Raw genomic sequence first — 54,447 nt, 5'->3', positions numbered from 1 at the left:
TGGTCACTTCACCAGACATTGAAAATCAACAAAATTGTTTGATGTTCGATGCTGTGAGTGCCCACACAGATTGCTTGATTCAAATTGTTAAAGAGCGTCACGCTTATCGCGTTGAGGAGGCGCATCTTACGCTCCTCACTTCGAAAGTCAAGCGGTTGTTTTCGCTTTTCTTTCGGCGCCTGCTTCATTAAGAAGCTAGCTCATCAGTCCGGCGTGTTCCGCCGTGCTGGTAGGGGCGCATTATAGGGAGCCAGATCACGATGACAAGGGATTTTTTGAAGAAAGTCACGGAAACTTCAAATTATCCAGTTAGAAACAGCTTACCCAGTGTATATATACAATGTTATCCACAAGCCAATGATTTCAGCTCTGTTTTATTGGCATTTAACCGGGTCTTCCTTGCTTAAGGAATGCCATACTGAAGCGGATAATGTGTCCCTTGTGGTCCATGGTAGCGTCCTGTCGTAAAGCTGGTTACCATGGAGGTGAATAGAGTGTTGCACCTTTTTTGCTTTCATTTACAAAAGGTCTTTAAAGATGAATTTATCCAAGTTTCCCGTTTATGTGCAGGCGGCCGTTCTCGCTCTGGTCTTGGCGCTGGTCGGTTATCTGGTTGCCCAGGCCCTGCAGTTTTCCCTGAAAGCCGAAGTGATTTTTGCCGTAGGTCTGGCCATTGGCGGTTTCGTGGTACCGCTGTTCCTTAACCGGGCTCCTGCCGCTGCGGCCGAGCAGAATGCCAGCCAAGAAACATGCACCTTATATGTAGGCAACCTGCCCTACCGTGCCAACGAGATTGCCGTGCGCGAGCTCTTTGCCGAGCAGGGTCTGGTGATTTCCGTCCGTCTGATGAAAGACAAGGCCACTGGCAAGCGCAGGGGCTTCGGATTTGTTGAGATGCCGGTCGCCGATGCGGCCAAGGCCATAGCCGCGCTCAATGACAAGGAGTATCAGCAGCGCACCCTCAAGGTACGTGAGGCCAACGACAAGCGGGACAGGGATGAGAGGGACGGCGCCGAGGTCGACGCCTGAAGACTCAGTACAGCACCTCTTCGAGTGATGACAGCCCCCATGCTTGCAAGGGGGCTGTCAGTTTTTGGGCCCGGGCATCCAGCAGGCTGCAATAGGCATGGCCCTGTCCTTCACCGATGAGGGTGGATGGAAGCGCGGCCAGTAGATGGGCCACCCGCCTTGCCACCGCATTGCCCGAATCCACCAGTTGGCACTCCGGCATCAGTTGCCGGATTTCATCCCCCAGCAGCGGGAAATGGGTACAACCCAGTACCAGGGTATCCGGTCTCTCCTCCCCTTCTATCCAGTCAGCCAGCACCTCTCGCAGCAGAGCCATGTTGACCGGCTGTCCCGCCAGCTTGCGCTCGGCCTCGATCACCAGCTCGGTAGCCCCCTTGAGCAACACCCGCTTGCCCGGCGCAAACTGGGTGATGAGTTCATGGGTATATTCGCGGCTGACGGTGCCCGGGGTTGCCAACAAACCGATGCAGTCATTACGGGTCAGGGCGGCGGCAGGCTTGATGGCGGGCACCACACCCACCACAGGAATGCTCAGGGTGGCTCGCAGAGATGGCAGAGCTATGGTGCTGGCCGTGTTGCAGGCGATCACCACCAGATCGATGGCGTGTGCGGCCACCATGTGGCTGACCAAGCCGGTGCAGGCAGAAATCAGCTCTGGTTCGCTCAGCTCGCCATAGGGGAAGTGGGCGTTGTCGAAGCAGTAGAAATAGTTGTGTGCCGGCAGGGTGCGACGGATCTCCCCATAGACGGTCAGACCGCCCATACCGGAGTCGAACACGAGAATATTGGCCACCTGAGCTCCCCCTTGAATGCGAGGCCGCGATCATACTCCCGCCCGGCGCCAATAGAAAAGGCCCTGCCAATGGCAGGGCCCCTGATTTTTCAGATCCAGACAAGGGGATCAGAGTGCGTAGTCAACCGTCACATAGTAGGCACGCTCGTCAGCCGGGTAACCCACCGAGGTCTGGTACTCCTTGTCCAGCAGGTTGCTGATCTTGCCGGAGACCTTCCAGGACGGTGCAACCTGGTAGCCCACCGCCAGGTTCCACACGCTGTAACCGCCCAGCTGGGTGGTATTGGCCGCGTCACCATAACGCTCACCCTGGTAGATCCAGCTCAGGGAGCCATCGAACTGCTGCCACTGCGCCTGGCTCACCCACTTGGCACCCTTGCGGGAGATCAGCTGCAACTGCTTGTCGGTGGCCTTGTCCTTGGGATCCTTGTATTCGGCGGAAACGCGATGGCTCAGCCAGCCGGTCTCGAACTCCCCTTCCAGTTCAACCCCTTCAATCCGCGCCTTGCCGACGTTTTGCGGCGTCCACATGCCCTGGCTGTCCGGTGCCCACTGGATCATCTGCTCGAAGTCGTTGCGATAACCGGTCAAGCGCCACTCCACACCAGCGGTCTGTCCGTCCAGCATCAACTCGTGGCTTTTCGACTCTTCCGGCTTCAGATCAGGATTGCCGGACCCCGGGTAGTAGAGATCGTTGAAGGAGGGGGCACGGAAACCGGTGCCGTAGCGGGCACTGAGGCGATAATCCTCAACGAAGCGCCAGCCAGCGCCGGTTTGCCAGGTGTTGTGACGTCCGAACTGCTCGTTGTCATCGCTGCGACCGCTCAGCTCGGCCTGCCAGACCTGGTTGTCAAACTGGGCCAGGGCATAGAGCCCGGTGTTGTCACGCTCATCGGCGTCACTCGGGAAGGCGACGCCAGAGGAGCGGGAACTATCGTCCAGCATGTCGCGCTGCCAGTCGGCGCCGCCCCCCAGGGTCCAGCTCTCGTCCAGTTTGACGCTGTTGACCCAGTTCAGGGTGTATTGACGGGTATAGAGTCGATCAGCGGACTGATCGCGGCCGCTGGTATCCGGGTAGTCGTAGGCATCCTGTTTGGAGAAGGCGCCGCGCAGTTCGCTCAGGTAGCGCTCGTCATGATAGCGGGAGCCGAGCTGGTAGCTCTGGTTCTCGGTCCAGGTCTCGTTGCGTTGATGAAACGCCGGGCCCCAGGCGGAAGCGGCAGAGGATCTGTCGTACTGGGCAATGTTGCGGAACCAACGGGTCGTACCGAACAGATCCCAGTTGCTGGCCAGCGCCTGCTGATAATCCACCATGGCGTTGTAGCCCCGGTGGCCATGCTTGTCGCCATCGTTCACCCCGACGATGGGATGCACGTTGTAGCCGGTCTCGTCATCGAAACCACCAGCGACCTTGATCTGACCCGCATCACCCACCTGGCTGGCGCTGCTGAAGGCGGCCTGACGCTGCTTGTGGGAGCCCGCACCCAAGTTGAACTTGTGTTGATTGGTCCCCTGATCCGGGCGAGTGATGATATTGATGACCCCACCGATGGCATCGGATCCATAAATGGTGGCGCGCGCACCGCGGATATATTCGATCCGCTCCACCTGGTTGAGGGGCAGGTTGTTGAGCTCGGTCATCCCGGCGGTCAGAGAGGCGCTGCGCACCCCGTCCACCAGCACCAGGGTCTGGGAAGAGGTGCCACCACGTACCCGCAGCGAGCTGAGCTGGCCGCGGCCGCCGTTGCTGACCACTTCCACGCCGGGCAGGGTCTTGACCACGTCGGTCACGGTCTGGGCTTGCAGGCGATCGATCTCGTCACGGGTCACCACGTTGACGGGAGCCAGCACAGTGGAAGCAGACTGGGCGACACGGGTAGCGGTCACCACCATGGTGGGATTGACGGGGATGGTCAGTTGTTGGGCAAAGGCCGCCGTTGGCAACAGGGCAGCCGCCAATAATGTCTTGGACATGAGAGATCCTTAAGTTCGCGTAAGCATCTACTTCGTGGCCGGTTTCTCTCGGCCCGAAATACGAACTTTGGCAGGTCTTCGGGCTTGGGGGCTGATGGCCTACGGCGACGGCTTCCCACCTGACGGCAGTGCCCTGATGTCGCTTCGTTCCCCCTTACCGCTGCGCGCCAGCTCCGGATTCTCACCGGATTCCCTTTTAAGCATGATGCGCCAAAGCGGGGGGATTATAGGCAGAGCCGTCTTGGATGTATAGCCATCTGGATTTCTAATGTCGTTTTTACCCAAAGTCGGTGCCAAGTGGCGCAGATCCTCGCCCCCTCTCGTACCTTGAGGCTCGTTGACCGTCATTCGAGCGGGTCAAACACAAGAAATGTTGAGCCAGATCCCACGGCTTTTTGGTAACATGCGGCAAACGTTTGACATCCGAGGAAGCCGTAATGACGACCCCCCCAATGATCGGCCTGGTAATGGGCTCTGACTCCGATTGGCCCGTGATGCAAGCGGCCGCCCGCATCCTCAAGGAGCACGGCGTGCCCTATGAAGCGCGTGTCGTCTCCGCCCATCGCACCCCGGATCTGCTGTTCGAATATGCCGCCAGTGCCCGCGAACGCGGTCTGCGCGCCATCATCGCCGGGGCTGGCGGGGCCGCCCACCTGCCGGGCATGCTGGCCGCCAAGACCACGGTGCCTGTGCTCGGTGTGCCCATCCCAACCCGTCAGCTCAAGGGGATGGACTCCCTGCTCTCCATAGTGCAGATGCCCAAAGGGGTGCCGGTCGCCACCTTCGCCATCGGCGAGGCGGGTGCCGCCAACGCCGGTCTGTTTGCCGTCTCCCTGCTGTCGGTTGCCCAGGATGGCGACGCCCCTCGTTATCACCAGCAGCTCGACAGCTTCCGCGCCAACGAGCGCGATCGGGTGCTGGCCCTGCAACTGGAGGACCCGGCATGATACTGCCCCCCGCTACCCTCGGCATGCTAGGGGGCGGCCAGCTCGGCCGCTATTTCGTGATGTCGGCCCATCGCCTCGGTTATCAGGTGATAGTGCTGGATCAGGATCCCGCCAGCATCGCCGGCGCTGCGGCCGACGCCCAGATAGTGGCGGCCTATGACGACGCCGAGGCACTGGCCGAGCTGGCTCGTCGTTGTGATGCCGTCACCTGCGAGTTCGAAAACGTGCCGGCCGCCTCCCTGGCCCTGCTGGAGCAGCACCTGCCGGTGCGCCCGGCCGCCAGCGCGGTGCGTGTCTGTCAGGATCGCCGGGAAGAGAAGGCCTTCCTCACCAGGGCCGGGGTGCCGGTCGCCCCGAACCTGACCCTGCTGCCGGGCGAGCCGCTGCCGGCCCTGCCCAGCGACCTCTTCCCCGCCATTCTCAAGACAGCCCGCGAAGGCTACGACGGCAAGGGACAGTGGACAATCCACAATGCGGGCGAATTGCCAGCGGCCCTGGCCGCCAGCGGCGTGCCCTGCGTGCTGGAGAAGCGCCTGCCGCTGGAGGGGGAGTTTGCCCTGACGCTCGCGCGCAGCCCGAGCGGCGCCATCAGCGCCCTGCCCCTGGTGCAGAATTGGCACAGCGGCGGCATCCTGGATCAGACCCGCTCCCCGGCCAAGGTGCCGGCCCTGGAGGCGGAGGCCCAGCGCATCGCCGAGCACATCATCGCTGCCCTCGACTACGTGGGGGTGCTGACGGTGGAGTTCTTCCTGGTCGGCGGCGCGCTGCTGGTCAACGAGATGGCGCCCCGTCCCCACAACTCGGGCCACCCCAGCATCGACAACGCCGGCTGCAGCCAGTTCGAGCTGCAGGTGCGCGCCCTGTGCGATCTGCCCCTGCCGGCACAGGCTGAGGTTCAACCCGCCATCCTGCTCAACCTGCTCGGTGATCTGTGGCAAGACGGTACGCCGGACTGGGCCGGCGCCCTGGCCCTGCCCGGCGTGCACCTGCACCTCTATGGCAAGGGCGACGCCCGCCCCGGACGCAAGATGGGCCATGTCACCGTCACCGGCCGCAACTGGCCGACGGTCGAGGCCACCGCCAGCCAGCTGCGCACCCTGTTGGGACTGCCGCCGCGCTAAGCGTCGCTGGTACCAACGAAAAGACCCGGGCCAAGGCCCGGGTCTTCTTTTTTACCGCAGTGGGGACCAGGTCAGCCCCGATCCGCCGCCACCGCAACGGGGGCCGGCAGCCGTATGGTGAGAGAGAGCACCAGGGCCACCACCAGCAACACCAGAATGAGGTTGAAGGTCGCCATGAAGCCGCCAAACAGGGAAGCCACGATGGAGCCTATGATGCTGCCCAGGCCAAAGCCCAGATAGATGACGCCGTAGTTCTTGGTCAGGTTGTTGAGCCCGAAGAAGTCGCTCACCAGGGAGGGGTAGACGGTGATGGTGCCGCCGAAGCTGAAGGCCACACAGGCCACCGCCACGAAGAACAGGTTGGCATTGAGCGGCACGAACAGCAGCAGAACCATACCCGCCAGGGTAATCAGCTGGGCGATGGTGATGACCCGGATGCGGGACATCTTGTCGGAGAGAATGCCCAGCACCAGACGACCACCCAGGTTGGCCATGGCGATGATGGCGACGGCGTTGGCGGCGACCACGGCAGGCAAACCCACCATCTTCTCGCCGATGTCCTTGGCCACCCCGATGACGTAGAGGCCGCTCATGCAGGCAGTGAGGAACATCAGCGCCAGCATCCAGTACTGCGGCTTGCGCATCGCCTCAGCCAGGGTGAAGTCGCGGCTCTCGGTCTGCTGCAGGGAGGCAGCCTGCTGGGGCGCATCCTTCATCAGCATGCCGCCCACCAGCACCATGGACATGGCAATCAGCCCCCACAGCTGGAAGGTGGTCTCAAGGCCGGAGCTGGAGAGCAGCAGCAGGTTGATGTACTTGAAGCCGAGACTGCCGAGACCATAGGCCCCGATGGAGCAGGCGGAGATCAGCCCTTTGCGCTCCGGGAACCACTTCACGCAGTTGGAGAGGGTCATCAGGTAACCGGTCCCGTCGGCGAAGCCCACCAGAATGCCGGCGCAGAGATAGAGCATGGCCAGATTGCTGGCGTGAGCGGTGAGGAAGAAGCCGATGCCGAGCAGCGCGCCGGCCCCCAGGGTGACATTGCGCACCCCGAACCGCTCCTGCAGCTTGCCTGCCAGGGAGGAGGCCACCGCCAGGGAGAGGCTGAGCAGACCGAAGGCAAACGCCACCTGACTGACCGGCTCGTCCAGCTTGTCGGAGAGCTGGGCGTTGAACAGGCTCCAGGTGTAGACGGAGCCCAGCGCAAACTGGGTGATGATGGTACCGATCAGGGTCAGATACCGGGTGCGATTCATCTCTTTAGTCATGATGCGTCTCGGGGAATGGCCATAAGGAAATTGAGGCCACTATAGGCAAGACGCAGCTCGCGCCGATCGATTAAGGCATGAAATGCAGATCGGCGGGCATGAATGACAATCAGAGGCGCATCAGCTGACGGAACGCCTTGATGTTGCTGCGGCTGACCGGCACCTCGAACGGCAGATCATGGAGCCGGATGAGATAGGTGCTGTTGAACCAGGGCACTATCTCGCGGATCTTGTTGATGTTGACGCAGTAGGAGCGGTGGCAGCGGAAGAAACCCTCCGCCGGCAACCGGCTGACAAACTCGCTGAGGGCCATGGTCATCACATAACGATCGGTGCGGGTATAGACATAGGTGAGCTTCTCGTCCGCTTCCGCATAGTAAATCTGCTCGCAGGGGGTGACGATGATGCGCTCCCCCTTCACCAGATTGACGGTGCGATTGTGCGGCGTGCCCGGCTCGCTCCCCTGCCCCACCTGCGACTTGCCTGCATGTTCGAGCTTTTGCAGCAGATTGATGATGCGCGGCTCGTTGTAGGGCTTGAGGATATAGTCGAACGCCTCCAGCTCGAACGCCTCCACCGCGAACTCCTTGTAGGCGGTGACGAACACGATGTGGGGCGGATGGCTCGACTTGTGCAGGTTCTTGGCCAGCAGCAGGCCATCGATGGAGGGGATCTGGATATCCAGGAACACCACGTCCACCTCGTGATCCTGCAGGTATTTGAAGGCCTCCAGCCCATCCTCGAAGCTCGCCACTATCTCGATCTGGCTGTGCTGGTTCACCAGATAGATCAGCTCCTCCCGAGCCAGATATTCGTCTTCCACTATGATGGCTTTCAGCATGGCATTGCCCCCTGAGGGAGCGCAGGAGAGGCCAGCTCCTCCCGTATCAAACATTCATCTTCGACAATAATGGCTGTCAGCATGACAACACCTCTCGCAGCACATCCTTATCCTCAACCATGATGGCCCTCAACATGGCATCGCCTCCTGATCCGGCAGATAGAAACAGACTTCGGTACCCGGCTCCAGCCGCTTGAGGTGCAGGCCGTCACCGTACAGCAGCTTGACCCGCTGATGCACGTTCATCAGGCCTATGCTGCGGCTCTCCACCCGGCCGGCGGCCACCCCGTCAATCACCGCCTGGCTGATACCGTAGCCGGTGTCCCGCACCGCCACCCGGATACCGCCCGCCAGCTGTTTCACCTCTATAGTGACCCGGCCCGGGGCGCTGCGGGGCTGGATGCCGTGCAGGATGGCGTTTTCCACCAGGGGCTGCAACAGCAGGCTCGGCACCTGAATGTGCACATCGTCCACCTCGAACACCACCTCCAGCTTGTCGCCGAAGCGTGCCTGCTCGATGGCCACGTAGTCACGCACCTGCTGCAGCTCCTCCTGAATATCGATGAGCTCATCCCCTTTGTTGAGGTTGTAGCGCAGGTAGTCCGCCAGATTGGCGATGAGCTGGCGCGCCTGCTGGGGCCGGATGCGGATCAGCGACGAGATGGCGTTGAGGGCATTGAACAGGAAGTGCGGGTTGATCTTGCTCTGCAGGGCGGTGAACTCCGCCTTGCGGGTCATCTCTTTGAGTTGCTCGATGCGCGACACCTCCATCTGGGTGGAGATGAGCTGGGAGAGGCCCACCGCCATCTCCCGCAGCGAGCTGGTGATGCTGTGGGTGCGGCGGTAGTAGATCTTGAGGGTGCCGCTCACCGAGCCGTTTTCCCGCAGCGGAATAATGATGACCGAGTGGAAATCGGAGAGGTGATACTGGCGCAGATCGTTGTTGATGATGATCTGGTCGAGCAGCACCGCCTGCTGAGTCATGCCGCTAATGGCGTGGTGCTCGTCCAGCTCGTAGTAATCCTTGCCGACCCCCACGTAGGCCAGCACGTCACGGGTATCCGTGATGGCCACCGCATCGGCATGGATCTCGCTCCTGATCACGCCGCACACCTGACCGAGGGAGTGGCGATCAACCTTCTGGAAGAAGGGCAGCGTCTGGTTCGCTATGTCCAGCGCCAGCTTGGCCTGCTTGGCGGCAATCAGCTCCTTCTCGTCATCCAGATCCTGCACCAGCTTGATGATGAGGCCGATACAGAGCGCCCCAGCGATCATGGGATAGGCGATGTGGCTGACGATTTCCACCCCCACCTCATGGGGTTCGGTCAGCAGCCAGATCAGCAACATGGTCAGCCCCTCACACAGCATGCCCGCCAATATGCCATAGAGCCAGAGCCGCGACTTGCGGCAGCGCAGGTGCAACCAGGTTGCCAGCAGACCGGCGATGATGCTGGCGATGAGACAAGGGATCGAGGTGTGACCATCCATGTCGATGAGGTAACGGTGCAGGCCTGAGATGACCCCGGCCGGAATGCCGACCCAGGGGCCGAACAGGATGCCGCCCGAGATGATGGCGATGATCCGCACATTGATCAGCGCCCCTTCCACCGGAATGCCGGTATAGGTGCTGAACACCGCAAACAGGCAGAAGATGGAAGCCACCAGCACCAGCTCCGCCGGGGTGTGATCCCGCTTCTGGAACAGTCGCTGGAACGGCCGGGTGCGGGTCAGGAGAAAGAGCGTCATCAGCATCAGCGCCGCCCGCTCAAACACCGCCAACAACATCATCTGATTTTCGAGCATGGGGCCTCCGGCCTATGGCCACGAGGGGCACACTATAGAAGGAATCTGGCCATGGACGGCTGACCCCGATCAAATCAGGGACATGAGACCACAACGGCAGGATTGAAAAGAGAGGGACCCTCTCATCGGGCCCCAGTGTACCGCAGGCAGGTACCAGAGAGGCATCGGGCTGCCATATTCAGCCCGATGGAGAAGGCAAGGACGGCATCAGGACGACAGGGTCGCCAGCCTGGCGGCGAAGCCCATGAAAAACAGGCCGATCAGGCCATTGCCCAACCGGGCAAGCCCCTGTTTACGTCGAAAGAAGCGGGCAACCAGAGTGCCGCCGAAGATCAGCAGGGTGAGATAGACGAAGCTCATGGCTTCCAGCATGCCCGCCAGCACTAGGTAGGAGATCCAGGTGTGGGCATAGCTGAAGTCGATGAACTGCACGAAGAAGGAGACGTAGAAGAGGATCGCCTTGGGGTTGGTGAGGCTCAAGGTGAGTGCCTTGGAGAAATAACGCTCCCCCAGCTCGACCGCAGACTCCTGCCCTTCACGCCGGGCAATGAAGTTGGCATGGAGGATCTTCACCCCCAGATAGAGCAGGTAGATGGCGCCGAGGTAACGCACCAGGGTAAACAGCAGGGGGGTGGTACGAATGAGGGAAGCAATCCCCAGGTAGGCGCAGAAGATGAGGATGGCATCGCCGACAAAGACGCCGAGGGCGGCGCGATAGCCCGGTCCTATGCCCCGTACGGTGGCGGTACGCAGCACATAAATGGAGTTGGGTCCCGGCGCAATGATGATGAAGAAGAGTCCCACCAGATAGGTCCAGACGTTGATGACTCCCAGGCTTTCGAACATGTTCCCTCCATGGCGGGCGATGGGCCGGATAGCGGCAGCAGGCTTTCTATACTAATCCGCCCCGCGCCAAGCACAAGATCTGACCTGCCATCCACACACCTTCAGGATGAACGCCTTGCACACCGATCGATAGCCACCCTGGCGTTCGCCCACTTTGGTTATGTCCAGATACACCGGGATAGGGCATGGTAGAGGGAGTATGAAACCGCAGATACCTCACCCATGGACAAGACCTTGATTACCGACACGCCGATCGCCGCGACACCCTCAGCCGACCCCCTGAACACCACCGCGTATCCGGTGATTGCCGCCATCAGCTTCTCGCACCTGTTGAACGACATGATGCAGTCGGTGCTGCTGGCCATCTATCCGTTGTTGAAGCTGGGGCTCGATCTGTCGTTCACCCAGATAGGGCTCATCACCCTTACCTACCAGTTCACGGGCTCGTTGTTGCAGCCGCTGATCGGCCTCTACACCGACCGCAGACCCATGCCGTATTCGCTGCCCCTCGGCATGGGCTTCACCCTGATCGGCTTGCTCTCCCTGTCACAGGCGGGCAGCTTTGGCGCCGTGCTGCTGTCGGCCATGCTGATCGGCATGGGTTCGTCCGTCTTCCACCCGGAATCCTCCCGGGTCGCCCGCATGGCGGCTGGCAACCAGCCAGGTCTGGCCCAATCCCTGTTCCAGATCGGCGGCAACCTCGGCTCGGCCATAGGCCCGCTGCTCGCCGCGCTCATCATAGTGCCGCAGGGACAAGGCAGCGCCGCCTGGTTCTCGCTGTTCGCCCTGGTGGGTGTCATGGTGCTCTGCCTGGTCGGGCGCTGGTCCAGCCATCACGGGGCCAACTTCCACAAGCGGATGAAGGCCCATGCTGGCAGTGGCCTGAGCCGCCGCCAGGTCGGCTGGTCGCTGGCCATCCTCGGTCTGTTGATGTTCTCCAAGTTCTTCTACATGACCAGCCTGAGCAGCTATTACACCTTCTATCTGATGGACAAGTTCAGCCTGTCGCTGGATAGCGCCCAGTTCCATCTGTTTACGTTCCTGTTTGCCGTCGCGGCTGGCACCGTGCTCGGCGGGCCGGTCGGTGACCGCATCGGCCGCAAACGGGTGATCTGGATCTCCATCCTGGGCGTCGCCCCCTTCACCCTGCTGCTGCCCCACGTCGACCTGTTCTGGACTTCGGTGCTCTCGGTGATCATCGGCCTCGTCCTGGCGTCGGCCTTCTCAGCCATCCTGGTCTACGCCCAGGAGCTGGTGCCCGGCAAGGTCGGCACCATCTCCGGCCTCTTCTTCGGCTTCGCCTTCGGCATGGGGGGCATAGGCGCCGCCCTGCTGGGTCAGCTGGCCGATGCGACCAACATAGAGACCGTGTACCAGCTCTGCGCCTACCTGCCGCTCATCGGCCTGCTGACCGCGTTCTTGCCAACCCTTAGAAAGGGATAGTGGGCCGCCCCGCGAGGGATACCGCCTATAAAAAACGCGGCCTGAGCAGGCCGCGTCTGAAGTTGATGAAGGCAAGGGTAGGTCAGCAGTACTGGCCAGCTACCCAGCCGGAAGACCAGGCCCATTGGAAGTTGTAGCCACCAAGCCAGCCGGTCACGTCCACCACCTCGCCGACGAAGTAGAGACCGGGCACCTTGCGCGCCTCCATGGTCTTGGAGGAGAGCTCGTTGGTATCTACCCCCCCCAGGGTCACCTCGGCGGTGCGATAGCCTTCGGTGCCGTTCGGCAGTATCTGCCAATCCCCCAGCAGGGTGGCCACCGCGTCCAGCTCCCGCTCGTTGTACTGGCGCATCGGCTTGCTGACCAGCTGGCCCAGCTCCACCAGCTTGTCGACGAAGCGCTTGGGCAGCTCGCGCCCCAGCACCGTCTTCAGCTCCTGAGCAGGGTGCGCCTGGGCCCAGGCCTTGAGGGCCGCCGGTATATCCAGCTCGGGCAGCAGGTTGATGTGGATCTTCTCCCCCGCCAGCCAGAAGGAGGAGATCTGCAGGATGGCGGGGCCCGAGAGGCCGCGGTGGGTGAACAGCATGGCCTCCTTGAAGCGGGTGCCATCCTCGGCGGTCACCGCCACCGGCAGGCTGACCCCGGCGAGATCGGCGAAGGCTTCTTTCTGTTCCTGATGCAGGGTGAAGGGCACCAGACCGGCGCGGGTGGGCAGCACTGTGAGGCCGAACTGCTCCGCCAGCTTGAAACCGTAGGGAGTGGCGCCGAGCTTGGGCATGGAGAGGCCGCCGGTGGCTACCACCAGGGAGTGGCAACGGATCTCGCCCTTGCTGGTGTCGAGCAGGAAGCCGTCATCCGTCTTGTTGACGGAGAGGATCTCGGTCTGGCACTGCAGGGTCACCCCGGCCCAGTCACACTCGGTGAGCAGCACCTCGACTATCTCCTTGGCGTTCTCGTCACAGAACAGCTGGCCCAGGGTCTTCTCGTGATAATTCACCCCATGCCTGTCCACCAGATCGATGAAGTCCTGCTGGGTGTAGCGCGCCAGCGCCGACTTGCAGAAGTGCGGATTGCCCGAGAGGAAGGCGTGGGGACCAGCCTGATGGTTGGTGAAGTTGCAGCGACCGCCGCCGCTGATGAGGATCTTGCGCCCCGGTTTCTTGGCGTTGTCCAGCAGCAGCACGGATCGCCCCCGATAACCGGCCTGGGCCGCACACATCAAGCCGGCCGCCCCGGCTCCGATCACCACCACATCCACCTGCTTCATCGTCACTCACCCATTAAAAGAAAAACGGCCCCTGCCAAGGGACCGTCATCGCATCCGGCAGAAACCACAGCGGCGGTTTCATGGCTGCATCAATCGAAAACGGCCCACGAGGGGGGCCGTATTGTACTGGCTGAACACTAAGTGTCCACGACTATCAGGCGTTGCCGTCCATGATGCTGGCAGGGGCGCCCTTGGCCAGCTCGGCCAGCTCCTTGTCGATGAAGTAGAGACCCTTGCCATCCTCGCCCACCAGCGACAGACGATCGACGATGCTCTTGAACAGCTTCTCCTCTTCGTGCTGCTCGGCCACGTACCACTGCAGGAAGTTGAAGGTGGAGTAGTCCTGGGTGGTGAATGCCACATGGGCCAGGCCGTTGATGCACTTGGTGATGTGGAACTCGTGCTCCAGGGTGGTGCGGAAGATGTCCCCCAGCGAGTTGAACTCGTGGGGAGGCGCATCGATGGCACCCAGCAGCGGCATGCCACCGGTTTCGCTCACGTAGGTGAACAGGCGCTCCATGTGCTGGCGCTCCTCGGCGGCGTGCTTGCGCAGGAAGGTAGCGGCCCCTTCGAAGCCCTTGTCCTCGCACCAGGCGCTCATCTGCAGGTAGAGATTGGAGGAATAGAATTCAAGATTAATCTGCTCGTTCAACTTCTCGATCATGGCTTTGGCCAACATGATGATTCTCCACTGTGATTTGGTCACGATTGTCGCCACTGTTGCAGTCTGACGCAACCAGATACGACGGCCAGCACTCGCAGTTGTGACCCGGACGCATCTCATCCTGTCACCCATACGGTTATAGAGAAGCAAAGAAACATGGTGTAGGTAGCGTCAGCCATTATGATGGCGCCAGTGGTCGGGGAAAGGATTCAATGAAATTCATTATGGCACTGGCGCTGCTCTGGATAACCCAGTTGCATGCCACTCCCTCCTTGCTGGAAGAGGCAGAATTGCAGGCGGCGCGCGATCCCGTCGGCTACCTGCAACGCCTCGACGCCAGCCCGCAGCAAAACATGGAGCTGTTCTACGCCAGAGCCCTGGCCCAGGCCGCGCTGGGCCGTTACCAGCAGGCCCTGCTGGACAACGCCCGCGCCCGCGGGCTGGCCAGTGCCCAGCAGGAGCTCCGGCGCCTGCTCGACTTCAGATTGCAGCAGATTGCCCTGACCCTGGATACCGAGGCCCCCGAGCAGGCCCTCCACCTGCTGACCCAGCTCAGGCCGGCCGTCCTGGGCCATGCCCAGCAGGAGTCCGAATGGCATGCCCTCAATGGCCTCGCACTCTACCGTACCCAGCAGCTGAAGGAGGCGATCGCCGAGCTCAAGACCGCCTTCCAGCTCAAGCAGAAAGGGCCAAGAAGCGCCCTCGCCACCCTGCAGCGTGCCCGCCTGCTGATGACCCTTGGCAACCTCTATGCCGATCTCAGCCTCCACCGGGAGGCCGAGAGCTACTATCAGGATGCCCTCGGGCAGATGGTGCGACTGAACGAGCCCAACAGCCAGGTCATCATCCGTGCCAACATGGCGCGGCTCTACATCGACATGGCACGCCCCGATCGGGCGCGCGAGCTGCTCGATGCCCTGCTGGCCACCCCGGGGCTGTCACCGCACTATCGTGCCATCGTGCTCGGCTATCAGGCCATGGTGTTCAATGCACAGCGAGACTGGCACTCGGCCTGGCAGAGTCTGGAAGAGGCGCAGGCCATTTATGAGGGGCTGGGTTACCCTCAGGCGGCCTCCCGGCTGACCGAGATCCGTGCCAGAACGCTGCAGGGACGGGGGGAGACCCAGCTGGCCTTGCAACTGCTGACGACCCAGCCAGGCCCGGTCAGCATAGAGGGCAAGGCGATGCAGGCCAGACTGCTGGCCGATCTGGGGCGCTACTCCGAGGCCTACGGGGTCATGACCCGCTACATGCAGCACTACAAACAGCACTTCAACCAGACCCTGAGCCAGCATGCCGCCGCCTTCCAGGTCGAGATGGACCTGGCCCGCAGCGAGGCCAGCAACCTCGCCTTGCAGCAGGAGAACGAGAACAAGCGCCAGCAACTGTTGTATCAACAGAGCGCCCGTTACTACCAGATGATGCTGGTCATCCTGCTGATCGGTGCCCTGATCCTGCTCGGACTCACCACCCACAGGCTGCACCGCAGCTCGCGCCACCTCTACAAGCTCGCCACCTTCGATCAGCTGACCGGGCTGCCGAATCGGCGCGCCCTGCTGGAGCGGCTGGAACAGCAGTGGCAGCTGGATGCGCCGCTGACCCTGCTCATCATCGACATCGACCATTTCAAGCAGATCAACGACCGCCACGGCCACCAGACCGGCGATCAGGCCATCCGGCAACTGGCCCGGGAACTGAAGAACTGGGCGCCGGATCTGCAACAGGTCGGGCGCTGGGGAGGAGAGGAGTTTCTGGTGGCCATGGCGCAGGATGGCATCACCTGCTGGCGGCTGGCCGAGCAGTTGAGAAACCGGATCGCCTACCTGGCCGCCCCTCACATGACCATCAGCATTGGGGTGGCAGAGCGATCACCGGACGACGACAGCCTCAGCCAGCTGATCCACAGGGCCGACATGGCCATGTACCAGGCCAAGCGTCAGGGACGCAACCAGACCATACTGGCACCGACCTCCAACCAGCCCGTCAGCAACGTCGCCTGAGGCCGGGGCGGGAAGCCATCGTGACTGCTTGATGATCGTGCATCAGACAACAGATGCCAGGGGCGCAACCAGACCATGCTGGCGCCAGGCCCCAACCAACCCGCCGAACTCACCTGCCATGTTGCCTGAGGCAGGTAACGGACTCAGGGCAGCAGCTCGGTCATGGAGGCGACATCCACCGGTGCCCCATAGTCGACGCCCGGCAGCTCGAAGCCGTTGAGCTGCATGAAGTCCTGGCGCAGCCCGGCGAAGTCCCCCAGGGCATGGAAGTTGTCCGGCGTCACCTTGGGCCAGAGCGCCGAGACGGCGGCCTGAATGGCCGGGTCGAGCTCATGGTCATCCATCCGGATCAGCCGGTTGCCGTCGGCCACCACCCCATTGGGCCCGTACATCTTGGTGGCGAACAGCCGCTGCATCTGCTCGATGCAGCCCTCGTGCACGCCCCGCTCCTTCATCACCCCCATCAGCAGGCCGAGGTAGACAGGCAGCACAGGAATATAGGCGCTCGCCTTGGTCACCAACGCCTTGCAGACCGACACCCAGGCGTGACCACCAATCTCCGCCAGCTGCAGGTTGATGGTCTCGGCGGTGGCGTGCAGATGCTCCTTGGCGTAGCCAATGGTGCCATCCCGATAGAGGGGATAGGTGGATTCCGGGCCTATGTAGGAGTAGGCCACCGTCTGGGCGCCGGGTGCGAGGCAATCCGCCTGCTGCAACGCCTGCAGCCAGAGCTGCCAGTCTTCGCCCCCCATCACTGTGACGGTGTCGCGGATCTCCCCCGGAGTGGCAGGCGCCAGGAATTGCTGCACCAGGGCGTCCTGTTCCAGATCCAGCCCCCAGCCGCTGAAGGGCTGGCCCGTGGTCTTGAGCACCGAGCGTACCTGCCGGCCATCCGGCAGCACCCGGATGCCACTGGCCAGGGAGTAGATCACCAGATCCACCTGCCCCAGCTGCTGGCGGATGCAGTCGATGGCCTGCTGACGCATGGCATCGGAGAAAGCATCGCCGATCAGGTTGATGGCAATGCGCCCCTCCTGCTCCGCCGCCTGTCGAAACCAGATGTTGTTGTACCAGCCCGCGCTGCCGAGCCCCTTGTCGGAGGGCCCGCGTTCGAACGAGATGCCCAGAGTATCTGCGCCGGCGCCGAAGGTCAGCGCGATGCGCGACGCCAACCCGAAGCCGGAGGAGACACCCAACACCAGCACCCGCCTGGGCCCGTTGAAGGAGCCCGCCGCCTTGACGCTGGCGATCTGCTGCTGCACGGCGGCACGGCAACCGATGGGGTGGCAGTTGCGGGCGACGCAGCCCTGGATCTGGGGATGAATGATCATGAATGAATCTCCAAGGAATCGATGGAATACGAGGAGCGGCGGCCGCTAGCACATCGATCATCGCCAGCGTCTCCACGGGAATTGGCTAGAGCATAACCAAGAAGCCGGTGATTACCTTGATGTCGGGCGGCATATGGGCAAGAAAAGGGGGCATAAAAACAAGAGGGAGCACAAGGCTCCCCAAAGCGTTATTCAGATGCTTTTTGTTGTGTTGTGTTCATTGCGAAGCACGGGCACATCCTATTCTTCTCCCTGGATCGGGGCAATAGGCCGGTTGTGATCGGCTTCAAACTCCTGTTCAAAATATGTGCGACTCTGTCCCCGAGATGGCAACCGGGGCGTACGGGTTTTCCATGCAAATCCCGAAACTGTGGTGACATCGCCGTTTTAGTTTCAGCGGACATTGGTATAGTGAATCCAGGATCAGTGAGGAGAACTCCCATGAGTGGAACCTATTACAAGCACATACTGGCCGCGATCGACCTGTCGGAAGACAACCGCAAGGTGATCGACAAGGCGGTCGACCGGGCCCGTTCCAATGGCGCCAAGCTGTCGGTGATCCATGTGGACGTGGACCTCAAGGATCTCTACACCGAGATGATCGATATCGACATCGACAACGTGCAGGATCAGGTGATCGCCGAAGCGAAAGAGAAGCTCGAGACCTTCCTGGCCTCGGTGGACTACCCCATCGAGAAGAAGCTGGTGATCTGCGGCGATCTGAGCGAGCGAGTCAACCAGGCAGTCAAGGATTACCAGATAGACCTGCTGGTGTGCGGCCATCGCCAGAGTTTCTGGAGCCTGCTCACCTCCAGCGCCCGCCAGCTGATGAATACCGTGCCCTGCGATCTGCTGGTGGTGCCCTTGCAGAAGTGATTAAACAGGCGTAGCTTTTTTATCCATGAACATCACAGCTTTCAATCACAACAACTGGTTGTGCTGCTTATAAACAGGCGGCACCGCTTTTCTATGTGAAATTCCCAGAAGAAAACACCGTGACCGCCGAGAGGCGGTCATTGTTTTCATCCCTTTGTCGCCTCCCGGCCCACCCCAATCGGAGAGAGTGACATGCACGACCCCGTTATCCTGACCGGCGATCGCCCCACCGGTAAACTGCACATAGGCCACTACGTCGGATCCCTGCGCCAGCGCGTCGAGGCCCAGCACCATTACCGCCAGTTCGTGATGATCGCCGATCTGCAGGCGCTGACCGACAACGGCCACAACCCGGCCAAGGTGACAGATCACGTGCTGGAGGTGATGGCCGACTACCTGGCCGCCGGCCTGGATCCGGCCAAGACCACCTTCTGCCTGCAGAGCGCCCTGCCCGCCCTCGCCGAGCTCACCACCTATTACCTCAACCTGGTCAGCGTCGCCCGGCTGGAGCGCAACCCCACCGTCAAGGCGGAGATCCAGCAGAAAGGGTTCGAGCGCAGCCTGCCGGCCGGTTTTCTGGTCTATCCCGTCAGCCAGGCCGCCGACATCACCGCCTTTCGCGCCACCCATGTGCCGGTCGGCGAGGATCAGCTGCCCATGCTGGAGCAGACCAACGAGATAGTGCGCCGCTTCAACGCCCTGGTAGGAAAAGAGGTGCTGACCGAATGCCAGCCCATCCTGAGCGACACCGGCCGCCTGCCCGGCATCGACGGCAAGGCCAAGATGTCCAAGTCCCTCGGCAACACCATAGAGCTCGGCATGTCGAGCGATGAGGTGAAACAGGCGGTGTTTGCCATGTATACCGACCCCAACCACCTCAAGGTGAGCGATCCGGGCCAGGTCGAAGGGAATACTGTGTTCGCCTATCTGGATGCCTTCCACCCGGACAAGGCGCTGGTAGCCGAGATGAAGGCCCACTACCAGCGCGGCGGGCTCGGCGACATGCGCTGCAAGCAGGTGCTGAACGACTGCCTGCAGACCCTGCTCGCCCCCATGCGGGAGCGGCGTCAGGCGGCCATCGCCGACAAGGAGCAGCTGCTGCGCCTGTTGCAGCAGGGCACCTTGCAAGCCCGCGCCCTCACCGACGAGGTGCTGGCAGAGGTCAAAAGCGCCATGGGGCTGGACTACTTCGCCGGGTTGCGCTGAGTCGGCGCCCCCAGTGCGTCTGCACCGTAACGCTCGAAGGCGAGCCGGTGCAGCAGCCCCTTGAACCAGCCGATCGCCTCGTCGTGGGCGCTGAGCGGGTGGCCCGCCATCAGATAGACGATGGGAATGGCGGGCTCCAGCTGATGCAGCCGCAGCGGGTAGTAGCGGCAGAAGTGGCGCCCGATCATCTCGGGCACCACCACCAGATAGCGGCCGGTCGCCATCAGCTGCGGCACCGCCATAAAGCTCGGTAATCGGACACCCAATTCGCGCTCGACCCCGAAGCGGGCCAGCCAGAGATCCACCATGGCCTGGCTGTGCCCCCAGCTGGAGGTGTGGATGTGGGGGCGGCTCACCAACTCGTCCGGCCCCAGCTCATCGGGCAGCGCGCTGCCAAGCGGTGACAGGCAGACCAGGGGATTGCTGAACCACTCCTCGCGCCACAAGCGAGGGGAGAGATGGTTGGCGCCCGCAAAACCGATCACCAGATCCAGCTCCCCCTTCTCCAGCTCCCGCTCGTAGTCGCTGTCCGCCAGCTCGCACACCTCCAGCCGGCAATGGGGCGCCTGCTGCACCATGCGCTCCACCAGGGTCGGCACCAGACCGTGCTCCACCGAGCCCGGGGTGGCGATGCGAAACACCCGCTGGGCGCTGGCGGGATCGAATCCCTTGGCCTGGCGCAAGCCCTGCTCCAGCATGGCCAGCGCCTGGCGTACCGGTCCGGCCAGCGCCTTGGCCCGCTCGGTCGGCATCATCTCGCGCCGGCTCATGACAAACAGGGGGTCATCCAGCGCTGTACGCAACCGCCCCAGCGCATGGCTGACGGTGGACTGGGAGAGGTGCAGCCGCTCGGCGGCACGGGTGACGTTGCGCTCCTGCATCAGCATGTCGAACACATTGAGCAGGTTGAGGTCGAGGCGGGAAAGGGGGATTTCCATCGATATTGGCCATAGTTGAATGACGACAATTCATTTTTGGCATAGTAGCAGATTGCATAGAATGCGCGGGCGAATTACACGGAGATTAAAATGCGTAGCTATCTGTTGTTGCTGGCGATTGGCCTGTTGTGGGGCTCCCAGTTCATTTTCATGCATCAAGCCGTCACCGAACTGCCCCCCATCATGGTGGCGGCCGGTCGTGCCCTGTGCGGCAGCCTGACCCTGGGTCTGCTTTGCCTGTTCATGCGCCTCAAGAGCGAGCACACCCCCTGGCGCACCTATATGTTGATCGCCCTGCTCGATGCCACCATCCCCTTCATCATGGTGGCCTGGGGTCAGCAGTATGTGGACAGCGCCATCGCCGCCGTGGTCATGGGTTGTATCCCCTTTGTGACCATTCTGGCTGCACCCCTGTTTATTTCTGGTGAAAGAATCACCAAGGGCGGTCTTCTCTCAGTGGCCATCGGCTTCGTCGGCGTGCTGGTGCTGTTCTGGCCGAAACTGGCCAACGGCATGAACGCCGGTCTGCTCGGTGCCATGGCCATACTGTTTGGCGCCAGCTGCTTCGCCATCGGCCTGCTGATGATCAAGCGCTTCGCCAAGGACCACCCCGTGGTGGTGGCCCGCAACATACTGATCTCCTCGGCCATCCAGCTGCTGCTGGCCGCGCCCTTCGTCACCGATCTGAGCGCGCTCACCCTGCCAAGCCAGCAGGCCATCGGCGCCGTGACCGTGCTCGGGGTGTTCTGTACTGGTCTGGTCTACTTCCTCTACATGGCGCTGATCCAGAAGGCGGGCCCGACGTTCGCCTCCTTCAGCAACTACCTGGTGCCGCTGTTCGGCGTCATGCTGGGCGCCTTGTTCCTCGGCGAACAGGTGCATTCCACCACGGCCGTGGCACTGGCGCTGATCCTGGGATCGGTCGCCCTGAACCAGTGGGCCCAGCAGCGCCGTACTCGTCGGGAGGCCAGCCTATGTCAGGCATCCTGACCACCCTGTGCGGCGGTCTGGTGCTGATAGCTGGCTGGCAGTATCGCCACCGGCTGGCCGGACTGCTCGGCCTGCTGATGCTGACCCTGCCCTGGTTCTTCGACAGCAAGCTGCAGGCCATGCTGAGCTATGCCCTGAATGCCTGAATGCCATCTCTAATGTGTGACGAGAGTATATCTCTCCTGTTTTTGGGACCGTTTTTAAAAAAACCTCCGATTTGTCCCCGCTACCGGCGCTCTGCGCCGGTTTTTTTATGCCGGTTTCCCGCCCTCCGAGCAGTAGCGGTAGCTGAGCCGCTCGTTCTTGCGCGGCCCCGTGATCTGCCAGGCGAGCAGGAAGCCCTCGCCGGTTTCGGTCAGCCCGGCGCTGTAGTGATCCTGGCCGCACAGGTGCGCCTCGGCGGTGAGCCAGCGCCCGTCCCCCTGGGGCAACAGCTCGAACAGCAGCACCGGCGCCTGGTGGCGCAGGTGGGAGAGGCTAATCCCCCGCTCGCCGCGCCGCCACCAGAAGCTGTTGTGCATGGCGAGCACCCGGCCATGGGGCGTGGTATAGCGCCCCTGCTCCGTAAACAGCCAGCCCCCCTGATGATCGGTCACCCGCACCTCCCCCTCCCCACGGCCGTTCCAGTCGGTCGCGGAGCCCGCTCCGTTGCTCGCCTCGAAGGCAAAAGCGCCGATCTGTGGCAACTGTTCCCATAAACGCTGGATCGCGCTTTCCAACTCGGCCATCATAGCGCCCTCCAAATTGACAACTGACGACAATTCAATCACATGAACTACTTGATAGGGGTTACCCTGCTCTGGTCCTTCTCCTTCAGCCTGATCGGGGTCTACCTCGCCGGCCAGGTGGACGCCTACTTCTCGGTGTTGACCCGCATCGCCCTCGCCAGCCTGGTGTTCCTGCCCTTCCTGCGCCGCCGCTGGCTGCGCCCCGATCTGGTGGTCAAGCTGATGGCACTCGGCGCCATCCAGCTCGGCATCATGTATCTGTTCTATTACCACTCCTTCCTGCTGCTGACGGTGCCGGAAGTGCTGGTGTTCACCATCTTCACCCCCATCTACGTCACCCTGATCCACGATCTGCTGGAAGGGCGCTTCAAGCCGACCTACCTGTGGGGGGCGCTGCTGGCGGTGCTGGGGGCGGCCGTCATCCGCTTCGACGGCCTGACCGAGAGCTATGTGATGGGATTCCTGGTGGTGCAGGGAGCCAACCTCTGCTTCGCCCTGGGCCAGGTGGGCTACAAGGTGCTGCTGGCGCGAGAGGCGCAGCAGCCACCCCAGCTGGCGGTGTTCGGCTGCTTCTATCTGGGGGCCCTGGTGATCGCCCTGCCCGCCTGGTGGCTGCTGGGCCAACCGCAATACCCGACGAGTGGATTGCAGTGGGGCATACTGCTCTGGCTGGGGGTGGGGGCATCCGGACTCGGCTACTTCCTGTGGAACAAGGGAGCCACCCTGGTGAGCAGCGGCGTGCTGGCCATCATGAACAACGCCCTGATCCCGGCCGGTCTGCTGGTCAATCTGGTGCTCTGGGGCAAGGATACGGATCTGTTCAGGCTCAGCGTCGGTGCCCTGCTGATGCTGGCCTCCCTCTGGATCTGCCAGCGTCAGCCGGCGCATAGCGCGGACTGACGAACCACCAGGCCTGCGGGTACAGGCCTCCTTTGACCCACAGGCGTCAGCGGGTGAGTGAGCACTGACTAAAAATCAGCCAACCACAGTGTTGCGTTCCCGTCTGGCCTGGCCGTGGCAGGAGGCCAGCCGGGCCAGCAGGTGATCGAGCTGCTCGGCGTTCTGGCTCTGCACCAGGCCTATGCTGACGGTCACCGGCCGCTCGGGCAACAGGCTGGCATCGGCGATCTCGAGACGCAACCGTTCGGCAATCTCGAGACCGCTCAGCCGATCGGTCTGGGACAGCATCAGGATGAAACCGTCCTCATCCCAGCGGGCGAAGGGATCTTCCCGCCGCAATTCGCGGCGCACTATGCGGGCCAGCTTGGCCAGCATGGCGTCGCAGGCGGCCTCGCCAAACAGCTGCAATATCTTGCTGCGGTGATCCACGGTGAACTGCAGCAGACAGAAGCTGCCGCTCTCGCTTGCCAGCCGCTCGTCCAGCAGCGACTCGAAGTGACTGCGGCTCTCGAGCCCGGTGAGGGGGTCGGTGTCGTGGCGATCGTCCAGCTGGGGCATGGCCGCGTCCAGATGGCGCACCACCCCCAGCAGCTGGCCCCCTTCGTCACGACGCACCCGCTCTTCCAGCCGGATGTAGTGACCCTGATGGTGCAGGATGCGGTACTCGAGCCGCAACCCGCTGCTGCGCCCCTCCCGACAGGCGTCGATGGCCTCCCTCAGGCGGGGTCCGTCATCCGGGTGCACCCGGGCCAGCCAGCCGAGGTCATCCAGCTCCTTCCCCGCCAGCCCCAGCAGTTGCAGGCAGGAGGGATCACGCCTCAGGCCCTGTTCGGCCGACCAGGTCCAGATCCCGGCCTCCAGCATCGCCATGGCTTCAGCCTTCAGCGTCATCTCAAGCGGGGTAATGACCTCAACCCCGGGAGTCTCATACCTTTCCATCACGCGCCTCGAAACCGGATCTGACTGTCTGCCCAGACAGCAACACTCAATAAGTAACATTGGCGATTGCGCCGAGCAACAGCGTCAACTCGCTTTCCCAGGTGCCCTTTCATCCGCCCCAACCACGCCCTCAGCCCATCTTGCCTTGATAGCCCGCCATCAGGGCCTGCCAGTTCTCTGGCACGAAATGGAAGCTGGTATGCAGCTGGGACTCTTTGCTGAAGGAGCGCTGCAGCCGCTCCAGATTGGCCTGCTGCCAGTTGCCGGGGGAGCGGATAGCCCCCTTGTCGAAATCGATCACCCATACCTTGCCCTCCTTGTCGAGCAGCAGGTTGTGACTGTTGAGATCCGCATGATAGACCCCGGCCTCGTGCAGCCGACGCACCGTCAGACCCACCTTGTGCCACACCTCGTCGGCGAGCGGCCCCTGCTTGAGCAGGGCCACCAGATCCTTGGCACCGCGAATACGCTCGATCAGGATGTCGGCGCGATAGAAGGGCCCCTGCTTGACCATGCGGGCCGCGAATGGCCGTGGCACCGGCAGCCCCTGTTCGCTCAACTGGGCCAGCAGACGATATTCGGCCATGGCGCGGCTCGATTCGACCCCTTCGAACCAGAAGCGATCCCGTACCAGCTTGCCCACCATGCCACCGCGATAATAGTGACGCAGCACCAGGTGGCGCGACTCATCCTTGACGAACCAGGTCACTCCGCGGCCTATGGCGGAGCCCACCACCTGCCGATGGGTCTGCCACCAGGCCGGATCGAACAACGCGGGGGAAGGGTCGCGGAAGGCGCCTTCGGCATACCAGCAGATCTGGTTGTGGGCGGTCTGTGTCAGCATCATGAGTATTCCGGTCGATAGTGGGGCGCAATGCATCCCGTCATGGGGACTGTGCCGGTCGGGCAGCTGGCGCAATTTTACAATCCACAAGGGAGTTTGCATAATGCCATCCATCCATTTTGCCACCGTTGCGCCACATCATGCTGCTGTTCCAAACGCCGCCCTCCTCCATCTGCATCCTGCGGCTCTCCGCCATCGGGGATTGCTGCCATGCGCTGGCGCTGGTGCGCGTCATCCAGCGGGCCTGGCCAGAGACTCGCATCACCTGGGTAACCGGCAAGATAGAGGCGACACTGTTTGCCGATCTGCCAGGGGTCGAGGTGATCCCCTTCGACAAGAGCAAGGGCTGGCGTGGCTACCGTGATCTCTGGCGCACCCTCAAGGGGCGCAAATTCGATGCCCTGCTCCACCTGCAGGCGGCTCTGCGTGCCAGCATCGCCACCCTGGGCATCAGGGCCAGGATCAAACTCGGGTTCGACAAGGCGCGGGCCAACGACGGCCAGTGGCTGTTCACCAACCATCAAGTGCCTTCCCCCGCCTCCCCCCATGTGCTGGATGGTTTCCTCGCCTTCGCCAAAGAGCTGGGCATCCAGGATCTGACCCCGGACTGGCAACTGCCCATCAGCGCCGAGCATCAGGCGTGGGCAAAGGAGAAGATTGGCGGCAAACCGACCCTGCTCATCTGCGCCGCCGCCAGCAAGGCGTTCAAGAACTGGACCGCCGAAGGCTATGCCGCTCTGGCGGATCACGCCGCCAGCAAGGGGTTTCAGGTCTATCTCTGCGGCGGGCCGGCCAGGCTGGAGCGGGATCTGGCTGCCGACATCCAGCGCCTGAGCCGGAGCAAGCCAGTGGATCTGGTGGGGCAGACCAACCTCAAGCAACTGCTGGCACTCATCAAGGAAGCCAGCCTGGTGCTGGCCCCCGATACCGGCCCCACCCACATGGCGACCCTGACGGGCACGCCGGTGATCGGCCTTTACGCCCATCACAACCCGGATCGCACCGGCCCCTATCTGTGCCGCGCACATGCGGTCAGCGTCTACCAGGAGTTGATCGAGCAAGAGACTGGCAAGCCACTGGCGGCACTCGACTGGCGTACCCGTCTCAAGGATCCGGACGCCATGCGCAAGATAACCAGCGAACGTGTCATCGCCGCCTTCGATAGGCTCTGTGCCGAGCGCCAGCTGCCGGGCTGAGGGGCAACTCGGAAATTCCGAGCCCTGAGGCAGGGATAATCTGATGGCCCGAGCCGGGTGCCGGGGGCAGAATAGCGGCCGATGTGGGTAACGCTCCCGCAGCAAGCAACGAATACTTTGATCGGCTGGAATATGATTCCGGCCGTTTTTTTATCCGCCCCCATCTGCTAACATTTGCCGCCTTTACAACCCCCTGACTCAAGAATTTCCCGCGTTTTGCGAGCGACTGTCTCCCTTTCGGGCACATGACGGCAGCCTCTGCTACAACCAAAACACGGGTCATCGCTTAAAGGTACAGACATGGCGCAACAAGGCACTCTCTATATCATCTCCTCCCCGAGCGGGGCCGGTAAGTCCAGCCTGCTCAATGCCTTGCTGACCCAGCACAACGACGCCGGCAAGATGCAGCTCTCCGTCTCCCACACCACCCGCGCCACCCGCCCCGGCGAGGAGCACGGAGTGCACTACCACTTCGTGCAGGTGGAAGAGTTCAAGGCGTTGATCGAGCGCGGCGATTTTCTGGAGTGGGCAGAGGTGTTCGGCAACTACTACGGCACCTCCCGCGCCGCCATCGAGGCCTGCCTGGCCCAAGGCATCGATGTCTTCCTCGACATCGACTGGCAGGGCGCCCGTCAGATCCGCGAGCAGATGCCGACCAAGTCCATCTTCATCCTGCCCCCGAGCCGGGAAGAGCTGGAACGCCGCCTGATCGGCCGCGGCCAGGACAGCAGCGACGTGATCGCCGGCCGGATGGCGAAAGCCATTGCCGAAATGGTGCACTACGACGAGTATGACTATGTCATTATCAATGAAGACTTTGAGCAGGCACTGTTCCAGCTCAGGGCCATCATAGAGTGCCAGCGGCTGGAATTGCGCCAGCAGCAGCAGGCCCAACAAAACTTGCTGCAACAGCTACTGGCAGAATAGGCCAAAAACAAGTAAACTTTTGCGTCATTTTTAAACACTGCTTTTTCAAACACAGAAAGCCCAAACACTGGAGTCCTGCATGGCACGCGTTACTGTAGAAGATGCTGTAAAACAGGTAGGTAACCGTTTTGACCTGGTGCTGGTCGCCGCACGCCGCGCCCGTCAAATCGCGGTACAAGGCAAAGATCCCCTGGTCGACGAAGAGAACGACAAGCCGACCGTGATCGCCCTGCGCGAGATCGAACTGGGTCTGGTCAACAACCAGGTAATGGATACCCAGGACCGCTACGAGCAGCAAGAGCAGGAAGCCGCCGAGCTGGCTGCCGTTGCTGCCATCGCCGAAGGCCGCGGTTAAGTCAGTCATTTCTCATGGTCGGCGCCCGCCCGGGTGCCGACTGTTCTTCCCATTTACAACCGCTCGAAAACCTCGCAAACTCGAGGGCATACCCTCAATTCTACGGATTGTCGTTTCACCGCTGCGGGGACTGTCTTGTATTTATTTGAAAACCTTAAAGAAATAGCCAGTTCCTACCTGCCTTCCGAGCAGGTTGAGAAGCTCAGGCAAGCCTATGTGGTGGCCCGTGACGCTCACCAGGGACAGATGCGTTCCAGCGGCGAGCCTTATATCACCCACCCGGTTGCCGTTGCTCGCATTCTTGGCGACATGCGACTCGATCACGAAACCCTGATGGCTGCCGTGCTGCACGATGTCATCGAAGATACCCCGGTCACCAAAGACGATCTCGCCGAGCTGTTCGGCAACGCCGTTGCAGAGCTGGTCTCCGGCGTCTCCAAGCTCGACAAGCTGAAGTTCCGCGATCGCAAGGAAGCCCAGGCCGAAAACTTCCGCAAGATGGTGATGGCCATGACCCAGGACATCCGGGTCATCCTGATCAAGCTCGCCGACCGTACCCACAACATGCGCACGCTCGGCTCATTGCGGCCGGACAAGCGTCGCCGCATCGCCCGGGAAACCCTCGAGATCTTCGCCCCCATCGCCAACCGCCTCGGTATTCATACCATGAAGAACGAGCTGGAAGAGCTGGGCTTCGAGGCGCTCTATCCGATGCGATCCCGCGTGCTGCGCGAATCGGTGCGCCGCGCCCGCGGCAACCGCCGCGAGATCATCGACTCCATCCAGAGCGAGATTGAGGGTCGCCTGCGGGAGGCCGGTATCGATGCCCAGGTCAGCGGCCGCGAGAAGAACCTGTTCTCCATCTACAACAAGATGGAGAAGAAAGAGCTGCAGTTCCATGAGGTGATGGATATCTACGCCTTCCGCGTCAGGGTGAAGGACATAGATACCTGTTACCGGGTGTTGGGGCAGATGCACAGCCTCTACAAACCGCGTCCCGGTCGCTTCAAGGACTACATCGCCATCCCCAAGAGCAACGGCTACCAGTCTTTGCACACCTCATTGGTGGGGCCGCACGGGGTGCCGGTGGAGGTGCAGATCCGTACCGAGTTCATGGATCAGATGGCCGACAAGGGTGTCGCCGCCCACTGGGCCTACAAGCAGGATGGTGACAGCTCGGGCACCACGGCCCAGATCCGCGCCCAGCGCTGGATGCAGAGCCTGCTGGAGTTGCAACAGAGCGCCGGCAGCTCGTTTGAATTCATCGAGGGGGTCAAGACCGACCTCTTCCCCGACGAGATCTACGTGTTCACCCCGGAGGGCCGCATCATGGAGCTGCCCGCCGGCGCCACCCCGGTGGACTTCGCCTACACGGTGCACACCGACATCGGTCACGCCTGCGTCGGCTCCCGGGTCGACCGCCACCCCTATCCGCTCAGCAGCCCGCTGCATTCCGGTCAGACGGTGGAGATCATCACGGCGCCGGGCGCCCGCCCCAACGCAGCCTGGCTCAACTTCGTGGTGACCACCAAGGCACGCTCCAAGATCCGCCAGTTCCTCAAGAACCTGCGCACCGAAGAGTCGGTGGTGCTGGGTCGTCGTCTGCTCAACCATGCGCTGGGCGCCAAGAACATCGAAGACATTCCCGAGCCGCGCATCAAGCAGGTGCTGGCCGACACCAAGCACGAGAACCTGCAGGGCCTGCTGGCCGACGTGGGACTGGGCAATGCCATGAGCGTCATGGTGGCGCGTCGCATGCTGGGTGACGAGCTGCCCCCGGAAGAACAGCCGAAATCCAGCAGCAAGAAGATGCCCATCAAGGGGGCCGACGGCATGCTGGTCACCTTCGCGAACTGCTGTCGTCCGATCCCCGGGGATGCCATCATCGCCCACATCAGCCCGGGCAAGGGGCTGGTCATTCACCAGGAGTCCTGCCGCAACATCAAGGGTTACAGCCGCGAACCGGACAAGTACCTGCCGGTGCAGTGGGAAGTGGACAAGGAGCAGGAACAGGAATTCCGTACCGGCATCAGCATCGAAATCGTCAACCACCAGGGTGCCCTGGCGGAGCTGGCCAACGTGATTGCTGCCACCGGCGCCAACATCCACGCCATCAGCACAGAAGAGAAGGATGGCCGGGTCTATCTGGTCACCCTGCTCATCACCACCAAGAGCCGCATCCACCTTGCCAACATCATGCGCAAGATCCGGGTGATGCCCAATGTGCTCAGGGTGAGCCGACAGAAAAACTGAACACAGGCGGCGCAAGCCGCCTGCTGCTTTTATAGAGACAAGCCATGACCCCCGAAGGCTTCAAGCTGTTCTCTGACATGCTGGCCCAGCGCCAGCTCGATCTCACTGTCTGCATGCAAGAGATGCGTGCACAAACCTCACAGCATAGAAACTGATATGACCCCTGAACGCTTCAAGCGGATTTCTGACATGCTGGCCCAGCGCCAGCTCGATCTCACTGTCTGCATGGAAGAGGTGCATAAACCTCACAACCTGGCCGCCATCGTGCGCACCGCCGATGCCATCGGCATTCACCGGGTCCACGCCGTCTGGCCCAAGACCTGGATCCACAAGCGCAAGGGCACCGCCCGCGGCAGCCAGAACTGGGTCGACGTCAAGCTGCACCCGGACATCGGCAGTGCCGTGGCCGAACTGAAAGACTCCGGCATGCAGATCCTGGCGACTCACCTCTCGGAGAGCTCGGTGGACTTTCGCACCATCGACTACACCAAGCCGACCGCCATCCTGGTGGGCCAGGAGAAGCACGGCATAGGGGAAGAGGCGCTGGCCCTGGCCGATCACCATATCGTCATTCCCATGGTGGGCATGGTGCAGTCCCTCAACGTCTCGGTGGCCGCCGCCGCCATACTGTACGAAGCCCAGCGCCAGCGCGAGCTGGCCGGCTGCTATCAGCACGGCTGCCCGCTCGACCTGGAGGAGCAGAACAGCATACTGTTCGAGGGGGGTTATCCCATCTATGCCCAGCTCTGCAAAGAGAAAGAGATGCCCTATCCCCAGCTCGGCCCGGCCGGCGAGATCCTGGCGGACGAGGCCTGGTGGCAACGGATGCAGCTGACCCGCAAGGGCTGGGCCGCACAACAGGACGATCCCCTGGATATGGAGTATCCAACCGATGAAGTTTAACGCTCTGCCCCTGCTGGCCCTGACCCTGTTTTCTGCCGGAGCCCTTGCCGTGACCAATCCCTATCAGCTGACCACGGAAGCCGACGTCCCCGCCCTCCATCAACAGACCCTGCCGGATTTCTGGCGCGACCATGCCGCCCCGGGGGAGTTCAAGGGCAAGGACGGGGTGACCATCCGCTATGCCGCCCTGCGCCAGACCAAGGTGGACAGGGCCATACTCCTCGTCAACGGTCGGGTCGAGAGCTACCTCAAGTATCAGGAGCTGGCCTGGGATCTGTGGCGTCAGGGCTACAGCCTCTATCTGATCGACCACCGCGGCCAGGGGCTGTCGGATCGCCTGCTGGCCGACAAGGAGAAAGGCTATGTCGCCGACTTCGACGACTATGTGCTGGATCTGAAGCAGTTCCATGACCAGGTCATACTGGCGGACAAACCCGCCAAGCTGTTCCTGCTGGCCCACTCCATGGGCGGCGCCATCTCGGCCCGCTATCTGGAGCGCTGGCCGGATGATGTCGAGGCGGCCGTGCTCTCCTCCCCCATGATGGGCATCAACCTCGGCGGCCTGCCCAAGTGGCTGGCCCTGGGGCTGGCAGCCACCATGGATACGGTCGGCAGCTGGTGGGGCGAGCCCCCCTATGGCCCGGGCCAGACCGGCTATGTCTCCCATGAATTTGCCGACAACGGCCTGAGCCACAGCGAGTCCCGCTACCAGGCATTCCGCCAGCTCTATGAGCAGCATCCGCAGATCAAGCTGGGTGGGGTGACGGCCCACTGGATCCGCGAGGGCATCAAGGCCGGGGATGCCGCCATCGCGGAGGCAGACAGGATCAATACGCCGCTGCTGCTGATCCAGGCCGGGGAAGACGGCATTGTCGATAACCAGGCCCAGGACAGCTTCTGTGACCGGCTCCAATGTGAAGGGGGCAAGCCGCTGCGGATCGAGGGGGCATGGCACGAGCTGTTCATCGAGGCCGATGCCCAGCGCCTGCCAGCCCTGACCGCGACCCTGGACTTCTTCGCCCGTTTCTAGTGGCCAGTTGCATGACTTGCCAGGGGCGTGGCCAGCGTCCTGCGTCCAGTGTGGCGTCACTTGCCACCCAGGCGCAGTCTGCACCGGCACGGCATCAGACCCCAGGACTGGTTATTTTTTGGATCCCTAAATAAATGGGGTCACACCGGACGCTGGGGTACACTGCCCCGGCGTTCCACTGATGCCGAGGTAATGATGTTCAAGGTAGTTGTGTCCGATCTCGATGGTACCCTGCTCAACGGGCAGCACCAGATCTCCCCCCGCACCCGGGATACCCTGCACCGTCTGGTGGATCAGGGGATCAAGTTCGTGGTGGCCACCGGCCGTCACCATGTGGATGTACGCAGCATCCGCGATGCGCTGGGGCTGGATATCTACCTCATCACCTCCAACGGCGCCGTGGTGCACGACAAGCAGGACTCTCTCGTCTTCAACCAGGCACTGCCGAGCACGGTGGCGGCCGAGCTGATCGCGCTGGAGCGTGACCCCTCCATCCACATCAACGTCTACTACGGCGACGAGTGGCTGGTGGAAGAGGAGATGCCCTGGTTGCTGCAGTTCCATCACGACTCCGGCTTCAGCTATCGCCTGACCGATCTCGCCAGCCACCCGCTGGACAAGATCAACAAGGTCTTCTACATCGGTGAACACGAGAAACTGCTGCAGATAGAGGCAGAGCTCAACCAGCGTTATGGTGATCGGATCAACGTCACCTTCTCCCTGCCGGATTGCCTCGAAGTGATGCACGCCGGGGTACACAAGGGCAATGCCGTGCGTGCCGTGCTGGAGCAGCATGGGCTTGAGATGTCCCAGGCGGTCGCCTTCGGGGATGGCATGAATGACTTCGAGATGCTGAGCATGGTGGGCCGCGGTGTGGTGATGGGCAACGCCCATGATCGCCTCAAGCTTGCCCTGCCGAACCATGATCAAACCCTGAGCTCGGACGAGGATGGCGTCGCCGTTTATCTGGAGCGACTATTCGCCCCCGTTGTCGCCTGATCTCCTCGCCATGAGTGCAAAAGGGTGGTCTATAGACCACCCTTCTTACATTCTTGGTATCCTCACCATATCGAGCTGGGGGGCATCAGACGCTCCAGCAGGCTGCCGGTTGGCGTCCAGGTGAAGCTCTGATTGGCGCCACCGTAGCACTCGGCCAGCCGCAACGGCACGGCGGATCTGTGGCGACGACCGGCCACATCCAGGCACAGTGACACCTGTCGGTTGAACAGATGATCCCCCTGCCACTGCCATTGGTGGCTGTCATTCTCGCACCCTCCCACGACGAGGCCGTCTGTGCCCGTGGCGATCAGGCAGCCCTGCGCCAGCAGCAAGGCTCCCGCATCCCAGATAAACAGCTGGTTGGACCCCTGATCGCAAGGTTGGGTGAGCAGGCGGCCCTGCTCGTTCAGGGCCACGCAGAAGCCACCGTCGGTCACCAGGGTGGCCGGGGGCACCGGTGTGGACCTGGGAGCAGCCCCCAGCAGCAGGTTCTCTGGCCTCGGCGGCAAGGCACAACCGCCGAGCAGCAGTGCCATCAGGGCAAGCAGTCGGATATGAAAGGGCATGAGGTGCATAGGCCTGTGTCTGAGTGGGTCGCGGGTGTCCACTATTCTCGTGGCTCCCGGCCAAGCATAACGAACCCATGGCGAACAGGCGCCTGCAGAAATGTAAGCAGAGGTGACAAAGACATAGATACGCAGAAAAGCAAAAACCCCGCCGAAGCGGGGTTTTCATAATGTGGTCGGTGATAAAGGATTCGAACCTTTGACCCTCTGGTCCCAAACCAGATGCGCTACCGGGCTGCGCTAATCACCGATGGGTATTTCCAAAATACAAAGATGACCATCTGGTCATCCTCGTCATACAGCAAGTATGGTGCGAAGAGAGGGACTCGAACCCTCACACCCGGGGGGCACTAACACCTGAAGCTAGCGCGTCTACCAATTCCGCCACCTTCGCATACCTGACAAGCTGTAAAATGGGGTGGCTGATGGGGCTCGAACCCACGACAACCGGAATCACAATCCGGGACTCTACCAACTGAGCTACAGCCACCACAGCTGTTTTGTTCCACAACAACGCCCGCTTAACCGGCGCACGTTGATGGTGCGCCCGACAGGATTCGAACCTGTGACCTCTGCCTCCGGAGGGCAGCGCTCTATCCAGCTGAGCTACGGGCGCTACGCTGTCGAACGGGGCGCATTATTGATGATGGCGCCCACCTTGTCTACTCTTTTTTTGTCACAAGGAATCAAGCGATTGTTTTTCAATCTCCTTGTGCAGTTTTATACCTATTCTTCACGCTCTCGAGCCAAATCATCTTCACGTGACCCGCTTGTGCATACTCATCTTGCAGTAAACTGACTGGCATCCCTTGACTTGTCCTCTCCTCCACCTAGAATGAATGAACGTTCATTCAGTCACCGAAATCTGATCACCATGGATAAGAAAGAACGCATCTTCGAGGCGGCTCACGAGATCCTCGGCGAGCAGGGCTTCTACGGCCTCTCCATCGCCATGGTTGCCAAGAAAGCCAGGGTCGCGGCCGGGACCATCTATCGCTACTTCAGCGACAAGGATGATCTTGTCCGCCAACTCTACCTGCACACCATTCTCAAGTGTCATCCCCAGATCATGGAGGGGGTGCAAATAGAGGAGGTGTCATATCGTCAGTATCGACGCCTCTGGCTCAATATCGACGCCATCTTCACCAACTATCCCAACGCACTCAAGTGCAAATTGCAGTACGAAAGTTCTCCATTGGGGGCTGAATTGGAGCGGGATCCGGTCATAATGGCGACGTGGGCGCCACTTGAGCGCTTCTTCGAGCAGGGACGCCAGCAGGGACTGTTCATTGATCTCCCCGTCCTGGTGTTGCAGGCATTGAGTCTGGATTGCGTGGCCAACCTGGCACAGCAACGCCGGGTTCACGATTTTGTATTGACGCAAGAACAGCTGGAGACGGTCATCCGAGCCAGCTGGAATGCCATTTTAAACCCTAATCATTCCATCACAGGAGCCTGTTCATGAAAAAGTGGATGGCCATCATGTTGCTGATAGCACTCGCCCTGTTCGGCAGTGTCATCGGCTTCAATATGTTCAAACAGAAGAAGATTGCAGAGTTCATGGCCAATCGACCCGAGCCAGAGTTCCCGGTGACCGCCATGGTGACCAAGGCGCAAGACTGGGTCCCCACCATAGAGGCGATCGGCTTCATCGAGCCGAACCAGGGGGTCACCCTCTCCAGTGAGCTGGCAGGCACCATCGACAAGATCAGCTTCGAATCCGGGGCACAGGTCAAGGCGGATCAACTGCTGCTGAGCCTGGATTCCAGCGTGGAAAAAGCCAACCTGAACTCCTCCCAGGCCAGACTGCCTGCGGCTCGAGCCAAGTTCCAACGCTATCAGAACCTGTACCAGAAAAACTCCATCTCCCGCGATCAACTGGATGATGCCGAAGCGAGCTACCGCTCCCTGGAAGCGGACATCGAGAGCCTGAAGGGCACAATTAACCGCCGCGAAGTCCGCGCCCCCTTCGGTGGTGTCGTGGGTCTGCGCAACGTCTTCCTCGGCCAGTATCTGGAACCCGGTACCGAGATCGTGCGGTTGGAAGACACCAGCGTGATGCGCCTGCGCTTCACCGTGCCCCAGACCGACATCTCCAAGATTTCCCTCGGCCAGACCATCAAGATCAACGTGGATGCCTATCCCCAGACCCAGTTTGACGGTCAGATCACCGCCATCGAGCCAGCGGTCAACTACCAGAGCGGCCTGATCCAGGTACAGGCCAACATCCCGAACAACGGCGGCCAACTGCGCTCCGGCATGTTCGCCCGTGCCAGCATCATTCTGCCCACGGTGAAAGACCAGATAGTGATCCCGCAGTCTGCCATCTCCTTCACCCTGTATGGGGAGAACGTCTATGTCATCCATGAGGCAGACGGCGTGAAACGCGCCAAGCAGGTGGTAGTCAAGGCGGGCGAGCGTCGCGGCAATGATGTCCATGTGTTGTCCGGCATCAAGGCTGGCGATCAAATCGTGCTGTCGGGCCAGGTTCGCCTGAGCAACGATACCAAGGTGCACGTGGTCGACAACGATGCCCTTGCCGTTCCGGCACAAACCCCGATGCTGTAAGCGCGGAGATCTGCGATGCGATTTACTGACATATTCATAAAACGGCCGGTGCTGGCGATCTCGCTCAGCTTCCTGATAGCCCTGCTGGGCTTCCAGGCCATCTTCAAGATGCAGGTGCGGGAATACCCTGAGGTGATCAACACCGTCATCACGGTCAACACCAGCTACTATGGCGCCAGCTCGGATCTGATCCAGGGCTTCATCACCCAGCCGCTGGAGCAGGCGGTCGCGCAAGCCGACAACATCGACTTCATGACCTCCTCCAGCCAGCTGGGCAGCTCCACGGTGACGGCCTACATGAAGCTGAACACCGACCCCAACGCCGCGCTGTCCGACATCCTGGCCAAGGTCAACTCGGTGCGATCCCAGTTGCCCAAAGAGGCGGAAGACCCTTCGGTCACCTCCTCCACGGGTTCCACCACGGCGGTGCTCTACATGGGCTTCACCAGCCCTGAGCTGAACTCCAGCCAGATCACCGACTATCTGGAGCGGGTCATCAAGCCCCAGCTGTTTACCGTAGGCGGGGTGTCCAAGGTGGACCTCTACGGCGGGGTCGAGTTTGCCCTGCGGGTGTGGCTGGATCCGGCCAAGATGGCCGCCTTCGATCTGACCGCCAGCGACGTGATGACGGTGCTCAACAGCAACAACTATCAGTCCGCCACCGGTCAGGCCACCGGCTATTTCACCCTGTTCAACGGCAATGCCGAGACCCAGGTCAGCAATACCGATGAACTCAAGCGCCTGGTCGTAGCGACCCGGGATGGCAAGGTGATCCGCCTCTCCGACATCGCCAAAGTGTCGCTGGAGAAGAGCCACGACATCTATCGCGCCAGCGCCAACGGCCGTGAGGCCGTGGTGCTTGCCATCAATGCCGCGCCGACCGCCAACCCCATCAACATCGCCCACGATGTGCTGGAGCTGCTGCCTAGCCTGAAGAGCAACATGCCGAGCACCATGCAGGTCAACATCCTGTATGACTCCACCATCGCCATCAACGAGTCCATCCACGAGGTCATCAAGACCATACTGGAGGCGGCCGCCATCGTACTGGTGGTGATCACCCTGTTCCTCGGCTCCTTCCGGGCCGTCATCATCCCCATCATCACCATACCGCTGAGTCTCATCGGCGTGGTGATGATGATGGACATGTTCGGTTTCTCCATCAACCTGATGACCCTGCTGGCCATGGTGCTCGCCATCGGCCTGGTGGTGGATGACGCCATCGTGGTGCTGGAGAACGTCGACCGCCACATCAAGGAGGGGGAAGAGCCGTTCCGGGCCGCCATCATAGGTACTCGTGAAATCGCCGTGCCGGTCATCGCCATGACGGTGACCCTGGCTGCGGTGTACGCGCCCATCGCCCTGATGGGGGGCATCACCGGCTCCCTGTTCAAGGAGTTCGCGCTGACCCTGGCGGGGGCGGTGTTCGTCTCCGGCATCATCGCCCTGACCCTGTCACCCATGATGTGCGCCAAGATGCTCAGGGCCAACGAGACCCCGAGCAAGTTCGAGAGCACGGTACATCACCTGCTGGATCGGATGACGGCCCGCTACGACAGCATGCTGCATGCCGTGATGCAAAAGCGCATCGTGGTCATCCTGTTCGCCGTCATCGTGTTCGGCAGCCTGCCGCTGCTGTTCAAGTTCATTCCGAGCGAGCTGGCCCCGTCCGAGGACAAGGGGGTCATGGCCGTGCTGGGGACGGCACCGTCCAATGCCAACCTGGACTACATCGAAAACACCATGGCGGACGTGAACAAGGTCCTGGATGACCAGCCGGAAATCGCCTACTCCCAGGTCTTCTCCGGGGTGTTCAACGCCAACCAGGCCTTCGGCATCGCCTCCATGGTGCCCTGGAGCCAGCGTGAGGCGAGCCAGAAAGAGGTGCTTGATCGGGTGGCCGGCTTGGTGAAGGACATCCCCGGGATGGCCATCACCACCTTCCAGTTCCCCGAACTGCCAGGTGCCTCCAGCGGTCTGCCCATCCAGTTCGTCATCACCACCCCGAACAGCTTCGAGAGCCTGTTCCTGATCGCGGGTGAGATGCTGGCGGCGACCCAGGCCAACGGCCAGTTCGTCTATTCGGATCTCGATCTGAACTACGACTCGGCCACCATGAAGATCAGCATCGACAAGGACAAGGCGGGTGCCTACGGCATCACCATGCAGGACATCGGGACCACCATGGGCACCATGATGGCAGACGGCTACGTCAACCGGATCGATCTGGATGGCCGCTCCTACGAGGTGATCCCGCAGGTGGAACGCAAGTACCGCCTCAACCCCGAGTCCATCAAGGGTTATTACGTGCGCGCCGCCGACGGCAAGTCGATCCCGCTGGGCAGTCTGATCAAGATTGAAGTGGTTGGCGAGCCCCGCGCCCTGCCCCACTTCAACCAGCTGAACTCCGCCACCATAGGCGCCGTACCGGCACCGGGTGTGGCCATGGGGGATGCGATCAACTGGTTCAAGGCCACCGCCGAAGAGAAGCTGCCGCAAGGCTATCGCTACGACTTCATGGGGGAAGCCCGCCAGTTCGTGACCGAAGGCAACGCCCTGTACGCCACCTTCGCACTGGCGCTGGCCATCATCTTCCTGGTGCTGGCCATCCAGTTCGAGTCGGTACGTGATCCTCTGGTGATCATGGTGTCGGTGCCGCTGGCCATCAGCGGGGCGCTGATTGCCCTGGCATGGGGCATGGCCACCATGAACATTTACTCCCAGGTGGGCCTCATCACGCTCGTTGGTCTGATCACCAAGCACGGTATTCTGATCTGCGAGGTGGCGAAGGAGGAGCAGCTGCTGCACGGCATGAACCGGATGCAGGCCGTGATGCAGGCCGCCAAGGTGCGTCTGCGTCCCATCCTGATGACCACGGCGGCCATGATCGCCGGTCTGATCCCGCTGCTCTATGCGGCAGGTGCGGGCGCGGCCCAGCGCTTCAGCATCGGCATCGTGATCGTGGCGGGTCTGGCCATCGGCACCCTGTTCACCCTGTTCGTGCTGCCGGTGATCTACACCTTCCTGGCCTCCGAACACAAACCGCTGCCGGAATTCGACGAGTCCATTCCGGCCAAGGCAAAGGGAAGCCATTGATCCTCAGCCGACACCAACAAGGCCCCGAAAGGGGCCTTGTTTTTATCCATTTCATGACCCACGACATGAGTCCATGAAGCAGTTAAACTAAGCCGTTCGCAATCCAGACCGCAAGGATGCCATGTCAGGAATCTTCTCCAAGGCCTTCGGCCTTAACGGACTCTCTTATCGTCTGCTTTCCTACATTCTGATCTGCAGTACCGTGCTGGCGCTGGTCATCACGGTGCTGCAGCTCGCCTGGGACTACAACAAGGACGTGACCGTCATCGAGGCCAGCATCGACCAGATCGAGGCCTCCTTCCTGCAACCCATCTCCGCCAGTCTGTGGAACCTGGATGAGGAGCAGGTCAAGGTGCAGATCGAAGGCATCATGAACCTGCCCAATATGCAGTTCGTCATGGTCAAGGAGATGCTGGGCAACTCGGAAGTGCCGCTGCTGACCCAGGGTGTGGAGCAGGCGCAATACGACATCTCCCGCGAATTCAGCCTCACCTATCAGGGGGAAGTGGTCGGCAAGCTGTTCGTCGCCGCCACCCTGGAGCAGGTCTACCAGCGACTGATCGAGAAGTCGGTGCTGATCCTGGTCAGCCAGACCATCAAGACCCTGGTCGTCTCGCTCTGCATCCTGGTCATCATCTATTACCTGGTGATCCGTCATATCAACCGCATCGTCAGCTACGCCCAGAAATTGAGCCTGGATCGGCTGGCGGTGGAACTGACGCTGGAGGGGCGCCCCCTGCCCCGCAAGCATCCGGACGAGTTCGATGCGCTGGCCGCCACCCTCAACCAGATGCGTACCCGCCTGAACGACGAGTTCACGGCCCGCCATCAGGCGGCGGATCAACTCCAGCAGGAGCGGGACTTCTCCGCCACCCTGATCAACTCGGCCAACATGGTCATCTGCTGCATGGAACCGGATCTCAACATCGCCAGCATCAACCCGGCCGCCATCCTGCTCACCGGTTACCATCATGAGGAGTTGCTCCAGCACAACTGGCTGGATCTCTTCGTCAGCCAGGAGCAGAGGGCCGAGCTGGCAGCCATCCTGTCGGACCAGGGCTCTCTCGATGACAGGGAGATCATCATGCATGACCAGCAGGGCCACGAGCTCGTCCTGCAGTGGACCTTCGCCCCCTTCTACGAGGGACCCAATCTCAAGTATCTGATTGGTTTCGGTTATGACATCACCCGTCTGAAGAAGGTGGAGCGGGAGATCACCCTGTTCAACGAACAGCTGGAAGGCAAGGTGGTGGAGCGTACTCGCAGCCTGAGCGATGCCAACGACCAGCTGGGCAAGGCCTATGACGACCTGAAACAGGCGCAGCAGACCCTGGTGGAGTCGGAGAAGATGGCCTCCCTCGGTTCCCTGGTGGCCGGCGTGGCCCACGAGATCAACACTCCCATCGGCATCAGCGTGACCGCCTCCTCCTATCTGCAGGAGCAGGTGGCCGACTTCAAGCAGCACCTCGAAGCCAAGCAGTTGTCACGCTCCTATCTCAACGAGTTCACCCAGAATCTCGACGAGTCGATGCAATTGCTGCAGGGCAACCTGAGGCGAGCCTCCGAGCTCATCGCCAGCTTCAAGCAGGTGGCGGTGGATCAGTCGTCCGAGGCGCGCTACAACTTCAGCCTCGCCGACAATCTGCATCAGGTGGTGGTCTCCCTCGGCTACAAGCTGAAGAAGGCCCAGTGCGAAGTCGACATTCAATGCGATCCCAAGCTGGCCATCTACTCCTTCCCCGGCAGCTTCACCCAGATCTATTCCAATCTGATCCTCAACTCCATCCATCACGGTTTCGACGGCTGGGACAGGCCCAAGAAGATCACCATCAGGGTGGAGCAGCAGGGTGACGAGCTGGTCATCGATTACAGTGACAACGGCCGCGGCATCCCCCCGGAAATACTGCCGCGCATCTTCGATCCCTTCGTCACTTCCAAGCGGGGCCAGGGGGGGAGCGGGCTCGGCACCCACATCATCTACAACCTGGTGGTGCAGTTGCTCCGTGGCCGCATCCATTGCGCCAGCGAACCGGGCCAGGGAGCCCAGTTCCATATTCGCCTGCCCATCCAGCAGAACTGAGCGTCGGCTCTTGTGAGCCGGCCACTTTGTCCCCATCATGCTGTGATTGCATTCTTAACGAGCGGAGAACCTCGCAATGGCACAGCATTTTGACTATATCGCCATCGGCGGCGGCAGCGGCGGCATCGCCTCGGCCAACCGGGCTGCCATGTATGGCAAGAAAGTCGCCCTGATTGAAGCCAAAGAGCTGGGGGGTACCTGTGTCAACGTCGGCTGCGTGCCGAAGAAGGCCATGTGGTATGCCGGCCAGATCGCCGATGCCCTGAGGTATGGATCCGACTACGGCTTCGATACCACCCTCAATCACTTCAGCTGGGCCAGGCTGGTCGAGTCCCGTCAGGCCTACATCGGCCGCATCCACAAGTCCTATGAGAACGTGCTGGGCAAGAACCAGATCACCGTCATCAAGGGCTTTGCCCGTTTCGTCAGCAGCAACACCATCGAGGTTGATGGCGAGCAGTACAGCGCCGATCACATACTGATCGCCACCGGCGGCCGCCCCGAGGTTCCGACCATACCAGGTGCTGAATTCGGCATCGACTCCGACGGCTTCTTCGAGCTGCAAGCCCAACCCAAGCGGGTCGCCGTGGTCGGCGCCGGCTATATCGCCGTGGAGATCGCCGGCGTGATGCAGGCACTCGGCTCCGAGACCCACCTGGTGGTGCGCAAGCATGCGCCGCTGCGCAACTTCGATCCCATGATCCACGAGACCCTGGTGGAGATCATGGCCCAGGAAGGGCCCAAGCTGCACACCCACGCCGTGCCCAAGGCCGTGGTCAAGAACGCCGACGAAAGCCTGACCCTGCAACTGGAAGATGGCCGCCATCTCACGGTGGACTGCCTGATCTGGGCCATCGGCCGCATGCCCGCCACCGACAACCTCAATCTGGCCGCCACCGGCATCACCCTGGACGAGCAGGGCTTCATCCCGACCGACAAGTTCCAGAACACCGCCGTCGCCAACCTCTATGCGGTGGGTGACAACACGGGGCGCATCCAGCTCACCCCGGTGGCCGTCGCGGCCGGTCGTCGCCTCTCCGAGCGGCTGTTCAACAACAAGCCCAACGAGCACCTCAACTACGATCTGGTACCGACCGTGGTGTTCAGCCACCCGCCCATCGGCACCATAGGGCTGACCGAGCCGGAAGCCATCGCCGAATATGGCGAGAGCCAGGTGAAGGTCTACCGCAGCCAGTTCACCGCCATGTATTCGGCCCTGACCCAGCATCGCCAGCCCACCCGGATGAAGCTGGTCTGTGTCGGGCCGGAGGAGAAGGTGGTCGGCCTGCACGGCATCGGTTTTGCGATGGACGAGATACTGCAAGGTTTCGGCGTCGCCATGAAGATGGGCGCCACCAAGGCGGACTTTGACAACTGCGTTGCTATCCATCCGACCAGTGCGGAAGAGTTTGTGACAATGCGATAAGCACGTCGAAGCCGGTCTGATCACCATCAGGCCGGCTTCGACAACTGAGTGCCGCTTTCCTTCCCTCCTCCCGACTGCATGAAAGAGTGGGCCACCACACGCCAACTACTTCCAGTAGCAGCGCTATCACCACACGGCGAGATTCGACCTCGGTCTGCGCATCAGTACCGCCATCACACTGCGGTTCTTCCACTGTGGGCTGTCAGGTTGGATGGAATGACGAGCGGATCTCCTCGCATTGCATCCAAGTCCAATCTGGCGGATTGAGGTGTTCAGGCTTGCGGCTGATATCGTTCGGCCGCATGAGCTTGGCGAAGATCCGACATCAGCCCTTGACGTGCATCATCCAGAGCGGTCCAGCGTTCGGCGACATGAAGTGGCGGAATCGTCACCAGCTCGCGGCGATCGAACCCGACCAATGCGGCATCAACCAGCTCGCCCACTTCCATCACCTCGGGGAGAGTGTTGACATCCACACCTGCATGCGCCCAGATTTCGGTGCGGGTTGTGGCCGGCAACACGGCTTGCACGTAGACCCCTTTGGGTGACAGTTCATGAGCCAGCCCCTGCGACAAAAACAGCACGTAGGCTTTGGTCGCACCGTAGAGAGAGATACCGAACTCGGGCGAAAATCCCACCACAGAACCAATGTTGACGATGCTCCCCGTGCCGGATTGCGCAAGGCGCGGTGCGATCGCTGCGGCGAGCCGCGTCAATGCGGTTATGTTCAGTGCGATCTGGGATTCGATGGCCTCGGGAGATTGCTCCAGAAAATGCCCGGATTGCGGCATACCGGCATTGTTAATGAGGATGCCGATACGTGCGTCATGCCGCAGGCGAGTTTCCAGTGCCGGCAGCTCTGCCGAATTGGTCAGGTCAGCCTGCAGCACCTCAACGGCTATCTGGTGTTGCTCACTCAGGCGCATGGCCAGCGCATCCAGGCGCGACTTGTTGCGCGCAACAAGAACAAGATCGTGGCCACGGCGAGCAAAACGTTCGGCATAGGTGGCACCGATACCGCTGGAGGCGCCGGTGATAAAGACTGTCGGTAGTGTGGTCATGTTATTTCCTTGATATGGATGGCGTGGGTGAACGAGCCAATGCGGCCGTGATCACGGCTTGATGCTGACGACGACCTTGCCCCTGGCGTGGCCCTTGGCAAGATACTCCAGCGCTTCTTTGGCCTGGTCGAACGGGAATACCTTGTCGATGACCGGCTTGATGCGTTGAGCGTCGAGCAGTTCGCCGATTTCGGTGAGTTGGTCGCCATCGGGACGCACAAACAGGAACGAGTAGGCGACGTTCCGCTTGTTTGCCCGCGACCTGATTTTTCGGCTCATCAGCCCGAACAGGAGGCGGAGCAATACGTTCAGCCCCCGGGCACGCGCGAAGGCAGCATCCAGCGGGCCGGTGAGGGAGATAATCTTGCTTCCCGGTTTGAGGATATCGATGGCTTTTTCGATCGCATCTCCCCTGACTGTCCCCAGCACGGTGTCGTAGCCGTGCAGTTGGTGCTCGAATGCCTGTTGCTTGTAATCGACCACCTCATCGGCCCCCAGCTCGCGCACCAGCTCGATGTTACCGGTGCTGACGGTGGTGCCCACCTTGGCCCCCAGCAGCTTGGCAAGCTGGATAGCAAAGGTGCCGATGCCACCGGATCCGGCAGGGATAAACACCTTTTGGCCAGCCTGCAGATTGGCGCGCTCCTTCAGTGCTTGCCATGAGGTGAGTCCGACCATCGGGATCGAGGCAGCTTGCACGAAGTCCAGATTGGCAGGTTTCAACGCCGCAGCGCGCTCAGGCACCACCGCAAATTCGGCCAGCGATCCGCTACCGTGATCGAAAATACTGGCGAAGACGGCATCGCCCGGCTTGAAACGGGTCACCTGACTGCCAACCTCGGTCACGACACCGGCCAGATCGCTGCCCAATGTGGCGGGAAGCTGAAAATGAAGCACCGGTTTGAACATGCCGGTCGGAATCATGTTGTCGATCGGGTTCAGGCCAGCGGCATAAACCTGAACCAGCATTTCGTCCGCCTTCAGTGCAGGACGGGGGAGATCCGTGATCCCAATCTCCGGCGACTTGCCGTAACGTTTGAATGTGAGTGCTTTCATGATTCGGTCATTCATCCTTGGCTGTGCATCGGGGTCAGGTCTGCGTCATCCGCGAGGAAGGCCAGCACCTCGGGCACAAAGGCCCGATAGTGCTGAAAAATGCCACCGTGCCCCGAGTCGGGGTAAATCGTCAGTCGGGCATTCGGCAGCCGGCGAGCCATGTCCGCTGACAGTCGGCTATCGACCATCAGGTCATGGTCACCATTGGCCACGAACACCGGTTGCGTGATGACCGAAAGATCATCCGGCGCACTCAATCCCGCACTCCGGATCGCCTTGAGCTGGGCATATCTGGCCTGCAGGGAGATGGGCTGGTCACGGTCAGTCGTGCGCGCTTTCAGACGAGAGAAATACTCTTTTGCCGCACGCTTGCCATCCGGGGTGCGGGGAAAAAACAGGAAGTGCCGCGGATCCTTCAGCGTCAATGCCGCTTTGAGGTAGGCGGTGGCGGCAATCTTGTTGATCTCGTCGATACCGCCACCTCCCCGCGGCCCGGTTCCGGCAAGCACAATCCGGCGCACCAGATCCGGCGCCTGCAAAGCCACCATTTGCGCCACACCACCACCTAACGAAAACCCGAGCAGATCGACCTGCGACAATCCCATGGCGCGAATAAAGGCGATGGCATCACGTCCCATCTCCTCAATGGTATGTGGCACCGATCCCCCCGAGGCGCCGACTCCGCGATTATCGAAAGCGATAACCCGGCGTTTCGCCGCGATGCCATCGATAACACCGGGATCCCAGTCATCGAGTACCGCCATCAGATGGTGCAAAAAGATCACCGGCACACCGGTGTCGGGGCCCAGCGCCCGATAGGCAAAAGATGTTCCGTTCACATCAAGGGTGCGGGTCGGCACATCTTTCCAATGCATATGCCCTGTCTGACGTAGTGTGGTCACCGGGCGGTGACCGGCAGATCTCCCGGTTATCGAGGCGATCCCCATCTTCTTTGTAACCATGTCCGAGATCTCCGTGTTGGGTGGATTGTTTGTGGTTGCAGTGTTACTATCAAATTGATATCAACTTACTATCAATTCACAACCAAGTCACTATCAAAACAGTATGAACATGAAAAAAAGTTACGATACCCCATGCCCAATCGCGCGCAGCATGGCGATTGCTGGTGATGCATGGAGCATATTGATCCTGCGCGATGCCCATGCCGGTCTCACTCGCTTTGACCAATTCCGGAAAAGTCTGGGGATAGCACCCACGATGTTGACCCGCAGACTGGCGACGTTGACCGAAGAGGGTTTGCTGGAAAAAAGGCTGTATTCTGAACATCCACCCCGTGAGGAGTATCTGCTGACCGCTGCCGGTCGCGATTTTCTACCGATACTCTTCATGATTGGTGAGTGGGGTCGCCAATATCGGGGCGACGACAACATGATCCGTTTCTTCGATATGGAGGCCGGCACAGAAATCAAGGCCATCGTGGTCGATGAAGTGACCGGGGCAAAGATTGGGACCCGCCCGCTGCGCGTGGTGATGCCTGATGAAAACTGACCGATGATTTGACACTCGCATCGTCTTTCACCCAAACCCGGCTCAGGCTGGGTTTTTTTGATCCCTCCTCGCCATTTCTCTCGCAAAACCGCCGTTCTTTACGCCGATTTTACGTTCCCCAAATGCCCCTTTATGGCGCCTTTACGGCCGTTTTACATACCCTTTCAGCGTCAATGACACCAACGGAGTCGATATGGATTTGCATCGACTCTCGGCGCTAATAATCTCAACGGAGTCGTTATGAATTGGCTATACCTGCTGCTGATCCTCGCTCTGATCGGTTATCTGATGCGTGCACTGATGCACAGCGACCACGAGTGAGGGATCTGATATGTGGCAAGAAATAATCTATCCGGTGGCCTTCGTGCTGCTGGTCCTGCTGCCGGCACCCCTGCTCGGCAGCTATATGTATCGTGTGTTCGAGGGCAAGAGCCGCTGGCTCGCGCCGGTCGAGCGCGCCACCCTGGCCTGCTGTGGCACGGACGGACGGGAGCAGGACTGGAAGTCCTACGCCCTCAGCCTGCTGGCCTTCAACGGCGCCGGATTCGGTCTGCTGTTCCTGATCCTGATGGCCCAGGGCCTGCTGCCCCTCAACCCGCAACAGCTGCCGGGCCTGAACTGGCAACTCGCCTTCAACACCGCGGTCAGCTTCATGACCAACACCAACTGGCAAGCCTATTCCGGTGAGGCCAGCCTCTCCTACTTCAGCCAGATGGTGGGACTCACTACCCAGAACTTCGTCTCGGCCGCCACCGGTGCCACTGTCGCTATCGCACTGTTTCGCGGCCTCTCCCGCCAGCAGACCATACACCTTGGCAACTTCTGGCAGGATCTGGTGCGCTTCTGCCTCTATGTGCTGCTGCCCATGGCGTTGCTCATGGCGCTACTGCTGGTGTCGCAAGGGGTTCCCCAGAGTCTGTCGGCCTATCTGCCGTTCCACGCCCTGGAAGGTCAGGAGCAGTTGTTGCCGCTCGGCCCTGCCGCCTCGCAGATCGCCATCAAGCAACTCGGCTCCAACGGCGGCGGTTTCTTCGGCGTCAACTCGGCCCACCCGTTCGAGAACCCGACCGCCCTCTCCAACTGGCTGGAGATGGTCGCCCTGCTGACCATTCCCGCCGCCCTGGTCTGTACCCTGGGCCGTTACGTGAAGGATACCGGCCACGGCCGCGCCATCCTCACCGCCATGACGCTGCTGTTCGTGCTGGGGCTCGGTCTGTCCGTCTATCAGGAACTGCAACCGGATCCGGCGCTCGCCCAGCTCACCACTCACGCAAGCAATATGGCAGGCAACTGGGAAGGCAAGGAGAGCCGTTTCGGCCCTGTACTCTCCAGCATCTGGGAAGTGGCGACCACATCGGCCTCTAACGGCTCTGTAAACGCCATGCACGACAGCTTCACCCCGCTGGGTGGCATGGTCGGCATGATCAACATGCTGCTCGGTGAGGTCATCTTCGGCGGCGTGGGTGCCGGTATCTACGGCATGATGCTATTCGTGCTGTTGACCGTGTTCCTGTGCGGCCTGATGGTTGGACGCACCCCGACCTATCTCGGCAAGCGTCTCGGGATCACCGAGATGAAATGGGTAGTCGCCAGCATGCTGGTGATGCCGGTCGGGGTTCTGGTGATCGGCGGGGTAACGCTGCTGATGCCGGATGCCACCACCATCATGGGTCACGACGGTCCTCACGGTCTGTCACGCCTCATCTATGCCTACGCCTCGGCCGCCGGCAACAACGGCTCGGCCTTCGGGGGCTTCGCCGCCGCAGACAACTGGCAGTGCGTCGCCATCGGTCTGGCCATGCTGCTCGGTCGCTTCGGCTACATCATTCCGGTACTGGCCATCGCCGGTCAGCTCTCGCGCGCCTCCCAACAGGATGCCGGCGAGGGTGACTTCCCCATCCGCGGTCCGCTGTTCATCACCTTGCTGATCATCACAGTGCTGCTGATAGGCGGTCTCTCCTTCCTGCCGGTACTGGCGCTGGGCCCCGTCGCCGAGCATCTCCTGATACTGGGAGCGCTCTGATGACCCTGTTCATGTCAGTCACTTTACCGATGCCAATGGTCGAACATCTGATGCTGGGAGCATTCAAATGAGCAAGTCCATCTCCATCCCTGCCCGTACCGAGAAGGTGAAGGGCAAGGGCAAGAAACAGACCTCACAAGTCGTGCAGGCCATGATCGAAGCCTTCTATCGCTTCAACCCCAGGGCGCTGTTTGGCAGCCCCATACTGTTCACCCTCTGGCTGGCTGCCGTGATGGCGACCCTGGAGTCCCTGCTGGGTCAACCCCTGTCGGGAGTCACCCCCAGCCTGGCCTGGCAGCTGACGGCCTGGTTGTGGCTGACCCTGTGGTTTGCCAACTTCGCCGAGACCCTGGCAGAAGGCCGCGGCAAGGCGCGGGCCGACAGCCTGAAGGCGGGCATGAGCCAGCTTCAGGCACGCAAGGTGCGGGATCCGAAAGATGGCCAGGGCGAGTGGATCCCGGCCACCAGCCTGCAAAAAGGGGATCTGGTGCTGGTGCGCAGCGGCGAGATGATCCCGGCCGACGGTGAGGTCGTTGCCGGTATCGCCTCCGTCAACGAGGCCGCCATCACGGGGGAATCCGCCCCCGTCATCCGCGAGTCCGGTACCGACCGCAGCGGCGTGACCGGCAACACCACTGTGGTCTCCGACGAGATCTGGGTCCGCGTGACCAACAATCCCGGGGAGAGCACGCTCGACAGAATGATAGCGCTGGTCGAGGGGGCCAAGCGCCAGAAGACGCCCAACGAGATGGCGCTCGATGCCCTGCTGGTGGGTCTGACCCTGATCTTCCTGCTGGTGGTCGCCACCCTGCCCTGGTTCCTCGACTACAACGGCACCCAGGTACCGCGCCTCTACCTGCTGGCCCTCTTCATCACCCTGATCCCAACCACCATAGGGGGCCTGCTCTCCGCCATCGGCATCGCCGGCATGGACCGGCTGGTAAAGCTGAACGTGATCGCCAAGTCAGGTCGTGCCGTGGAGGCCGCCGGTGACGTGCGCACCCTGCTGCTCGACAAGACAGGCACCATCACCTTCGGCAACCGCATGGCTGACGAACTGATCCCGGCCCCCGGTGTCGATCCCTCCCTGCTGGCCCAGGCCGCCATGCTGGCCTCCCTCGGCGACAACACGCCCGAGGGCAAGTCCATCCTGACCCTGGCCGGCAAGAGCATGGCCAAGCCGAGCCAGCTCGAGAGCGACAAGGTGATCCCCTTCAGCGCCGAGACCCGTCTGAGCGGTCTGGATCGCAACGGTCATCAATATCGCAAGGGGGCCGTGGATGCGGTGCTCAACTACCTCTCCCTCGATCGCAAGGGAGTGCCCGAGCTCATTCTGAAGTCGGTCGACAACATCGCCCGTCAGGGCGGCACCCCGCTGCTGGTCTGTACCCATGAGCAGTTGCTGGGGGTGGTGTACCTCAAGGACATCATCAAGCCAGGCATCAAGGCCCGCTTCCAGATCCTGCGCCACATGGGGATCCGCACAGTGATGATCACCGGGGACAACCCGCTGACCGCCGCCGCCATTGCCGCCGAAGCCGGGGTGGATGACTTCATCGCCGAGGCGACCCCGGAGAAGAAGCTGGCCTACATCCGCCAGGAGCAGGCCGATGGCCGCATGGTCGCCATGTGCGGTGACGGTGCCAACGACGCACCGGCACTGGCCCAGGCGGACGTGGGTCTGGCCATGAACGAAGGCACCCAGGCCGCCAAGGAGGCGGGCAACCTGGTGGATCTGGACTCCAACCCCACCAAGCTGCTGGACGTGGTGCTGGTGGGCAAGCAGTTGCTGGTCACCCGGGGCGCCCTGACCACCTTCTCCATCGCCAACGACGTGGCCAAGTATTTCGCCATACTGCCGGCCCTCTTCATCGCCGCCTACCCGCAGTTGGGGGCACTGAACCTGATGCAACTCGGCAGTCCAGAGAGCGCCATCCTGTCGGCCATCATCTTCAACGCCCTGATCATAGTGGCGCTGGTACCGCTGGCGCTGCGGGGGGTCAACGTGAAGGGCTCTGCCGCCAGCCTGCTGCGCCGCAACCTGTTGATCTATGGTCTCGGTGGCCTGGTCGTGCCCTTCATTGGAATCAAGTTGATCGACCTGGTCATCACCGGCCTGGGGCTGGTGTGATGAAAACGCCGCACGATGGTCTCCACAGTCAGATCATGCCCCCATACATGGGCATCAAGCTGACCGATCTGGTCATCACAGGCCTGGGTCTGGTGTAACCACATAACGGGTGCAAGCCTGGCCTGCACCCCATCAATCTGTTTGGAGCAAGAGAATCATGATAGCAATCAGAACCCTGCTGACCCTGACCCTGCTGCTGGGCGTCGGCTACCCCCTGGCCGTCACCTGGCTGGCCCAGCTGTTGTTCCCCTGGCAGGCCAACGGCAGCCAGCTGACCGACGCCAAGCAGCAGTTGATCGGCAGCGCCCTGCTGGCGCAAAAATTCGAGCGGGCGGAGTACTTCCACTCCCGTCCCTCCGCCAGCGACTTCACCACCATAGGCAGCGGCGCCAGCAACCTGGGGATGAGCTCCCCCCTGCGCAGCGAATTTGCCAAGGCACAGGGTAATGACCAGTCCCCCGCCATGCTGACCCGCTCCGGCTCCGGCCTGGACCCTCATCTGCCCCTGGACGCGGTGCTGACCCAGGTGGATCGCGTCGCCAAGCAACGCGGGCTGGATCCCGCTTCCCTGACGGAACAGGTCAAGTCGTCCACACAAGCTGGTATCCTTGGCCCCCAGGTGGTCAACATCCTCCAGTTGAATCTGTTGCTCGATCAGCACAAGGACGCGTGATGACGCTCCTGGCTGACCCAGGCGGGAGGACGACCCAGATTGTCGAACCGAGCCGACGGTTGCTCCATAAGGATGATGATGCGTGACGTGGTAAAAGCGGGTGCCCTGCTGGCAAGCCTGGAGCAGGAGCACGGCAATGTGCGATGAAGTACAGGCGGGTGCCTTGCTGGCAGGCATGAAGCAGGAGTACATGGATGCGTGATGAGGCTCGGGCCGACGCCTTGCTGGCAAGCCTGGAAGAGGAACACAAGGGCAAGCTGAAGGTCTTCCTCGGCGCCGCCCCCGGCGTAGGCAAGACCTACGCCATGTTGCAAGCGGTACGGGAACAGGCCAGGGAAGGAGTCGACATTCTCATCGGCGTGGTCGAGACCCACGGGCGCCAGGAGACCCTGGCGCTGCTCGACAAGCTCGCCATCCAGCCACGCAAACTGCATCATCACCGCCAGCAGCGACTGGAGGAGATGGACCTGGATGGCTTGCTCGAACGCAAGCCCGCCATCGTAGTGGTGGATGAGCTGGCCCACACCAATGCTCCCGGCAGCCGCCACGAGAAACGCTGGCAGGATGTGGAGGAGTTGCTCGGCGCCGGCATCGATGTCTACTCCACCCTCAATGTTCAGCACCTGGAAAGCCTCAACGATCTGGTGTGGCAACTGACCGGGGTCAGGGTCAAGGAGACCCTGCCCGACCAGGTACTACTGGAGGCGGACAGCATAGTCCTCATAGACCTGCCCCCCAAGGAGCTGCTCGGCCGGCTCAAGGAGGGCAAGGTCTATGTGCCCCATCAGGCCAAGGCCGCCCTGCAATCCTTCTTCTCTCTCAACAACCTGACCGCCCTGCGCGAGCTGGCGATGCAGACTGCCGCCAGCCACGTGGAAGGGGATTTGCAACTGCAGTGGCAGGCGGCGGGCAAGACCACGCTACCGCTGCGGGGCAAGCTGATGGTCTGCCTCGGGGATCAACACGGGGCCTCGCTGGTCCGCTATGGCCACCGTTTCGCCCAGCGCCGCCAGTTGCCCTGGCTGGTGGTACACATCGACAGCAAGGGGCAACGTTCCCCTGAGCTGGAGCAGGCGCTGGCGCTGGCCTCCCAGCTGGGTGCCAGGGTGCTGACGCTCTCCAGCCCGGCGGTCGCCGATGCCCTGCTGGAGACAGCCGAACAGCAGCAGGTCTCACAGCTGTTGCTTGGCAAGCCCCACAGCCCACCCTGGCGCCGCTCCCTGGTGCAACACCTGCTGAAACAGGCGCAGGGATTCGAGATCACACTGGTGGACACCGGGAAGCGCAAACCCAGCCTGAAACTGCACCCTGCTGGCCCCAGGGAGATCCGCCAAAGCCTGCTGGCCCTGCTGATCATGGGAACGACCTCGGCCATCGCCTGGGGGTTCTCTCACTGGCTGCCCTCCGCCTCCCTGCCACTGCTGTTCGTGCTGGGGGTGCTCGCCACGGCCCTCTCCACCAGCCTGGTGCCCGCCATCCTGGCGGCCGTGCTGGGGTTCGTCGGCCACAACCTGCTGTTCACCGCCCCCTACTTCTCCCTGAGCGTTGCCAACCACAGCGACCTGCTCAATCTGTTCGTGCTGCTCATCGTCGGCATGACGGCCGGGCGGCTCGCCTCCCGCCAGCGCCAGCAACTGGTGGGCTTGCGCGAGACCCAGCAGCTTGGCAACGCCCTGCTCTCTCTCAGTCAGGGATTGGCCACCGCCAGCAGCCCGGTGGAGGTGCTCAGGCAGGGTACCCAGGCCATCTCCCTGGCCCTGGGACAACCCGTGTTCGCCCTGGATGAGGAGTACCAATACAGGGCCGGAGACGAGGTACGGGGACCTGGCCAGACTGACAAGGCCGCCATCGACTGGTGCCTGGCCCAGAAGCAGAGCGCGGGGGCTCACACCGCCACCCTCAATGCGGCAGAGGCCCAGTACCACCCCCTCACCGATGAACTGGTGCTGGGGATACGGCTGGCCAGCCCGCTCGCCTCCTCCGCCGAGCACCAGTTGCAGGCGTTGCTCACCGACATCCGGGCCGCCCTCGCGCGGATCGATCTCAACGAGCGATTGGCCGACAGCCAGCTGCAGGCGGAGACGGATCGGATGCGTGCCGCCCTGCTCTCCTCGGTCTCCCACGATCTGAAGACACCGCTCGCCACCATCATGGGGGCCGGCAGCACACTGCTGGAATATGGTGACCGGATCAGCAGCGAGGATCGCAGCGAGCTGCTGCACTCGGTGCAGGACGAGGCACGCCGCCTGCACAGCTATGTGCAGAACCTGCTGGACATGACCCGCATCGGCTCGCCGGATTTCCAGCTCAAACGGGACTGGGTCGACCTCGCCGACCTGGTGGAGAGTGCCCGCAAGCGGCTGGACTCCTCCTGGCGCCAGCACAGGCTGCTGATCCACTTCGATCAGCAGATCCCCCAGCTCTATGTGCACGGTGCCCTGATCGAGCAGGTGCTGGTCAACATCCTCGACAACGCCTCCCGCTACTCGCCAGCCGGCACCCCCATAGAGTTCAAAGTGATGCTGGCGGACCCGGACCTCATCATCGACATCATCGACATCGGTGTCGGCATCGCCGAGTCGGATCGGGACAAGATCTTCAATCTGTTCTACACCCAGCCGGTGGGGGATTGCGGCAGTCGCGGCACCGGACTTGGACTCGCCATTTCCCGCGCCATGATAGAGGCCCACGGTGGTCGCATCTGGGCATTCTCCGGCCCCAACGGCAACGGTACCTGCATGCGCATCTCACTGCCGCTCTCCCTCAACGCACCTGAGGTATGATGTGCATATTCTGGGTGCAGGGTGATATCGCCCCACTTTTCAACACTCGCCTTCGGAGGCTAGATGGCTCATATCCTGGTCATAGATGATGAAGCGGCCATTCGCCGCTTTCTGCGTATCAGCCTAGTCGCCGAAGGGCACCAGGTGAGCGAGGCGGTGGGTGTCAACGAAGGGCTGGCGCAGTATCGCCACCTCAACCCCGATCTGGTGATCCTGGATCTCGGCCTGCCGGACGGGGATGGCATCCAGATCTTGCAGGCCATCCGCGAGCACCAGCCCAACCCAGTGCTGGTACTGTCGGCTCGGGATTCGGAACAAGAAAAGGTACGGCTGCTGGATGCGGGGGCCAACGACTACATGAGCAAGCCGTTCGGCATCGGGGAGATGATGGCCCGCATCCGCGCCTTGCTGCGCCAGCGAGCCGGGGTCAGCAGCGGCGAATGCCGCCACTTCCCGCAATGTGGTCTGAGTCTGGATACCGGCAGTCACAAGGTGACCATGAAGGATGAAGAGATTTCCCTGTCTCGCAAGGAGTTCTCCCTGCTGCAGGCCCTGGTGTGTCATCCCGGCAAGCTGGTGATGCAGACCCAGTTGCTCAACGACATCTGGGGGCCAAGCCACAAGGAAGATACCCACTATCTGCGCATCGTCATTGCCAGCCTGCGCAAGAAGCTGAGGGATAACCCCCAGCAACCCAGTCTGATCGAAACCGAACCCGGTATCGGTTACCGTTTTATCGGTAGCTGACGTTTCACGTGGAACGCCGTCCGCTGCACAGTACGGCCACCAGACCACAGCCAAGGATCAGCAGACCCAGATCCTGCAAACCGGCGGCCAACGCCAGCCCCAGGCTGAGGAGCAGGTAGTAGGCCAGCCCGAACAGGGCACCGGCGCTGCCTGCCACCTCCCGATAAGCCAGCAAGACCTGACTCAATACGTTGGGGATAGCGATACCGTAGGCCACCACAACGCCCATCATGGGCAGCAGGAACCAGAGCGAACTCTGACTAGCCCACACTGCAGCACCCGCTCCCAGTGCCAGCGATGCGGCCAACTGGATGAGT

47 protein-coding genes, 4 tRNA genes and 1 riboswitch (1 of these 52 running past the window's edge) are annotated in these 54,447 nt (G+C 61.6%); of the genes, 29 read left to right on the top strand and 22 right to left on the bottom strand.

The annotated features are described in order from the left end of the window. Together ACB039_RS14325 and ACB039_RS14320 are read left to right on the top strand one after the other, a co-directional pair. The coding region (locus tag ACB039_RS14325) for a hypothetical protein (RefSeq protein WP_371165914.1) at positions 1-191 on the top strand (191 nt) is incomplete at its 5' end. Positions 192-537: 346 nt separating this feature from the next. Beyond that, the gene (locus ACB039_RS14320) at positions 538-1,029 is read left to right on the top strand and encodes an RNA-binding protein (protein ID WP_005326417.1); all 492 of its coding nucleotides are present in this window, start codon (positions 538-540) and stop codon (positions 1,027-1,029) included. Between the two features lie 4 nt (positions 1,030-1,033). Here ACB039_RS14320 and murI read toward each other — a convergent pair whose 3' ends face one another. Further along, on the bottom strand, positions 1,034-1,822 hold the full coding sequence (gene murI / locus ACB039_RS14315) for a glutamate racemase (protein WP_005326416.1): 789 nt from the start codon (positions 1,820-1,822) through the stop codon (positions 1,034-1,036). Positions 1,823-1,930: 108 nt separating this feature from the next. Further along, positions 1,931-3,796: a TonB-dependent receptor domain-containing protein gene (locus ACB039_RS14310; RefSeq protein WP_139751274.1), complete on the bottom strand. Its 1,866-nt coding sequence runs from the start codon at positions 3,794-3,796 to the stop codon at positions 1,931-1,933. Positions 3,797-3,847: 51 nt separating this feature from the next. Next, positions 3,848-4,026, bottom strand: a riboswitch (cobalamin riboswitch). A gap of 207 nt (positions 4,027-4,233) precedes the next feature. On the opposite strand from ACB039_RS14310, the gene purE reads away from it, so the two are divergent. After that, positions 4,234-4,743: a 5-(carboxyamino)imidazole ribonucleotide mutase gene (purE, locus tag ACB039_RS14305; RefSeq protein WP_025325239.1), complete on the top strand. Its 510-nt coding sequence runs from the start codon at positions 4,234-4,236 to the stop codon at positions 4,741-4,743. Beyond that, positions 4,740-5,864: a 5-(carboxyamino)imidazole ribonucleotide synthase gene (locus tag ACB039_RS14300; protein ID WP_371165913.1), complete on the top strand. Its 1,125-nt coding sequence runs from the start codon at positions 4,740-4,742 to the stop codon at positions 5,862-5,864. The genes purE and ACB039_RS14300 overlap by 4 nt, the downstream gene beginning before the upstream one ends. 71 nt (positions 5,865-5,935) lie before the next feature. On the opposite strand, the gene ACB039_RS14295 is transcribed toward ACB039_RS14300, so the two are convergent. From ACB039_RS14295 to leuE, 4 genes are all read right to left on the bottom strand, one after another. Next, a complete protein-coding gene (locus tag ACB039_RS14295; RefSeq protein WP_371165912.1) occupies positions 5,936-7,132 on the bottom strand; it encodes an MFS transporter in 1,197 nt (398 codons plus the stop codon). A gap of 109 nt (positions 7,133-7,241) precedes the next feature. Further along, entirely contained in the window at positions 7,242-7,973 is a 732-nt protein-coding gene (locus ACB039_RS14290; RefSeq protein ID WP_005326410.1) for a LytTR family DNA-binding domain-containing protein, read from the bottom strand. A gap of 129 nt (positions 7,974-8,102) precedes the next feature. Continuing rightward, entirely contained in the window at positions 8,103-9,776 is a 1,674-nt protein-coding gene (locus ACB039_RS14285; protein ID WP_371165911.1) for a LytS/YhcK type 5TM receptor domain-containing protein, read from the bottom strand. Between the two features lie 207 nt (positions 9,777-9,983). Continuing rightward, positions 9,984-10,622: a leucine efflux protein LeuE gene (gene leuE / locus ACB039_RS14280; protein WP_005326407.1), complete on the bottom strand. Its 639-nt coding sequence runs from the start codon at positions 10,620-10,622 to the stop codon at positions 9,984-9,986. Positions 10,623-10,844: 222 nt separating this feature from the next. Here leuE and ACB039_RS14275 point away from each other — a divergent pair, with 222 nt between their 5' ends. Next, on the top strand, positions 10,845-12,065 hold the full coding sequence (locus tag ACB039_RS14275) for an MFS transporter (protein ID WP_005326405.1): 1,221 nt from the start codon (positions 10,845-10,847) through the stop codon (positions 12,063-12,065). Positions 12,066-12,147: 82 nt separating this feature from the next. Here the strand turns inward: ACB039_RS14275 and ACB039_RS14270 are convergent, their stop codons facing one another. Next, positions 12,148-13,332 carry an NAD(P)/FAD-dependent oxidoreductase gene (locus tag ACB039_RS14270; RefSeq protein WP_041206615.1) on the bottom strand — a complete coding sequence of 395 codons (1,185 nt, stop codon included), beginning with the start codon at positions 13,330-13,332 and terminating at the stop codon, positions 12,148-12,150. Positions 13,333-13,486: 154 nt separating this feature from the next. Then, a complete protein-coding gene (gene ftnA / locus ACB039_RS14265) occupies positions 13,487-14,011 on the bottom strand; it encodes a non-heme ferritin (protein WP_005326403.1) in 525 nt (174 codons plus the stop codon). A gap of 209 nt (positions 14,012-14,220) precedes the next feature. Between ftnA and ACB039_RS14260 the strand changes: the two genes are divergently transcribed. Next, positions 14,221-15,996 (top strand): diguanylate cyclase domain-containing protein, encoded by a 1,776-nt coding sequence (locus ACB039_RS14260; RefSeq protein WP_041207114.1) that lies wholly within the window; start codon positions 14,221-14,223, stop codon positions 15,994-15,996. Positions 15,997-16,139: 143 nt separating this feature from the next. Here ACB039_RS14260 and fabV read toward each other — a convergent pair whose 3' ends face one another. Further along, positions 16,140-17,327 (bottom strand): enoyl-ACP reductase FabV, encoded by a 1,188-nt coding sequence (fabV, locus tag ACB039_RS14255; protein WP_371165910.1) that lies wholly within the window; start codon positions 17,325-17,327, stop codon positions 16,140-16,142. Between the two features lie 441 nt (positions 17,328-17,768). Here fabV and ACB039_RS14250 point away from each other — a divergent pair, with 441 nt between their 5' ends. Together ACB039_RS14250 and trpS are read left to right on the top strand one after the other, a co-directional pair. Beyond that, complete coding sequence (locus ACB039_RS14250) at positions 17,769-18,203, top strand: universal stress protein (protein WP_005326399.1); 435 nt, start codon at positions 17,769-17,771, stop codon at positions 18,201-18,203. A 192-nt stretch (positions 18,204-18,395) separates the two neighbouring features. Next, positions 18,396-19,409, top strand: coding sequence for a tryptophan--tRNA ligase (trpS, locus tag ACB039_RS14245; RefSeq protein WP_371165909.1), 1,014 nt, complete (start codon positions 18,396-18,398; stop codon positions 19,407-19,409). Here trpS and ACB039_RS14240 read toward each other — a convergent pair. Continuing rightward, entirely contained in the window at positions 19,388-20,347 is a 960-nt protein-coding gene (locus ACB039_RS14240) for a LysR substrate-binding domain-containing protein (protein WP_371165908.1), read from the bottom strand. The genes trpS and ACB039_RS14240 overlap by 22 nt on opposite strands. Before the next feature lie 90 nt (positions 20,348-20,437). On the opposite strand from ACB039_RS14240, the gene ACB039_RS14235 reads away from it, so the two are divergent. Beyond that, complete coding sequence (locus ACB039_RS14235) at positions 20,438-21,337, top strand: DMT family transporter (protein ID WP_171272920.1); 900 nt, start codon at positions 20,438-20,440, stop codon at positions 21,335-21,337. Next, positions 21,322-21,483: a hypothetical protein gene (locus tag ACB039_RS14230; protein WP_005326376.1), complete on the top strand. Its 162-nt coding sequence runs from the start codon at positions 21,322-21,324 to the stop codon at positions 21,481-21,483. The genes ACB039_RS14235 and ACB039_RS14230 overlap by 16 nt, the downstream gene beginning before the upstream one ends. A 105-nt stretch (positions 21,484-21,588) precedes the next feature. Here the strand turns inward: ACB039_RS14230 and ACB039_RS14225 are convergent, their stop codons facing one another. After that, a complete protein-coding gene (locus ACB039_RS14225) occupies positions 21,589-22,065 on the bottom strand; it encodes a DUF6314 family protein (RefSeq protein WP_182788777.1) in 477 nt (158 codons plus the stop codon). A gap of 42 nt (positions 22,066-22,107) precedes the next feature. Here ACB039_RS14225 and ACB039_RS14220 point away from each other — a divergent pair, with 42 nt between their 5' ends. Then, entirely contained in the window at positions 22,108-22,965 is an 858-nt protein-coding gene (locus ACB039_RS14220) for a carboxylate/amino acid/amine transporter (RefSeq protein WP_371165907.1), read from the top strand. A gap of 75 nt (positions 22,966-23,040) precedes the next feature. On the opposite strand, the gene ACB039_RS14215 is transcribed toward ACB039_RS14220, so the two are convergent. Further along, complete coding sequence (locus ACB039_RS14215; RefSeq protein ID WP_338889594.1) at positions 23,041-23,904, bottom strand: sensor domain-containing diguanylate cyclase; 864 nt, start codon at positions 23,902-23,904, stop codon at positions 23,041-23,043. A 130-nt stretch (positions 23,905-24,034) separates the two neighbouring features. Then, a complete protein-coding gene (locus ACB039_RS14210; RefSeq protein WP_371165915.1) occupies positions 24,035-24,748 on the bottom strand; it encodes a 3-deoxy-D-manno-octulosonic acid kinase in 714 nt (237 codons plus the stop codon). Between the two features lie 140 nt (positions 24,749-24,888). Here ACB039_RS14210 and ACB039_RS14205 point away from each other — a divergent pair, with 140 nt between their 5' ends. The 7 genes from ACB039_RS14205 (at position 24,889) to ACB039_RS14175 (ending at position 32,411) form a co-directional block, all read left to right on the top strand. After that, positions 24,889-25,944: a glycosyltransferase family 9 protein gene (locus ACB039_RS14205; RefSeq protein WP_041207117.1), complete on the top strand. Its 1,056-nt coding sequence runs from the start codon at positions 24,889-24,891 to the stop codon at positions 25,942-25,944. Between the two features lie 300 nt (positions 25,945-26,244). Next, positions 26,245-26,871 carry a guanylate kinase gene (gmk, locus tag ACB039_RS14200; RefSeq protein WP_005326356.1) on the top strand — a complete coding sequence of 209 codons (627 nt, stop codon included), beginning with the start codon at positions 26,245-26,247 and terminating at the stop codon, positions 26,869-26,871. 79 nt (positions 26,872-26,950) lie between these two features. Continuing rightward, entirely contained in the window at positions 26,951-27,226 is a 276-nt protein-coding gene (gene rpoZ / locus ACB039_RS14195; protein WP_005307060.1) for a DNA-directed RNA polymerase subunit omega, read from the top strand. 135 nt (positions 27,227-27,361) lie between these two features. Further along, on the top strand, positions 27,362-29,479 hold the full coding sequence (gene spoT / locus ACB039_RS14190; protein WP_005326354.1) for a bifunctional GTP diphosphokinase/guanosine-3',5'-bis pyrophosphate 3'-pyrophosphohydrolase: 2,118 nt from the start codon (positions 27,362-27,364) through the stop codon (positions 29,477-29,479). A 156-nt stretch (positions 29,480-29,635) separates the two neighbouring features. Continuing rightward, on the top strand, positions 29,636-30,382 hold the full coding sequence (gene trmH / locus ACB039_RS14185) for a tRNA (guanosine(18)-2'-O)-methyltransferase TrmH (protein ID WP_180344991.1): 747 nt from the start codon (positions 29,636-29,638) through the stop codon (positions 30,380-30,382). Then, positions 30,372-31,412: an alpha/beta fold hydrolase gene (locus ACB039_RS14180; protein ID WP_139751272.1), complete on the top strand. Its 1,041-nt coding sequence runs from the start codon at positions 30,372-30,374 to the stop codon at positions 31,410-31,412. Before trmH ends, ACB039_RS14180 begins: the two co-directional genes overlap by 11 nt. 195 nt (positions 31,413-31,607) lie before the next feature. Then, positions 31,608-32,411, top strand: coding sequence for a Cof-type HAD-IIB family hydrolase (locus tag ACB039_RS14175; protein WP_041207118.1), 804 nt, complete (start codon positions 31,608-31,610; stop codon positions 32,409-32,411). A 62-nt stretch (positions 32,412-32,473) separates the two neighbouring features. On the opposite strand, the gene ACB039_RS14170 is transcribed toward ACB039_RS14175, so the two are convergent. The 5 genes from ACB039_RS14170 to ACB039_RS14150 form a co-directional block, all read right to left on the bottom strand. Continuing rightward, complete coding sequence (locus ACB039_RS14170; protein ID WP_257498026.1) at positions 32,474-32,977, bottom strand: RICIN domain-containing protein; 504 nt, start codon at positions 32,975-32,977, stop codon at positions 32,474-32,476. A gap of 173 nt (positions 32,978-33,150) precedes the next feature. Continuing rightward, positions 33,151-33,227, bottom strand: a tRNA-Pro gene (locus ACB039_RS14165). Positions 33,228-33,285: 58 nt separating this feature from the next. Next, positions 33,286-33,371 (bottom strand) — tRNA-Leu (locus tag ACB039_RS14160). A gap of 20 nt (positions 33,372-33,391) precedes the next feature. Next, positions 33,392-33,467, bottom strand: a tRNA-His gene (locus tag ACB039_RS14155). 49 nt (positions 33,468-33,516) lie between these two features. Beyond that, positions 33,517-33,593 (bottom strand) — tRNA-Arg (locus tag ACB039_RS14150). Between the two features lie 258 nt (positions 33,594-33,851). On the opposite strand from ACB039_RS14150, the gene ACB039_RS14145 reads away from it, so the two are divergent. The 5 genes from ACB039_RS14145 to gorA all read left to right on the top strand — a co-directional run bounded on the left by ACB039_RS14145 (position 33,852) and on the right by gorA (position 42,147). After that, a complete protein-coding gene (locus tag ACB039_RS14145; protein ID WP_043132702.1) occupies positions 33,852-34,442 on the top strand; it encodes a TetR/AcrR family transcriptional regulator in 591 nt (196 codons plus the stop codon). Beyond that, positions 34,439-35,545: an efflux RND transporter periplasmic adaptor subunit gene (locus tag ACB039_RS14140; RefSeq protein WP_005326342.1), complete on the top strand. Its 1,107-nt coding sequence runs from the start codon at positions 34,439-34,441 to the stop codon at positions 35,543-35,545. Before ACB039_RS14145 ends, ACB039_RS14140 begins: the two co-directional genes overlap by 4 nt. 15 nt (positions 35,546-35,560) lie before the next feature. Next, positions 35,561-38,641, top strand: coding sequence for a multidrug efflux RND transporter permease subunit (locus ACB039_RS14135; RefSeq protein ID WP_005326341.1), 3,081 nt, complete (start codon positions 35,561-35,563; stop codon positions 38,639-38,641). A gap of 121 nt (positions 38,642-38,762) precedes the next feature. After that, the gene (locus tag ACB039_RS14130; protein WP_005326340.1) at positions 38,763-40,721 is read left to right on the top strand and encodes an ATP-binding protein; all 1,959 of its coding nucleotides are present in this window, start codon (positions 38,763-38,765) and stop codon (positions 40,719-40,721) included. Positions 40,722-40,797: 76 nt separating this feature from the next. Continuing rightward, positions 40,798-42,147, top strand: coding sequence for a glutathione-disulfide reductase (gene gorA / locus ACB039_RS14125; protein WP_139751270.1), 1,350 nt, complete (start codon positions 40,798-40,800; stop codon positions 42,145-42,147). A 272-nt stretch (positions 42,148-42,419) separates the two neighbouring features. On the opposite strand, the gene ACB039_RS14120 is transcribed toward gorA, so the two are convergent. From ACB039_RS14120 to ACB039_RS14110, 3 genes are read right to left on the bottom strand one after another with little or no spacing between them, the layout of a single operon-like run. Beyond that, entirely contained in the window at positions 42,420-43,208 is a 789-nt protein-coding gene (locus ACB039_RS14120; protein WP_371165906.1) for an SDR family NAD(P)-dependent oxidoreductase, read from the bottom strand. Between the two features lie 51 nt (positions 43,209-43,259). After that, positions 43,260-44,264: an NADP-dependent oxidoreductase gene (locus ACB039_RS14115; RefSeq protein WP_139750693.1), complete on the bottom strand. Its 1,005-nt coding sequence runs from the start codon at positions 44,262-44,264 to the stop codon at positions 43,260-43,262. An 11-nt stretch (positions 44,265-44,275) separates the two neighbouring features. Then, positions 44,276-45,226, bottom strand: coding sequence for an alpha/beta fold hydrolase (locus tag ACB039_RS14110; RefSeq protein WP_226170911.1), 951 nt, complete (start codon positions 45,224-45,226; stop codon positions 44,276-44,278). 109 nt (positions 45,227-45,335) lie between these two features. Between ACB039_RS14110 and ACB039_RS14105 the strand changes: the two genes are divergently transcribed. The 6 genes from ACB039_RS14105 to ACB039_RS14080 all read left to right on the top strand — a co-directional run bounded on the left by ACB039_RS14105 (position 45,336) and on the right by ACB039_RS14080 (position 54,130). Next, positions 45,336-45,773: a helix-turn-helix domain-containing protein gene (locus ACB039_RS14105; protein ID WP_226170909.1), complete on the top strand. Its 438-nt coding sequence runs from the start codon at positions 45,336-45,338 to the stop codon at positions 45,771-45,773. 331 nt (positions 45,774-46,104) lie between these two features. Beyond that, positions 46,105-47,796, top strand: a complete 1,692-nt coding sequence (kdpA, locus tag ACB039_RS14100) for a potassium-transporting ATPase subunit KdpA (protein ID WP_371165905.1) — start codon at positions 46,105-46,107, stop codon at positions 47,794-47,796. Positions 47,797-47,863: 67 nt separating this feature from the next. Next, entirely contained in the window at positions 47,864-49,927 is a 2,064-nt protein-coding gene (kdpB, locus tag ACB039_RS14095; RefSeq protein ID WP_371165904.1) for a potassium-transporting ATPase subunit KdpB, read from the top strand. Positions 49,928-50,084: 157 nt separating this feature from the next. Next, positions 50,085-50,600 (top strand): potassium-transporting ATPase subunit C, encoded by a 516-nt coding sequence (locus tag ACB039_RS14090; protein ID WP_139750689.1) that lies wholly within the window; start codon positions 50,085-50,087, stop codon positions 50,598-50,600. Between the two features lie 194 nt (positions 50,601-50,794). Beyond that, on the top strand, positions 50,795-53,383 hold the full coding sequence (locus tag ACB039_RS14085; protein WP_371165903.1) for a DUF4118 domain-containing protein: 2,589 nt from the start codon (positions 50,795-50,797) through the stop codon (positions 53,381-53,383). A gap of 63 nt (positions 53,384-53,446) precedes the next feature. Then, on the top strand, positions 53,447-54,130 hold the full coding sequence (locus tag ACB039_RS14080) for a response regulator (RefSeq protein ID WP_371165902.1): 684 nt from the start codon (positions 53,447-53,449) through the stop codon (positions 54,128-54,130). Positions 54,131-54,134: 4 nt separating this feature from the next. Here the strand turns inward: ACB039_RS14080 and ACB039_RS14075 are convergent, their stop codons facing one another. After that, a protein-coding gene (locus tag ACB039_RS14075) for a multidrug effflux MFS transporter (RefSeq protein WP_182787082.1) crosses the window boundary here: on the bottom strand, positions 54,135-54,447 show its 3' portion. It continues 815 nt past the right edge of the window; only the last 313 of its 1,128 coding nucleotides appear in the window; its start codon lies beyond the right edge, outside the window — the gene reads right to left on this strand; it ends in the stop codon at positions 54,135-54,137.

The sequence above is a fragment of the Aeromonas sp. S2(2024) genome, assembly GCF_041402505.1.
Classification (GTDB): domain Bacteria; phylum Pseudomonadota; class Gammaproteobacteria; order Enterobacterales; family Aeromonadaceae; genus Aeromonas; species Aeromonas media.
This window is presented reverse-complemented; position numbering and strand designations above follow the sequence as displayed.

What these genes read in the sequence shown, in the direction of transcription:
- ACB039_RS14320 (WP_005326417.1), top strand. Translation starts at nt 538, where the DNA reads ATGAATTTATCCAAGTTTCCCGTTTATGTGCAGGCGGCCGTTCTCGCT.
- ACB039_RS14310 (WP_139751274.1), bottom strand. Translation starts at nt 3,796, where the DNA reads ATGTCCAAGACATTATTGGCGGCTGCCCTGTTGCCAACGGCGGCCTTT.
- purE (WP_025325239.1), top strand. Translation starts at nt 4,234, where the DNA reads ATGACGACCCCCCCAATGATCGGCCTGGTAATGGGCTCTGACTCCGAT.
- ACB039_RS14300 (WP_371165913.1), top strand. Translation starts at nt 4,740, where the DNA reads ATGATACTGCCCCCCGCTACCCTCGGCATGCTAGGGGGCGGCCAGCTC.
- ACB039_RS14295 (WP_371165912.1), bottom strand. Translation starts at nt 7,132, where the DNA reads ATGACTAAAGAGATGAATCGCACCCGGTATCTGACCCTGATCGGTACC.
- ACB039_RS14290 (WP_005326410.1), bottom strand. Translation starts at nt 7,973, where the DNA reads ATGCTGAAAGCCATCATAGTGGAAGACGAATATCTGGCTCGGGAGGAG.
- ACB039_RS14285 (WP_371165911.1), bottom strand. Translation starts at nt 9,776, where the DNA reads ATGCTCGAAAATCAGATGATGTTGTTGGCGGTGTTTGAGCGGGCGGCG.
- leuE (WP_005326407.1), bottom strand. Translation starts at nt 10,622, where the DNA reads ATGTTCGAAAGCCTGGGAGTCATCAACGTCTGGACCTATCTGGTGGGA.
- ACB039_RS14275 (WP_005326405.1), top strand. Translation starts at nt 10,845, where the DNA reads ATGGACAAGACCTTGATTACCGACACGCCGATCGCCGCGACACCCTCA.
- ACB039_RS14270 (WP_041206615.1), bottom strand. Translation starts at nt 13,332, where the DNA reads ATGAAGCAGGTGGATGTGGTGGTGATCGGAGCCGGGGCGGCCGGCTTG.
- ftnA (WP_005326403.1), bottom strand. Translation starts at nt 14,011, where the DNA reads ATGTTGGCCAAAGCCATGATCGAGAAGTTGAACGAGCAGATTAATCTT.
- ACB039_RS14260 (WP_041207114.1), top strand. Translation starts at nt 14,221, where the DNA reads ATGGCACTGGCGCTGCTCTGGATAACCCAGTTGCATGCCACTCCCTCC.
- fabV (WP_371165910.1), bottom strand. Translation starts at nt 17,327, where the DNA reads ATGATCATTCATCCCCAGATCCAGGGCTGCGTCGCCCGCAACTGCCAC.
- ACB039_RS14250 (WP_005326399.1), top strand. Translation starts at nt 17,769, where the DNA reads ATGAGTGGAACCTATTACAAGCACATACTGGCCGCGATCGACCTGTCG.
- trpS (WP_371165909.1), top strand. Translation starts at nt 18,396, where the DNA reads ATGCACGACCCCGTTATCCTGACCGGCGATCGCCCCACCGGTAAACTG.
- ACB039_RS14240 (WP_371165908.1), bottom strand. Translation starts at nt 20,347, where the DNA reads ATGGAAATCCCCCTTTCCCGCCTCGACCTCAACCTGCTCAATGTGTTC.
- ACB039_RS14235 (WP_171272920.1), top strand. Translation starts at nt 20,438, where the DNA reads ATGCGTAGCTATCTGTTGTTGCTGGCGATTGGCCTGTTGTGGGGCTCC.
- ACB039_RS14230 (WP_005326376.1), top strand. Translation starts at nt 21,322, where the DNA reads ATGTCAGGCATCCTGACCACCCTGTGCGGCGGTCTGGTGCTGATAGCT.
- ACB039_RS14225 (WP_182788777.1), bottom strand. Translation starts at nt 22,065, where the DNA reads ATGGCCGAGTTGGAAAGCGCGATCCAGCGTTTATGGGAACAGTTGCCA.
- ACB039_RS14220 (WP_371165907.1), top strand. Translation starts at nt 22,108, where the DNA reads ATGAACTACTTGATAGGGGTTACCCTGCTCTGGTCCTTCTCCTTCAGC.
- ACB039_RS14215 (WP_338889594.1), bottom strand. Translation starts at nt 23,904, where the DNA reads ATGGAAAGGTATGAGACTCCCGGGGTTGAGGTCATTACCCCGCTTGAG.
- ACB039_RS14210 (WP_371165915.1), bottom strand. Translation starts at nt 24,748, where the DNA reads ATGCTGACACAGACCGCCCACAACCAGATCTGCTGGTATGCCGAAGGC.
- ACB039_RS14205 (WP_041207117.1), top strand. Translation starts at nt 24,889, where the DNA reads ATGCTGCTGTTCCAAACGCCGCCCTCCTCCATCTGCATCCTGCGGCTC.
- gmk (WP_005326356.1), top strand. Translation starts at nt 26,245, where the DNA reads ATGGCGCAACAAGGCACTCTCTATATCATCTCCTCCCCGAGCGGGGCC.
- rpoZ (WP_005307060.1), top strand. Translation starts at nt 26,951, where the DNA reads ATGGCACGCGTTACTGTAGAAGATGCTGTAAAACAGGTAGGTAACCGT.
- trmH (WP_180344991.1), top strand. Translation starts at nt 29,636, where the DNA reads ATGACCCCTGAACGCTTCAAGCGGATTTCTGACATGCTGGCCCAGCGC.
- ACB039_RS14180 (WP_139751272.1), top strand. Translation starts at nt 30,372, where the DNA reads ATGAAGTTTAACGCTCTGCCCCTGCTGGCCCTGACCCTGTTTTCTGCC.
- ACB039_RS14175 (WP_041207118.1), top strand. Translation starts at nt 31,608, where the DNA reads ATGTTCAAGGTAGTTGTGTCCGATCTCGATGGTACCCTGCTCAACGGG.
- ACB039_RS14170 (WP_257498026.1), bottom strand. Translation starts at nt 32,977, where the DNA reads ATGCCCTTTCATATCCGACTGCTTGCCCTGATGGCACTGCTGCTCGGC.
- ACB039_RS14145 (WP_043132702.1), top strand. Translation starts at nt 33,852, where the DNA reads ATGGATAAGAAAGAACGCATCTTCGAGGCGGCTCACGAGATCCTCGGC.
- ACB039_RS14140 (WP_005326342.1), top strand. Translation starts at nt 34,439, where the DNA reads ATGAAAAAGTGGATGGCCATCATGTTGCTGATAGCACTCGCCCTGTTC.
- ACB039_RS14135 (WP_005326341.1), top strand. Translation starts at nt 35,561, where the DNA reads ATGCGATTTACTGACATATTCATAAAACGGCCGGTGCTGGCGATCTCG.
- ACB039_RS14130 (WP_005326340.1), top strand. Translation starts at nt 38,763, where the DNA reads ATGTCAGGAATCTTCTCCAAGGCCTTCGGCCTTAACGGACTCTCTTAT.
- gorA (WP_139751270.1), top strand. Translation starts at nt 40,798, where the DNA reads ATGGCACAGCATTTTGACTATATCGCCATCGGCGGCGGCAGCGGCGGC.
- ACB039_RS14120 (WP_371165906.1), bottom strand. Translation starts at nt 43,208, where the DNA reads ATGACCACACTACCGACAGTCTTTATCACCGGCGCCTCCAGCGGTATC.
- ACB039_RS14115 (WP_139750693.1), bottom strand. Translation starts at nt 44,264, where the DNA reads ATGAAAGCACTCACATTCAAACGTTACGGCAAGTCGCCGGAGATTGGG.
- ACB039_RS14110 (WP_226170911.1), bottom strand. Translation starts at nt 45,226, where the DNA reads ATGGTTACAAAGAAGATGGGGATCGCCTCGATAACCGGGAGATCTGCC.
- ACB039_RS14105 (WP_226170909.1), top strand. Translation starts at nt 45,336, where the DNA reads ATGAAAAAAAGTTACGATACCCCATGCCCAATCGCGCGCAGCATGGCG.
- kdpA (WP_371165905.1), top strand. Translation starts at nt 46,105, where the DNA reads ATGTGGCAAGAAATAATCTATCCGGTGGCCTTCGTGCTGCTGGTCCTG.
- kdpB (WP_371165904.1), top strand. Translation starts at nt 47,864, where the DNA reads ATGAGCAAGTCCATCTCCATCCCTGCCCGTACCGAGAAGGTGAAGGGC.
- ACB039_RS14090 (WP_139750689.1), top strand. Translation starts at nt 50,085, where the DNA reads ATGATAGCAATCAGAACCCTGCTGACCCTGACCCTGCTGCTGGGCGTC.
- ACB039_RS14085 (WP_371165903.1), top strand. Translation starts at nt 50,795, where the DNA reads ATGCGTGATGAGGCTCGGGCCGACGCCTTGCTGGCAAGCCTGGAAGAG.
- ACB039_RS14080 (WP_371165902.1), top strand. Translation starts at nt 53,447, where the DNA reads ATGGCTCATATCCTGGTCATAGATGATGAAGCGGCCATTCGCCGCTTT.